Source organism: Sciscionella marina DSM 45152 (assembly GCF_000379465.1).
GTDB lineage: Bacteria > Actinomycetota > Actinomycetes > Mycobacteriales > Pseudonocardiaceae > Sciscionella > Sciscionella marina.
Genome location: NZ_KB905395.1, coordinates 1 through 57671, shown reverse-complemented (window position 1 = coordinate 57671; position 57671 = coordinate 1). Strand labels below are relative to the sequence as shown.

Here is a 57671-nt window from a genome sequence, read left to right as displayed (position 1 = left end):
GCCGAACTGTTTCACGCCGCCCGATCCGGTGAGGTCGCTGTCCTCATCGGATCCGCGGAGAAAATGGGCACCGGCGTGAACATCCAGGACCGCGCCATCGGGCTCTACCACATCACCCCGCCCTGGCGCGCCGATATTCCCCATCAGGAACGCGGACGAGTCGAACGGCAAGGCAACCAAAACGCCGAGATCTTCGACGAAACCCTGGTCACCGCACCGAGTCTCGATGCCAAACGATGGGAACTTGTCCGCCAGAAATGGACCGGGTTCCGGCCTCTGATGACCGGGCAGATCACCAGCCGCGTCATCGACATGCCCGACGAAGACACCGACCTCTACGGCGAACTCATGGCCGCTGCCTCCGGCGATCCCCGCGTCCTGGAGAAAGCCAAACTCGAATCCGAAGTCCATCGCCTTACCCGCCTGCGCCAAGCCTGGGCACGCCAGCAAACCGCACACCGACTCACCATCGACACAGCCGAAGTCGAAATACCGCGCTATGAGCAACGAGTCACGGGACTGAAGGCCGCGATCGCCCAGCGCCGCGACACTCGCGGGGAAGCCTTCGCCATGCGGATCGGCACCAAGGACCATACCGACCGCACCGAAGCAGCCAAACACCTCAAAGCACTGCTTCGGACCCGGCTCAAAGATCTCGGCCAGCACGACACAGCCACGATTCCCATCGGCGAACTCGGCGGCCACCAACTCGAAGCCAAACTCGCCCCAGGTGACAAAGTTATTGACATCACCCTGCGGTTTTCCGGTGTCGGTGCTTCGGTTGCCCTGCACCACAGAGCCTTGCCGGATAGCCACCATCTGGTCCTACGACTGGAAAACCGACTCCACAGCCTCGAAACAGACCTGCAACGACAGCAAGAAACCATCACGCGACTACGGCACACGGCCGAGCAAGCCCAGACAAGCCGCACTGACACGTTCGCCCAACAGGAACAACTCGACCAGAAAAGCACACGTCTCGCCGCGCTCACCCACGCCCTGACCACAGGCGAACCCGAACCAGACACCGCCGAAACCGGCGCAGTGAACGAACACGACGACACGCCGGTCGTCGAACCGGAAACAGTGGAGCAACCCGCCGCCGAAACCGACCCGGGCGCGGGAACGGCACGCGCGGATGAGCCAGAACCGACCAGTGGCGACGCGGCGGCGAGTGCCGAGCAGCCGCCCCAGCCGCCGGGGAGCCAGCAGAACGAGACGACGTACACGCTCCAGGAGCCGGAGAACACCGCCCAAACAGCTACGGAGATTGCGGTGCAAACCGCGCAACACGCGGAAACCTCCGCGACCACGGAGCCCGAGCAGACGAGCAAGCGGTTCCTGATCCTGCACTACTCGTACAACCACGGCGTCCAGCTCCTCGGGACCGAGAAGGTCGACGGTATCGGTGACCTGCTTCGGACCGAACGGGCCGGATGGAAGTGGCGCCAGGTACCAACTCCGAACGGCGAGCACGGTGCCTGGTTGCTGCCGAAAACGTGGAAGGTCCAACGCGACCAGCGCGCCATGATCGACTTCCACCAGCGTCTCCAGCGACGTCTCACCGATGCCGCGGAACGGCTCCACGATGCCGGATTCGCGATCACGACCGATCTGCACGACCTGTCCGACCGGCACGTCCAGGCGATCCGCGGCCGAATCGATGAACTGGACACCGCGGAACACGTCGCGACGATGCGCGACACCGCGCAGGAACCGGTCCGGCAGCTATGGCACGACCTGTTCTCCGGGGAGACGATCGAACAACTGCGTTCAGCCTGGATTCACGAACACGATGCCGACACCACCGCGGACGCTGCCCGAGCACACACGATCGGCCTCATCGCAGCGCTCCTACCCGACGATGACCAGCTTCGAGTACCGGACGTCCGCACGACCATCGGTGTGGTCCGCACGATCCTGACCCAAGGACAGCAATCCGGAACCGAGCGGGACACGGCTGACCAGGTTCAGTCCCGGGTCGACGACGAGGCCGTGTCCGCGGTTGTTGCCGGATTGGTCGCACATTCCGATGCGCTGATCGAACTGGGAGGACAAGACAGCCCCACCGGGAGGATCTGCACCGCGATCGGGATCCCTGCCATCGCCGACACACTGCTCACTGTCGCTTACCAACTCGACAACCGACGCGGGGGACCGGCTATTCGGGTCCTTCCGTCGCGGTGGCGGACCGTTCTTGCCGCCGAGTACCCCCGTGTGTCGCGCTACGAGCTCCCTCGATATGTCGACAACGGTGCGATCCGCGGCCGTGACTCGGAGGTGCTGCGCTATTCCTGGACCGAGGCACGAGCCACGCTGCTCAACCAAGACAGGTCCACTCCGTTCGCGGCGACCACGCAAAGCGCCGTGTGGCAGCTGGTGAACGGCCAGATCAGCGCAGACGAAGCTACGAACCTGTTGAGCCACGCACAGGAACGCCAACAGACAGTGCTGGACGCAGAACCCGGCATCCTCACCGTTGCGCACCCGGAAAGCGGTGAGCCGCTGCGCATCCACCGCATCGATATCGGCATCACCGGACACCTACACCTGCGCGGCCACGACAGCGCCGGACACGCGGTGCTCCTCGACGCTGATCCCCGCACCAGCCGGGACCCCGTTTCCGGAAAGCTCACCGCCCCAGACGAAGCCCCGATCGTCGCGCACACCGGAACGGTCGCACAGGCCACCGTGCCCCAAGCAGTCGACACCCAGAGCACCCTCGCAGACGTCGATCCCCGCGCTGGCGACGAAACACCCGTCAGCGTTGCCGCCGACGCAGACGAAGGATCCGAGGCCGTTCAGGATGCACCGGAAGGCGACGGCACTGACCTGGAGTCCAGCAGTGAACGACGCAGTGACCCGCTCGGGCTCGTTCGCATCACCGATGCCGAGTTGGTCGGACTGGTGATTCGGCTTGATGGGGATCTGTTCGTCGAACGCGTCGACCGCGACGACGCGAATCAGGTCCGCATCACCGGTCAAACCGGCTACGGCGAACGCCAAACCCACACCTTCGCCCCCGACGCCTGGTTCGACCAACATGGCCGCGTCGTGCTCAACGCCGCGGATGGCGCTACCGCACTCAGGGAATGGGACGCGCTCGCCGAACACGCCGAGACGCATGGACACCGCCTCACGACCGTGCTCTCCCGCTGGCACGCCGGACACCACAGCGCACCCAACGAGATCGGCACTTGGGCCGAACTGACACCAGCCCAACGCATCGCCCAAGCCCGCGAACACCTCGACACCCTCGTACCAACCGCCTCCGATGGGGACACGTCCCGTTCGGAAACCGCCGACTCCACTCCGGACACCGACGTCGCAGTCCAGGGCGAAGCGGTCGCCGATCCCGTCGATCCTGCTACGGGAACCGAGTCGCGCGACAGCGACGCGGATCCGGAGATACCGCCGCTAGAAGTCACGCTCCCCGCGGACCCGCCCGGCACAGATGACCCCGAGGTGGGTGAAACCCGCCACGACGCAGCCGAGGACGACGCTCAGGCTGTCGCTGAGGATTTCCACGACCGGGCGGCCGACCACCGCTTCCCAGTGGTGGACGGCATCGACAGCGAACATCCACTCGACCCCGCCACCTGGGGCTGGACCCTCGCTCAGGAAGAACCCAACGAGACCGGCCACACCCAAGCGTGGCTGCGCGACGAACTGCTTCTCGCCCTGAACTACGACCTCGACGACCAGTTGCTGGTCGAACAGCACGTCTACAACGAGAACCTGGGAGCCGACGCCGACTGGATCGAGATCAACCCCGCCTACACCAGCAGCCGCGCGGGCATGGAACACCTCCTCACGCATCTGGGACGCCACGGCATCGCGCTGCCCACCCGCCAACCCGGCCGCCGGGCCATCGAACCACTCCTGTCCCCAGACCCGCCCGATGCTCTCGCCAGCACAGACGGCCGTCACGTCGTACGCGACGAGAACGGCTGGCGCGATCCGGATACCGGGGAACACCTCGACGCCGCCGTGCACATCAGCATTCCGCGTTTCCGCAACCGCGAAGCCGTCGCGCGATACGTCCTCAGAACACACACCGGCAGCCAGGCACGCAACGCCGTCGCTGTCCTGCTCTCCGGACGGACCCGCAACGGGCTACGTCCTCATCAGACCTACAGCGAACTCGAAACGCTCGACGCCGACCTCTACCGCCGTGCAGTCACCGCCTCGGTCGGACAAGCCAGGAAAGCAGCAGATTTCGATACCGCCCGCGCGCAGAACGCCTTGCGCAGGCTCGCCAACGACGACGCCCGGCTACCAATCAACACCGCCGGGCAGAACATTGAACTCGACGACGACCGCGAACAAGCGCACGCGACCGTGGTCGAGGTTCGCCCCGTGGACGCCACCACGATGCTGCTGGTCCTCCAACCACCAGACGGCTCACAGCGTTCCCGAACCGTCCCGGCCGACGCCGCGGTCCCCGTTATCACCACAAACGCCACGGAGTCCGAGGTCGCCGAGACCCCGACGCGGCAACCGCAGGCAACCGAACAGATCGGTCAGCTCAGCTTCGACAGCCTCACTGCGCCATCCGAACACGTCGACACAGCCGCGGCAGCCCGCGACGATCAACCCGAGCCGACACAGCTCGTCGAATCAGCATTCGCGACCGCATCCGATGAGGCTCCCCAGGGACTCACCGACGCCGACATCGCCCACATCGTCGAACACCTGGGCCCCGTGCTGATCAACACTTTCGCCGCGAGCATCATCCAAGGCGCCCCCACCAACCCCACGTCCGGGCACGCGTTCTCCGGTACACGCGACGACACCACCACCGAGCCCGGTGTCCACGAAAGTCTGTACGCCGACCGGTCCGGGATCCGCCTCGACGTTCACAGCCCCGAACACCCGCGCGCGGGCCACATCGCCTGGCGAAAGCTCGCGCGCTGGCTCGTTCCCGGCCTCGACCAAGGGCGGGCATGGTTGCTGGCGCACACCGAAACTGTCTACGGTCAGTTGCGCAACGGCCAGTACGGAACCGACGCTGATTTCCAGACGGTCATCGAGCTTCGCGACCAGGTTCTTGCCACCATCGCGAAAGCCGCGCAGCAAGCCCACGAAACCGGAAACCCACCCGGACCACGCACCCGTCCCGCCCCTACCATCCCGGGCCTGGACCGAACGCAGGCCCTTGAACTCCTGACACCCGAAAACCGGGCACACCTGGACCAGCTCGACGCGATTACCACAGCGGCGCCCGAACACAGCACCACATCGGGACCAACCACGCCTTTGACGGGCGAGGAAACCGAAACAGCCGCCGCAGACGAGCACAGCAGCGCGGGCGCAGACGCGGAGGAACCGGCACCACTGAACGACTCTGACATCGCCGAAGGACTACGCCACATCGCGCCCTGGGAGCTCTCTCGGTTCTTGCGCAGCATCCACAACGGGAAACCGGTCAACCCCGCTAATTTCTCTGGCTGGGCGAGCTGGCGCTCCGTCGACGCACCGGACCCACGGGCACCGGAACGTGGCGAATTCAGTGGCAAAGGTCTGTGGCTACGGGTCGACGGTCAAAACGGAGCGAGGGAGGGAACCATCACCTGGCGCAAGCTCGCCATCTGGCTCGCCCCCGCCCTCAATGACGGCACCGCTTGGTTGCTCCAACACGCCCACCACGCGAGCCTCAGCGTCAAGCACAACGCGAGTGGCTACCGAGCGATCGGCGAAGCTCGCCTTGCCCAGAACGCCGAGAACCAACTGGACACCTACGAGCGCAGGATCGCGAACCGCATCATCGCCACCGCACTACACGCGCACGAGACCGGCACCGCCCCGACCCGTCGCCAACGCAGCTCCGGACTACCGGAACTCGATCGCGACAGAGCCCTGCAACTCCTCGCACCGGAACAACACGAATTCGCACACCGTATTGCCCAACTCCTCCGCACGATGCCCGAAAAGACGACGACGCACGTGCCAGCCTCGGCACTCGCGATCGGGGACGTGCTCGAACATCCCGGCTACTATTTCGGACCATTCCGACTGACAGGGCTCCCAACCAGAGACGGCGACACCCTTGTCCTCCGCGGCGAACTCCTCGACGAGCGCATCGCCGACCCTGAGACCATCTGGCATGTCGACGCCAGCACCAACCCTGACCCGAGGCTGGTGCGCATTGAACTCCCCAACTCGCTGACCACGGTGCTCCAAGGCGACACCGAAACGCCGACCGCCCAAACCAGCACTGCAGCCGACGATGCTGCGCTCGCCGATCAACCGTCCGGACCGTCCCAGCAGACCCTGCACGATGACGAGCCCGAGCGAGACGCCAACGGTCAGCGGGAACCAGAACAACTCGGCATCACCTCCGACCAGGCACCGGAACGCGAGGCTCCGACGGACCAGGAAGAACCGGCTTCTCCGCCGCAGGAGCACGATCATGCCGATCAGCCGGCCGAAACAGGAGTCGTCGAGGAAACATCGGCCACCGAAGCCACTACGGGCACACCGCAAGAACCCCAGCCGACGAGACCATCGAACGCACCTCGCCATCCCTTGCAAACACTGGCATTTCCACCTGGCCGAGAACCACTCCTAGCCGTGCTTGCGGCCAGCGTTCGCCAGATCCCCACCTCAATCAAAGCCCACGAGCCATCCCGGCTCGCCCTGATCCAGGCCAACCGGATGCTCGCCGACGAATCCACGCCCGCGGCACACGCACAGATCCTGACCAACCTCGCTCATAACCACGCGGAAGCCACCGAGATCCACCAAGCGCTCACCGTGTTCGCCGACACCCTCGCAGCAAGCGACACCAAGACCAGCAACCAGGTCCACGAACTCGGCGCCGAGCTCAGCATACGCATCGCGAACGCGCACAAACCAGCGCGACCGTTGCGGGCCACCACACCACCACAGCAATCGACTCAACCCGAACCCGCACCCGACACCCAGCCTGACAACGCAAACGCAGAACCACGCCGTCCCGTGCAGGGACCAGCGGCGAAACCGAGCACGCCGGTAACCGACGGCACTGAATCCAACGCCGTCACGCATCAGGACAGTCACGACCGACCGAACGGGACCTCCGAGGAGAAGCCTTTCCGCCCTGTCCCAGTCACCGACCACCGGCTCCTGGCCAAGGAATGGACACGCCTTACCCAGAAAGCCGCCGAGACGGGCTACAAAGTCGTGAGCACCACCGAAACCAGCTCGATCGACCACGACGACCGCACCATCTACAGCAGCATCACCCAAGGCGCCCAGGAACGCGTACTCGATCTCGCCACCCAGATCGGCCAACTCGTCGACACAGCACCAGAACCGAGGACGCAACACCAGCCCTCGTCCAAGACGATACAGCCCGCGCAGGCACTGGTCACCGATCAACCCGGCGACCCGACGGCCACCGACAGTGGCATCGACGCTCACGTGCCAACGACGGTGCCTCAACAGGACGCGGCTGCACCAGCGATCCAGGAACAGCCCGAGAAGACCGAAGACCGCTCTTCAGACGACGAACCTGTCGACGTAGCGGTTTCGGCGCCGAAACAGGCAAAGCCATTCCCCGCCGCGCTCGCCGATGCCGAACCAGCTGCCACCGAACCCAGCGCGTCCGCGCCACAGGAACCGAGTCCGAAAGCCTTTCCTGCCAGCCTGCTCTTCGCCGAGCGTCGACTCGCCAACCAAGCACCATCCGCTACTCCGGAACCCACCACCGACAGCCCAGAGCGCACGGACCCGCGCGATACGCCGATCTTCGCCGAGATTGCCGAGCGATACGGACTCGATCAACCGCCGAGCACCGACACGATCCATGACCCGGATGGCGGGCGCGCGCCCACGGGTCGGCAACGTCTCCGGCACCTGGTCGCACTGGCACACGACCACGGAACCAACAGCCACAGCGGAGGACGCCACCGCCGCGGTGCCTAACCACACAACCTGGGGGAGTATCCAATGCAACAGCGCAGCACCATCAACACGCGCCTGCTCCGCGTCGCCCTGCTCGCCGCGGTAAGCACATCCGCCTGCACCGTCACCCACCACGTCCAGGTCCACCACCGGCGCCCGGCGACCACCCATGCCTCGCAGCGGTACGCATCACCGAACCAGGTATGCGCCGAGTTCGCGACAACTCTGCTGTCCTGGAACACCAACACCGAAGACACCCCACAACGCGCGCGAACAACAGCGGCACGCCGCTACCTGATCGGACCACTCTCCAAGACCTACCAACAGGACGGCATCCGCGACGACGAATGGCCCCAACTCCAACAAAGCCACGCCCGCGTGGAAGTCACCACGCGGCACATCACCGATGACCCGCCCGATACCCGCGGGAACATTCGCTCGAGTGGCGTCCTCGCCCAACGCAGCGCAGTCACACCCGATGGGGCCCGCAAACCGCTTCTCGGGCACGCCGTCTACTGCACCCTCCAACACCCAACAGGACAACCACTCCGCTGGCGAATCAATCAGCTCTCCATCTCCGACGCCGGGGACATGCCACCCGTCCCAGGCGGGCACTGATGCGGCGCAGCAACATCGCCCTCGGCGTAGCACTGGCGGCCTCGCCGATGCTCCTGCTCATCCTGTTCCTACTCATGGTCCTGGGCAGCGCCACCGGATACAGCAGCGCAGTCAAGAAACAAGACAGCAGCGTCGACAGCAACGACACCCAGCTACGCCCCGGAAGCGTACCAAAATGGGCCACCGAACCGCTGCACCAAGCCGCCCACACCTGCACCGAAATCACCGCACCACTGCTCGCAGCGCAGATCGAAACCGAATCCGGATGGAATCCCCACGCCCACAATCCCAGCAGCGGAGCCGAAGGACTCGCACAATTCCTCCCCTCAACCTGGAACACCTACAAGATCGACGGCAACCACGACGGCACAACCGACCCAACCGACCCCGCCGACGCCATACCCACACAAGCCAACTACATGTGCGCCCAAGTCCGCACCATCCACGCACACCCCGGACTCAGCGGCAACACCATCGACCTCGCCCTCGCCGCCTACAACGCCGGACCCGGCCGCGTACTGCAATACGGCGGCGTCCCACCCTTCCCCGAAACCACCAACTACATCGCCAAAATCCGCAAAATCATACAGAAATATGCCGCCACGCAACCCACCCAAACACCCGGCGGCACAGCAGGCGCGGTCATCAGCGCCGCCCGAAAATGGATCGGTACTCCCTACGCCTGGGGAGGCGGAACCCTCAACGGACCCAGCCAAGGCACCGGTATCGACGCAGGCGTCACCGGCTTCGACTGCTCCAGCCTCGTCCGCTACGCCTACTACCAAGCCACCAAAGGCAAAACCACCCTCCCCAGAACATCAGCAGCCCAATACCAAGCAACCGCAGCACACCAAATCCCCCGAGACCACCTTCAGCCCGGAGACCTCCTCTTCTACGGAAGTAGCCCCAGCAGCATTCATCACATCGCCATCTACAGCGGCAACAACCACCAGGTAGAAGCACCGCAATCCGGAGAGAAGATCCACGAGGCCAATCTGCGTGTTATCGGCGAATTCTTAGGCGCAACAAGGGTTGGCCTATAGTGCAGATTTTTCTGAATCGCCTTCTTGGTAAATGACTTTAGGTAGGAGTCGCAGAGCCCTGAGGGGCGGGTTGCATTCGTTGGTTGTCGAAAAGTATGCTTGGCGGGCAAATGTGAATCTGCTTAGTCGGTTGAGGTGGAAATGAAAGAAGATACGCAGTACTTGGGTCATGGTGAGTCTAGTATCAATGATGGTACTGCCTCGGTCGAGGATAAAACTTCGAATTTTGCGAGCTGTGATAGCTCGACTGATTGCCGCCGAAAACCCTTCTATTCATCCAAAGACGGGCAGTTCCCGCGCTCCGATGTTCAAGTGGAACAATGCGAAGTTAGAGATCTGCTGTCTGCGCTGAACGAGGAGTGGAATGAAAATATTTCCGCTGGTCGAATTCGGTACGTAAAAAGAGTTCGAGTAACGTTAGCTGTTGGTCGACCACTAATTGTAGCTTCTACACTAGTGCTGTTGCTATCGAGTGGCGCGGCTGCATATATCGTGCCCTATCTCCGGGGCGAGCGGATCATATGGGGCGGCATAGCCTGGGGTCTTGTGGTTGCTGCTCTTTTGATATTGGCACTTCTATCTTTTACATCTATAGCATGGGTTTACCCTCTTGCGGAGGTGCGTTTCCTGCGTCGTGCAGGCCGGTTTATAAGGCATCTAGATTATCTATACAGGCGTCGTAAATGGCGAGATGGGACATTGAAACCGCCTCGTCTGGTGGCGCACCTTTGGCCTACCGTTGGACGGATTGCTCAGTTACTATTTCGAGCTGTCAATACTCATCGCTTTTTGTGGCGTGTGCCGCCTGGGGCTTGCGAACGTGCTTTGGAGATAGCTTATCCTCTGCTGGACGTTGATTTGCGCGAACGGGGCGGGGTTGATCAACTAGAGCTGGCTCGGGAGCTCGCTTTTTTGCTGCGACACTTGATGGTGGTGGTTGCAGCAGGGCGCTGTGACTTGACTCGAAAGGTTCGAGTCCTGCACTCGGATATCCCGTATCCAGTTCGAGACCAGAACCGGCAAGAACGCGACCGGGACTATCTATATCCGACGAGGAACAGGACTTCTTGGGAGATGTCCAAGGAAGCTATTCCATTTGTTGCCCTCGCTGTCTCATTTGTGTCCATTGTAATATCCATCATGCATTGATTGCATATTACAATCCGGTGAGGTTTGAGCATTGCCATGCCCGCCTAAGTTTTCCCATCCTTTCTGCGGTATCGACGTGCCAATCGTCGATGCCTTAGGGCTGACAAGTTCTAATTATGTTTTAAGGACATTCCTACGTAGAGATTGGAGCGAGAACATCCATGATGCGTTCGACAAGGGTTGATACTGGTATCCACTGGTCGGTGCTCGCGTCTTCGGGAAAGGTGATTTGCCCGAGGGGATCTCCGAGGCTGTGGGATTCCCCGATTTTGAGTGCCTTGGGCGCGACGTGAGGATAGTAGGTCCAGACGGTCTCGCCGACGAGGACAGGTATCTCGATCGAGTGGTTGGCGAGGTGGATCACAAGGGTCATAACGCGACCTGTGTGGGTTGATGAGGGGGCGAGGCGGGCGGTGCCTGCTTCGGCGTCGACCTCGTAGCCGCCGAGGGTTTGTACCAGCGTGTCGACCAACGCGGTGCTGGCCATCAGCAGGGCGGTCCGTTCCTCGCGGGTGGACGGGGACAGTGTCTTGCCCTGGTCGTTCCACGTCAGGCGTGCTTTGTCCTCCAGATCCACCGTTCCGGCTGCCACGAGATCGCTCCTTTTCCTAGTCGAGGTCTTCACCGTAGGTGCTGGGTCTGACATTCCCGCAGCGCATGCCACGGGGAGTGCCGACGAACACATGTCAGCACGCGACCGTGAGGGCACCTTCGGTGACCGCTGGCGCCCGGCTTGACTATGAATTCATATCGAACGTAAGTTCGAGTGCGGGGGTCTTGGGAGTGGTGCGTGATGCGATTCGGATTGCCGGATGCTTCGTGGGCATCGGTGGAGCGGGTGGCTTCGGGGCGTGGGGGTGAGCGGCCAGAGCAGGAGGTAGGGGGAGGAGGTGGTGTGTATGTGCCGCCACGGGATGTGCGGGTGCGGTGGCGGTGGGAGGACGGAGATCGGGAGGTACCGTACGCGGAGCTCCACTGCCATACGGACTTCTTGTACTTGGACTTAACCGACCTATGTGGACGGTGTGTGTGACGTTTGGGGATCTTCTTCTGGCTCGCTACTGTTCGCGCCTAATCGATCATGGACGGGTTGTTCGTGATGTGCGCGAGCGAGCGGAGAGTGTGTGGCCGGGCGGCTGGTTATCGGGAATATCCGGGTTCAGGAAGTGGTGCACGGGAACGGGCGTCGGGCTTATACGATCGTGTTTCCCGGTGGTGAGGTTCATCGGATGGCGGATGGGTTCCTGCGGTCCTGTGAGGGCGGGACGGATCGGACCTATGCCTATCTGCTGGTGGATCATCTGCGGTGGCTGGAGTTCGACGGCCTGAGTACGGATTTGGTGGTGTTGCGGGATTTGCAGCGCTACATGGGACTGCTGGGTGCCGAGTACGCCGGGCCGTTCGGGCGCCCGTGGCGGGAGGGCAAGCGTCCCTACGGGCAGCGCAGCCTGGAAACGACCGCGGCCGCGCTGAAGGGTTTCTACCTCTATCAGGGGATGCGCGGGGTCAACCAGGGCGTGGCGAAGGAGTTCCAGCACACCCGGTTGCCGACGAAGGCCGACAAGCGGCGGGCTTTCCTCGGCCACACCAAGAAGGTGGTGCCCGCGAACCCGCTGGCCCCAGCGAAAACGGTTCGGCGGCGGCACCCGAAGATGCCGCCGCAGGGTGCCCGTGGCCGGCTGATCGAGGCGCTGTCCGCGGCGCGGGATCGCATGGTGGTGACCTGGCTGGACGATGGCGGGTTCCGCATCGGCGAGCTTTGCGGCCTGCACTTGATCGACCTGCACTTGCGGGAGGGCGCGGCCTGCGGCGAATGCCGATCGCCGCACGTGCACATCTGTCACCGGGAGAACAATCCGAACCGTGCCCGTGTCAAGACCAAACACCCCTGGGCGCTGGTGGACGGGATTGTTCGGGGTGGGGCGATCCGGCGGGCGAGCCCGGCGATGATCCACACTTACTTCGAGTACATGACCACCGAATACCCGTCCGAGGCCGAGCACGGCATGCTGCTGGTCCAGTTGCACGGCCCGGGCTACGGCCAGCCCTGGGCCACGGTGGCCGCTCGGGGGATGCTGGGCCGGGCGGGAATCCGCCTGGAACTCGGCAAGATCCGCCCACACCAGTGGCGCCACGAGTTCGCCACCAATGTGCTGGATGCCTGCGGCGGTAACACCGTCATTGCCCGTGACGCGGGCGGCTGGGCCTCAGCCACCACCGTCGACGAGACCTACGGCCATGTCGATGTTCACGACCCGATGTTCGTCGCCGCGCTGAACACCGTCTGGGAGCAGCAGCCGTGATCCCTTTGACACTACTGCCGAACGACAACGGCAGCCGGGTTGGGCGTGACCGGCTGGAGCTGATCACTGCCCTGGTCAACGCTCCCGGGTTCGACCCGATCTACCGAGCCGACATTATCAAGATCCCGCCGCAACACCCTGTCTATGGCTGGGAGTGTGTGGTTGAGGGCTGCGTGCGGATCCGCAGGCTGGGTGTGAACCTGTGCTACAGGCACATCACCGCGTGGAACGCCAGGCGGGATGACACGACGACGATGGCGTCCTTCCTCGCTGCGGCAAAACCGTTCCCGGGGAGAGTGGGCTTCGACCTCGGGGTGTGTCGTATCTGCCCGGACCGACCGGCGCATTCGAGGACGACGGGGTTGTGTCAGCGTCACACTGCGCGGTGGGGCGCCTATAACGGACGCCAGGATATTTCCGGGCCTCGCGACTTCGAGACGTGGCTGGCCAGCCAAGATCAGCAGCTGCGTGGCTATGGCTTGTGCGGGACCGCGGTCTGCACTTCCTTGGCGGACTCGCCGCTGGGCATGTGTTTCCAGCATCGAGAACGGTACCGTCGTCAAGGGCGTCCAGGCGGTGCGACATTGCCACAGACGTGGTATCACCGGCTGGAACCGCGTGGCCTGCCCGTCCCGATCCTTTATGAAGACGAGGCTGTGTTTCGGCGATGGTGCGCGATCCAGGCACCGGCCTACCGGGTCGGCGAGATCAATGTGATGGATCTGCATCCTCTGGTCAAGACCGAGATTCAGTGGGGCTTCTACGCTCACGCGCAGGTGAAGAACCGCTCCAGGTGGGAGCTCGGCGCAGCTCAGCGGCTGGTCAATTGTGTCCGGCGGCACAGGGTCGTTTCCCTTGTCGAGCTGAATGCTCAAGGCGGCGACGGTCTGACTCGTCAGGATCTCGACTCGATGGAGCGCATGGTCTGTGGTCACATCACCGCAGGGCTGCGCTGTGTCTACAACAGCCCGGCAGACACCAGGGACGCTGGGTTCATCGAGACCGATCATTTCGGTCGCCGATTCACCGATGCCGTGAGCCATTTCGACATCAGCGCGGTTTCGCAGCGCTGGCTGCGGGACATGCTCTGGGACCAGATGGCTGAGATGCTGCGTGGCGAGAAACCTCCGCGCTCCCGGAACTCGTTCGAGGGCATGCGCCGAGCTTGTGTTGAGTTGAGTGCTTTCCTCGAGGTCGACGCGCCCGACGGTGGGCACGATCCCACGCTACTGTGTGAGGAGCATGCTCAACGTTTCGTTATCGACCAGCGACACCGCGCTCGGCATGGGCTGGAGTCGCTCGGGCTGTTCCGCAAGGACGGCAAGCCCGGCACTGTCACCGACAGCACACATCGGCTTGTGTTCAACTACGCGCGGAAAATCCTCCACACCTCGCTGACAACCGGGCAGGCCGCGCAGTTCGGACTGGATAACGGGTTCATCGCCGCGATGCCCAACGGGATAGCGTCCAACAAGCGATCCAGAACCCCGTTCTCCGACGAGTTGGCTCGCGCTCTGGCCGATCAGACCAACCTCGGGCAGTTCAGCGAGACCTACGATCCGAACGACCGTGGCCTGCGCGATATCTGGGAAGCCATCGTTGTCACCGGTCGCCGTCCCAGCGAGGTGATCAAGCTTCGTTTGGACTGCATCGGCCATTACCGCGGCTTGCCGATGCTCTGGCACGACCAGACCAAGGTCGGCAATTTCGACGAGGCCATCCGGATCCCCGAATCGCTCTACGCTCTCCTCGACGAACGCCGACGCAAGACACTGATCCGCTTCGAACACCGTCAGGGCCGGATGCCCACCATGCAGGAGCGGGCACGGATCGCGTTGTTCCCCAGCCCCATGCGCAACCACGACGAGGAAAAGGCGGTCAGCTACACGTTCTTCTACATTCGCTTCAAAGCATGGGTGGAAAGCCTGGCCCTGGGCAAGGCGGTCGCGCACCAGGCCCGTCACACGCTGGCCACGAACCTGTTGCGCGCCGGGGCGAACCTGTCACAGATCCGTCGCTATCTGGGGCAGGTCAGTGATCGCATGGCCGAGCACTACGTCAAGATCGCGAACACCGAGTTGGAAGACGTGCTGCACGCGGTCTGGGTCGCCGGTCCCGGCGCACCCCATCCCGGCGAGCTGCTCTCGGGCGAGTTCACATCTCTGACCCGCGGTGAAGCAATGGCTCTGGCCTTGGACGTCTCGCGGCGCAGCACCCCGGCTGATGGCGGATTCTGCACCTTCCAACCTGTGGTTCAGGGCGGCGCTTGTCCCTGGAAGCTGGACTGCGAGAACTGCGACAAGTTCGTGCTCTCCGGCGCGGATCTGCTCTACTGGCGCCGCAAGCAGGAGCAATGGCGCTCGCTCGCGGAACGCGCGCCCGACGATGCCACCGCCGACTACCTGCACCAGGTCTTCGAACCTACCGCCCGCGCCATCGCCGGACTGGAGAAAGCCCTTGCCGGGCTCGGTCTGCTCGAAGAAGCGCTGGCGATGGACCTACGGCGACCGCAGGACTACTTCCACCGCATCTGGAGCACCAACTTCCGTGCCACCGACCTGGCCGCCGTCGCCGACAACGAGCAGGACGACGAAGACGGCGAGGACGAGCACGGTGACCGGGACGACTTCAACGAGGAGCAACCCGCGTGACGACCACACCCACTACGAGCCGCGCCGCGGCCGCGCTCGACGCCCGCCGCAGCAGCATCGAGAACATGCTCGACCGCGTCCGCGATGCCCTTCGCCAGATGCGCCGCGAACGCGCCAAAATCACCGTCGCCGCCCTCGCCCGACGAGCCGGAGTCTCCCGCACCTTCCTCTACCAGAACCCGAACGCCCGTCAGCTCGTCGAGGAAGCCACCGCTGCGGCCAGGGGGCAACACGTCCGGGACCAGGCCGAGCAGACCGCGAAGAACGAGGCAGCGTGGCGGGAACGAGCGCTGAACGCCGAAGAGGTACTCAGTCGCGCGCACGAGGAGATTTCCTTACAGCGCACCACTATTGGGCAATTACTGGGCAAGGTTCGCGACCTGGAACTGGATCTGCCCGAGGACGGCATCCAACGGACCGTCATCGAGAACACCACCCTCAAACAGAAGGTCCGTCAGCTCACCCACGACAACCAGCGCCTACAGGAACGCTTACAGGCTGCCCGCGACAACACCCGGTTCCTCGATAAACGCGTTGCCGGCCTGGAAGCCGAACTGCTTGAGAAGTCCGGACAGTGATCACTCGGCGCGATCCATCCGCCCCCCCTGGGCTCGGCCTTGATTTGTCACACAGTGGGGCCTCGGAACGATGATGCTGACGCAGGTGCATACTGCTGACCAGGTAAGAGCATTGGAGGGGCCATCATGGCGGGCTTTTCGATCGATTGTCGCCAGATCGCGCAGATGATGAGCGAGATGCAGAAGGAATTCGACACCCGATCAACGTCCCCATCCAGGCGGACACACCCGAACTCCCCAACGGTGCCACTCCTTCAACCACCGTCTACAACGGTCCGGTGATCTACGGCAACGCCGACGGCGCCCAACTGGCTTGGGACAACCAGACGGTCAACCAGGTTCAGGACCAGACTCAGCACATCGCGCCAGGCTTCGAGCTAATCGCGCAGGCGGTGGCGCACACGCTGGAAAACTTGCCGCTTCTGGGGCTCTCCGAGCAAGACCAGCAGGACGCCGAGGACGCAGCGAAGGAAGTGCTCGAAGAGGTCACGCAGGACGAGCCGAAACCCGGCAGGATCCGGCGAGCGCTCTCCGCCATTAAGTGGTTCCTCACTCCAGTAGCCACCGGAGTGGCGACCGGCGCTGGCGAAGGGGCGCAGGAATGGGCCAAGACCGCCATCGAACACCTCAGCGTCCCCTTTTAAACGGCCTGCCCCGCCGACCCTGGCGGTCTCATCTCACCCCCTCAAACGAGTGATCTTGCGACGGCTCCAACTGACTTAAGCAGCGTCGTCACACACATGTTCGCGACGTGAATCACCAGGTCAGAGGCGAAATTTCTGGTGGTCAGGTCGGTTAACTGGATGGTGCCAGCAGTCCCGAAGAACTCGTCGAGGAGGCCGTGCGGCTCGGGCTGGACGCGATCGCGGTCACCGATCATGACGGCATGTACGCCGCGGTCCGGGTCGCCGAGGCGGCACGAACGTGCGGGATCCGGACCGTGTACGGGGCGGAGCTGACCCTGGACGCGGGCGCGCCGGAGGGGGAGCCGGATCCGGGTGGGCGGCATCTGCTGGTACTCGCGCGGGGTTTGAAGGGGTACCGGCGCCTGTGCCGGGTCCTCTCAACGGCGCATCTGCGTGGGCAGGGCAAGCGCCAGCCCTGGTATGACCTGGACGAGATCGTTGACGAGTTGGCCGGGCACGTGCTGGTCCTGTCCGGGTGTCGCAAGGGCCTGGTGCGCGACGCGCTGACAGTGCGGGGGCCGCAGGCGGCGGCCGAGGAGTTGCGGTGGCTGACCGACCGGTTCGGCGGCGATCATGTGGCGGTTGAGTTGCTGGATCACAGTGTGCCCGGCCAGGATCGGGACAATGATGTGCTGGCCGGGATCGCGGGCGATCTGGGGTTGGCGACGATCGCGTCGGGGAATGTGCACTATCACCAGCCGAACCAGGGGAGGTTGGCGGCGGCGATGGCCGCGGTCCGCGCCCGCCGGAGCCTGGACGAGATGGACGGCTGGCTCCCCGCGGCCCCGATGGCGTATCTGCGTTCCGGTGCCGAGATGCAGCGTCGGTTCGCGCATTTCCCCGGGACGGTGCAGCGCGCCGCGGTGTTCGGGGTCGAATGCTCGCTCGACCTGAGTCTCGTGGCGCCGGAACTGCCGCTGTGCCCGGTCCCGGACGGGCACGACGAAGCCTCCTGGTTGCGAGAACTCACCTACCGGTATGCCCGCTATCGGTACGGCCCACCCACGGTGGCGCCGGAGGCGTACGCGCAACTCGATCGCGAGCTCGACGTGATCAAGCGGATGGGTTTTCCGGGGTATTTCCTGATCGTGCGCGACATCGTGCAGTTTTGCGAAAACAACAACATTCTCTGCCAAGGTCGGGGATCGGCGGCCAACTCGGCGGTGTGTTACGCGTTGCGGATCACCAACGCCGACCCCGTCCGCTGGAATCTCCTGTTCGAACGGTTCCTCTCACTCGAACGGGACGGGTACCCGGATATTGACGTCGACATCGAGTCAGGGCGGCGTGAGGAGGTGATTCAGTACGTGTACCAGAACTATGGGCGTACGAACGCGGCGCAGGTGGCGAACGTGATCACCTACCGCCTCCGCTCGGCGGTCCGGGACGCGGCGAAAGCGCTTGGCTACACCACCGGTCAGCAAGACGCCTTCTCCCGCGTCCTGCGCCAATACCACATGACCAGCCACACCAGCTCTGATTCGAAACCCAGCGACAGCAACACCAATGGCGGCGCGGACGGTGAGGCGGAGGTGATCCCCGAGGATGTGCGGGGGCTTGCCGAGCAGTTTGTGGATCATCCGCGGCATTTGGGGATTCATTCGGGCGGCATGGTCTTGTCGCGGACCCCTGTCTCGGAGGTGTGTCCGGTGGAATGGGCGCGGATGGCCAACCGGTCGGTGTTGCAGTGGGACAAGGACGACTGCGCTACCGCGGGCCTGGTGAAATTCGACCTCCTCGGTCTGGGCATGCTCACCGCCCTGCACCACACGCTCGATCTGATCGCCGAGTACCACGGCGACCAGATCGACCTCGGCCACCTCGACCTGGCGGATGAGGCTGTGTACGACATGCTCTGTCGCGCGGACGCGGTCTCTCGGGGGGTTCCAGGTCGAATCCCGCGCCCAACTCGCCACCCTCCCACGCCTACGCCCCCGCTGCTTCTACGACCTCGTCATCGAAGTCGCCCTGATCCGGCCGGGTCCGATCCAGGGCGGGAGCGTGCACCCGTACCTACGGCGCCGGGACGGGGAACCCTGGCAACATCTACATCCCCTGCTGGCCAACAGTTTGGATCGAACTCTCGGTGTGCCACTTTTTCAGGAACAGGTCATGCAGGTCGCGATCGACGCCGCCGACTTCACCCCCGCCGATGCCGACCTACTCCGCCGCGCGATGGGCGCCAAACGATCCGCGCGCGCCATGGAACGCCTCCGCGAGCGCTTCTTCACCGGGGCCGATACCAACGGCATTCCCCGCGAGACCGCCGAAACGATCTTCGAACAGGTCCAAGCCTTCAGCAACTACGGGTTCCCGGAAAGCCATGCGCATAGTTTCGCCCACCTGGTCTATGCCAGCGCTTGGCTCAAACACTACTACCCAGCAGCCTTCTGCACCGGCCTGCTGCGCGCCCAGCCGATGGGCTTTTGGTCCCCCCAATCCCTGATCACCGACGCCCGGCACCACGGCGTGCAGATCCTGGGCCCAGATATCAACCACAGCACCACCGAGGCCACCCTCGAACCCCACCCGACCAGCCGCGACCACCGCGCCATCCGCCTCGGCCTCAGCGGCATCCGTAACGTCGGTGACACCCACGCCGACCACATCGTCACCGAACGCCGTGCCAACGGGTTCTATCGGGATCTCAACGACTTCCTCGCCCGCATAGGCACATACCTACCCCGCGGCGAGCGTGAAGCTCTCGCCACCGCGGGTGCTTTCGACACACTCGTACCGAACCGGCGCGAAGCACTCTGGAGCGTCGGACACCCCGCCCACAACCAACCCGACCTTGACGCCTCGATCACCGCACCCGCGCTGCGCGGTCTCGATCCGATTGAAACCGCGCACGCCGACCTGTGGGCCACCGGCATCACCCCCGACCAGCATCCCATCGCCCACTACCGCCCCCAACTCGATCAAGCCGGAGTCATCCCCGTCGCCCAGGTGGCCAGCCAGGCGGATAAGACCATCGTCCGGGTCGCTGGGCTCATCACCCACCGAGAACGCCCCGGCACCGCAGGCGGAATCCTGTTCCTCAACCTCGAAGACGAAACCGGCATGACCAACATCCTCATAAACCCACGCGTCGCCGAGCGCCACGCGCGGGCCCTGCAGCACAACGCCATCCAGATCCGCGGGCAACTCCAGGCGGCCAACAACACCCACACCCTCATCGCCCGCCACATCAGCCCGCTTCCGATCGCGCTGCCAACCGAAAGCCGCGACTACCGATAACAAACTGAGGGGTACTGACACGTCGACCGCGATCTGCCAGGATTCCTGTGGTGCAGTCGACAGAAAAGGGGTGAAGGGATGCCTCGCAAAGGTCCCTGGCGAGAAGACCAAACGGTACCAAATGAGCCCGAGCAGGCTCATGTATCGGATCAAGCGCGCTTGGATGAGCAACGACGCATGGACGAGCTGAACGCTAAACTTGCTGAAAGGTGCCCGGATCTTGAAATCGAATACTCATCAACTCGTGAACGCAAGCATGAATGGTCGACACGCCTAAGCATTCCCAGCGAGTGTGGGGAAGTTTCTGTTGTCTTAAGGTGGAGCGCAGCTGAAGACGTTCGCAGGATTGTGCAGGCAGTTTCGTCCGAACTCGTTTGGCTTGGAAGGTATGCTGGATTTGCTGAACTGAGGCAGGGATACATTGAAGTCTTGATTCGATCCCTTCCTCTTCGCTCTAGCGACTATCGGCATAGGTGGAACTACGATATTGATCGCTCCATTTTCCCGGATCGCCGCATTAGTGCGCGCAATAATGCGCAGGGTATTTCAATCGAAATATCCCCTCTCGGTTCCCTGGCTGGCCGTTTTCGAAGTGAATTGATGCCTACTCGTGAACTTTTCATGGTTCCCGGCCTTCATTACAATACATTGAAAATCTCCTTGGCGCGTCCTCTGCGTTCGGAGTGCGAGGCGGTCGGGATTGCCGAACATATTTCCTCGTCCCTATCTTACGATCTTGATGTTCTAGCTGAGCATGGTTTCGAGCTATGCCTCAGACCTGAAGAAGAAGTTCCGCAGGATGAGGTTGAGTCCAAGGAGGATGTCGAGAAGCCTTTGAAACAACCGTTAAGTCTAAGTCTAAACCGCTATGCGGCCGAAGCCTTGAGCTACTACTGGCATGCGCGTCGATCCTATGACATGCCGGTTGTAGAGTACTTGAATTATTATCAAGTGATATAATTTCATTATCCGCTATACTCGCGCGAGGATGCGGTCGAACAACTGCGCCGAAGGCTGCGACATCCCCGGTTCAATGTAGACGAACACGAGTCGGTATCCAGTCTTGTGGCCATGCTTGAGGACAGATTTAAGACGACCCGGTCGGAACAGGCGCAGATCAGGCTGACCTTGAGTCGGTGTCTCGCTGAAGAAGACTTGGTATGTTTTATCGAGTCTGACAAACACCTGAAAGAGCATCTGTCGAAAAGGGATACGATTAACGGAGTCGGATCGTTATCGGCCAAGGCGCAGAAACTGGTGGAGAAGGTGGCCGATCGAATATATGAACTTCGCAACCGTCTGGTGCATGCGAAGAGTAGCGACGCTTCGAATGGCCGTTTCGTAATCGTCCCTGACTCAGATGAGATCGAACATTTGACTCAGGAGGTGAAGCTGGTTCGCTATGCGGCTCAATCGGTGACTATCAGTAGCTCCACGAGATGGCAATTCGATAGATGCACTAGCGCACATCACGGTCGCTAATCGCTCGGTGTGCAAGGTCGAGACGTCGGTCGTAGTCGCCGAGATCGTTGGATCGAGCGGGATCGCTAGGCCGGTAGGTTTCCTGTTGATCCCGGTACCACCAGGTTCCTGCACAGTGAACGAGTTCGGGTATGACGCCGTTGAGTTCGTGCCGCCAAGGGGTGGCTTGACCGGTGGTTTGGTAGTGGTTCATCGCGGCTTCGGGAATCGGCTGTTGGGTGCTCATCGCGGTCAACACGCCTTTCTGGTTGGGGTTAGCGGGTTCGGGAAGCTGAAGCCTGGATTTGGTTGGTGAGTTGTCGGTGTCCCGCTTGGGCTGCTGTGACGACGGTGCTGGAGGAGAGATCTCGGTTGGTGGCCACATCGTGGAGGCTGGTTTCCAGCGTTGCTGCGTTGCGGCGGAGTGCGGATTTGGCGATGGTTTCGAGGGATCGGGTCATGCTGACCGCGCTGATGAGGTCGCGTTGTTCGAGGTGTTGGAGTTGTTGGGCGGACAGGGTGGTGCGGTGTCGTGCTGGCAGGGCGCGGGTTTCGGTGTAGACGGACACGTAGTTGACGGGTTCGCGGCGGTCATAGAGGGCTTGAATGGCGCGCCATGTGTTGGCGTGGGCGCGGTTGGCGAAGTCTTGTGGGATGAAGCGGAGTACTTCGGTGTTGCCGCGCAGGGCGAGGTGGATGAGGTCGCGTTCGGCGCGGCGGGTGAACAGCCCGGTGAAGCGGGTGGAAGCGCGGTCGGGTCGGGACTGGTCGAGGAGCCCGTTTAGCTGGCTTGCTGCGTCGTGGCTGGTGGGGTGACCGGCGGCGCCAAGGCGTTGGGCGAGGGTGTCGAGTTCGGCAAGGACGGTGGTCGCGGTGTCGATGCTGTGTTGGCGGTGTACGCCCCATCGGGTGGCGCGCGCGGCTCGGTGGGTACGGATCCCGGCTTGGGTGACGGCGCGCCGCGCGGCGTCGGCGAGCACGGTGCGCGCCATTCGCAGCTGCGCATCCGGTGTGAGGAGGTTTCCGGTGTTGTCGTGGTGGGCCGCGGTGGTGAGATCGGCGATTAGGGAAGCTGGTCGAGTCGAGGGTTGGTTCTGTCGGAGCTCGGAGAGGACGCGCTGGTGGTTGGTGTGGGAGGCCTTCTGGCGATCGGCTGAGGATTCGTAGGTGGAAACGTCGATGAGTTCACCGACGTCGTGGAGCGTGGTGATGGTCGTGTAGGTTGCCGCCAGGCGTGGATCGGAGAAGTCGTCGGCGCGTAGGAATTTAGCGATCTCGGGGACCACATCGGGGGCGTGGAGCAGGCTACCGAGCAGGGCTTGCTCGGCGACTTGGTCGGGCAGGTTGTCCCCGGGACCACTGGGCTGTTCGGGGGCGCCGGTCAGGCTGGTGTTGGTGGTCTGGTCGGCGACAGGTGGTTGTGCGGTGTCGGTGTGGTCGAGTTGTTCGGCGGTGCGAAGGGTGAATCCGCCCAGTTCGGCCAATCGTACGGCGATGGTTTCGCATTGCGCGGCGGCGGCGAGGGCAGCCTCGGTGGGGTTCTCGGTGGTGCGGAGTTGGGCGGCTTCGCGGATGAGCACGTCCGCGGCTGTGGTGTCGGTGTCCCAGGCCTGGTTGTCGATGAACCGATGCGCGAGGATATCGATGTCGAGCCGTTCGGCGCGCAGGTGATCGGAGTCATGTGCCTCGTGGAGTAACTGGGCGAGTTCGCGGGCTTTCGTGGTGGCGCGCTCGGCGATCTGTTCATCGGTGAGGACTTCCTTAATGTCCTCGTTTGGATTGGGTTCGGTTGCTTGTGTCACGGTTCCCCCTGGGCGTGAGCCAATGGTTGGTCAGCGGCTTCGCCGTACGGTCGGTTGGGGTGGTTTGTGGGCGCTGCGGCGGGCGATGGCTCGTTCGCTGGCGGCGAGGCCATCGAGCTGTTCAGCGAGTGGTTCGTGTTCTTGGTCTTCGCGCACGGTCGTTGCCGGGTCGTCTGCGACCGAGTGTTCGTCGGCGGCGTGTTCCTGGTCGGTTTGGGCGCGCTGCCACAGGGGCGTGTCGGGTATCCCGTCCGGATACAGTTCAGCGAGGCGTTCGGCGACTGCCGGGTCGTCGCTGAAGCGGTAAGCGATCGCGGCGTCAACGGTGGTGCTGGAGCGCCCGAGCATCGTGCGCGCGGCAAGCCGATCGACGGGCTTGTCAGGTTCCAGGGTTTCGACGTGAGCCACTAGCTCGGCGGGATCGGGTCGTAGGACTGGCTGTCCCTCGCTGGAGATCTTCGTCGGGTTTGCGCGTTGGGCGTCCGCGGCTTGGCGGGTCGAGTCGAGGAGCCCGGGAAACTTCGCGGTGAGCATCGCATCGACGTCGGAACCGAAGTGGCCGAATCCTTGTTTCGCGGCGAGCCGGTCCATGGGGTTGTTCGCCTGGAGGCCGTGAGCCCATCCGAGTGCCTGCTCGTGAGTGTGGATGGTGTCGATCCGGGTGGGCGTCGTCTGCGTCTCGCTGCTGGTGCTGGTGTTGGTGTTGTGTTCGGTGGTCGGGTCGGCTCGGACCAGTTGTTCGTAGCTGGGGCTGGTGCTCGATTCGGCGATCGCCCAGTGCGCCAGGGATGGGGGATTGCGCACCTTGTCGGTCCAGCTCGGCACGGTGTGGATCAACCGGGCTAACCGGGCAGGGTCCGCGCCGACTCGATCAACTTCCTCGACTGCCTTGGCATAGAGCTGCCGCGAGGCACCGAAATGTGGATGGTTCGGGTCGTGGACGATCACCTGACTCGTCAGTCTGTCCGGTAGCTCGGCGCGAAGGGCGGCCTCCCACGCTTCCACAGGCAGCGACGGCGGTTGTTGGCCGCGTTGGATGGGTTCGGCGGCGGGACTGCGCCGCTGGGCTGCGGTCAATGCGCCCGCTGGGGTTGCTGTTGCGGCTGTGTGTAAGGCGATAACCGCGTCTTTGCTTGGCTGGTTGCGCAACATGGTCGCGATCGATTTGGCGTCTTCATGGTCGCGGCACACTACCCACGCGGATGCGGTGGGCAGGCCGCGGCGATCCCAGCTGGTGGCATGCACACCCCAGCCGACGATGGTGTTGTCGTCCTCGCCAGGCAGGGGACCTGTTTGGACGCTGATCGGCTTCTGCTGCCAGCCGGGATAGGCGCTTTCACCGAGCGCGGCGGCCCACCGTTCCTGTTCTGCGGTCGTCATGGCCCGTGCGGGCGGGCGTTCTCGGGCTTCGTCGAGACGGGCGGCGTGTTCATCCTCGGCATGCGCGAGTCGTCCTCGCCGCTCGCGGGCGCGGGCCAGGGAATCGCGGACCATTCCCAGCGCTTGGGCCCACTGCCAGAGTTCCTGCGCGGTTGGAGCCAGGGTCGGCGCGTCTTCGCTCATCAGATATCTCCCCCAAATCGGTATTCACAACGAGAAATTCCCCCAGAGTATGCGGACACCCAGGGCATACTCTCTTTCGAGAATACCCCTGAATGCGAGGTGCGTGGGGTTTGGATTTAGCTGCGCCGTGGTGCCCGTGGCCACTGGGTACCGGGCTGTGGTCCACGGGAGGCACGTTGCGATACGGGCGCGTGCCCCTGCGACTCGACAGCCATCGGTGTGGCGGGAGAGCCCCTGGATGGCGTGCGCCGCAGGGAAGCCGTTCCCTGACAGGCGGCACGTGCTTGTGGGGCACGGTCGCGATTCTGATACCAGGCACCGATCTCGGCGAGCAGGCTGGCCAGCGCGAGCGTGAACTGTGCCTGCGCGGTCGCACTTGATCCGCGCCCTGGTGGTGGAAACGCGTTGATCGAAGCCAACCGGCGCGCCAGTCCGCGGAGGTGGCGGGACACGCCCGCGAGCGCGAGACGATCCGGCAGAACCTGATGCGGGGTACGGGTGGCGGGGCCGAGTTGTTCGGCGGCCGCCGTGAACCCTCCTATGGCAGGGAACTCGGCGGTCCGCGCCATGGCATGCAACATCTCCCCGGCGGCCCACCCGATCGCCGCGCCGTGCGCGGGCTCGGCGCGGATCGTGGCCGCAGCGTCCTCGACAATGCGTGTCGCCTCGTCGAGGACGGCTTGGCGATCCTGCGGGGACACTCGGTCATGGTGCTGGCGCGGCACGGTCTCGACCGACGGTGTGGTCGTCCAGCGCTGGAGAAGTTTCGGCCAGGTCAGCTCCGGGGCCAGCTTCGCACCCGAATACAGCACCATCCCTGTCGCGGATGCTTGCCAGGGGGCCGCGACCGAATACCCAACGGTGTCGCCCTGCTTGTCGTACCGGTAGCGAACCATGATCCCCTCGCGCCGCAACCCAGCATCGAACTCCGCGGCACCGGTGACGGTCGCGGCGAGCTGGCTGACCCGGCGGCGCAACCACACCCGCGCCGGCTCGGCTCCGGTGCGCTTGGCTCGACGCCATTCCCCCTTGGTCAACGCTGGAGTCGCCGTGCGATCGGCGTCCGCGGTCTCGCGCAACCCCATCTCGCGCTCGATCCGCCGCACCTCCTCACGCAGGCGTCGCTTCCACAACCCCGGATAGAACCGACGCCACTGGCCATCACGCCAGTGCACCAACACTGCGGCCAGGTGAATGTGGTCCTCGCCGTGCCGGATCGCGACCCACCGGCACCCAGCCTGATCGATCCCGGTCGCGCGCATCAACCGGTGCGCGATCCGCGCCCAGGTTTGATCGTCAAGGATCGGGTCCTCCGGTGCTAGGCGTACCGGGGTGTGCCACACATATCCTTCTCGCCCCGCGAACAATGAATCCGGGCCCGGAGTACGCAGCGGAAGACCCGCCTCGCGCACCCCAGTCTCCAGATACGTGTACAGGGCCTGCAATCCCGCCGGATCGAATGCCTTCAGCCCGACGCTCTCGGGAGCGCCATCCATGACGGTGACGGGGCGCGGATCAAGCAGCTCGGGTGGACGCGAGCCCGCGATCACCCGCGGATTGATGTGCTCCTCGTACCGGCCGGGCCCGAGCAGGTAACGCACCAACCCGGCCGGATCCCATCCATCGTAGGAAATCGCGATCATCGAAAGCCCCCGTGTCCGCGTGCTACTGAATATGGACCCGTACGGCCCGCAGCAACTCGTCCAGCTGCCAGAGCGTGCGCCGTGCCGCACCGACCAACCGCTGCGCCTCGCCGTCCGAGTCCCCGCCTGTGGTGGCGATACGCGCGACATGCGCCACCAGAGCAGAAACCCCACGCTCGTGCCGTTGCAACACGGCCACCAGCTCGATCAGCCGATCGAAATCAATCCGCTCACCCAGCCGACGCGCCCGAGCCACCTGAGCAGCCGTCTGCGCGATCCACGAACCCACCCTCAACTCCGCACGCGCCGAAGCGACCTGAATATCGGCGACCTCGCTCGGGGCGAAATACACCTTCACTTCCACGCTATGCGGCTCGCTACCGCGGCTGCGATAGCCGCGCCCATCATGCTTTCCCACAATTCCCCCAAGCAATTCGTTCAACGTTCGTCCGGCACCGCCAGGTGCCGGACACCCATCGCTGATGCGACCTAGCATCAGCATGCCACACCTGTGGTGTGGCACAGTCAATGTCGGCCGAAATTGACTCAACTTGCTCCGGATTCAGGAACAACTTAGCCCACCGCAAAACTACGCGTCAAATCCGCATCAAATCAGCGAAAACCAAACAGCGCAACCGCATCGATAAGACGACCTTGCACCTCGACGTCGACGCCCTGCCCGGGGTATCCTCGACGCTATGGGGGAGAAAACAACACGCAGCACCGTGCATAACGAAGCACTGAAGATCGTCGCGCCGCAAATCGACGCCGTGGAAAACCTCGTCCTGGCCGCCGCAAAGGCAAAAGACACCGCCAGTGTCCGGGCAGCAGGAGAAGAGGAAGTCACCCGGATCGCAGACGAAGCGGCACGGCGAATCGCCGAGATCCGCGCCCAAGCACGACGAGACAAGGCACGCGCCCGCCGAGAAGCGCGCGACGAGATACGAAACCGCACTCGCGCCTGGCGCGAAGCCTACCGTGCCGCACGAAAAGCCGGACTCACCCAAGAACAACTAGACGCGCGCGAACCGCTGCGCCCACCCCGCCGAGGCCCCAACCGAACGAGCGGCGAGCAAGCCAATCCAACAGCACCGCAAGCGGAACGCACCTCGCCTCTCAGGAGCCCCAGGCCTCGCACGGCGCGGGCCGTAGATCAGGACGCGCGACCCGCGGCAGACCCCTCGGAAGCCGAGGACACCACGACCGGTGCCGAACACGACGGTGGGGCGGCATCACCATGATGCCGCCCCACCGATGTGGCTGCCTGCCGGATTGGCTACGAATCATCCTCCCGGGATGAACTCAATTGCTCCTCGCTCGTCGAACAGATCGCACTCCACAACTGCTCGACCGATGTACCGGTGCGCCCGAGGAGGTTGAGGAGATGGCCGATCGGGTTCTCCGGCTCCGCATCAAAACAGACCCCGACGCTCACGTTCGCGTGGTCGAGCCGACCGCGCAGCATCTGCCACAGTGCCAACATCGCTGCGGGATTAGCACGAAACCGCCCCGGCAGGTCTCGCACCAGGTTCCGCAACAACGTCATTACGAAGTCATCGTCACGCAAATAGGGGGCGACGTGGCAGTAGTGCAAGGGCGAAGGGAACGCAGCACCCACCAGCACGAGATCGGCCTCGAAAGCAATCGGGAGCCCCTTGCGGGAGTCCTCGATCGCAGCAAGCAGTGCGTGCCGCATCCGGTGCGGTGGAACTTCCAATGCTTCGAAAATCCTGCTGGTGCGTTCGTCGAGCACGGTCTGACTCGCGCCAGGCTCCAACTGGCGCATCAGGTATGACCGCAGCTGTGGCGAGATCTGCCCGCCGAACTCCTCACGGTAAACCGGCTGTTCCTCGGGAGCGCGGATGATGCCGACGTAATCGGGATCATCGTAGCTTCGGATAACCTCGCCCGAGTCGATTAACCGTGCCCATAACGGCGTCCTGATACCGATCCCCATCTCGCCCGCCAGCTCAGGAGCCTGCGCCACCATGTCGGTAAAAGGGGGAGTTTCGTCGTCACCGCTGAGCGCGATCACCACAAGCTGAACAGACGATGCACCCTCACGAATAAGGACGTCCAGTGCCAGTTGCGTATAGTTTCGATCGAAGTCTTCGATTTCAAGCTCCAACGCTGGTACGTAAGCCGTCGTCCGTGCCGAATCCAAGAACAACCACTGCTTGGGCGGGATAGTGGTCCAACACGCGCGGAAGATACTGCACCAGTTCCTCATGGGTACGGAACTCGGGCGTAGGTGACTCGTCACGATACATAGCTATGTCCTTTCAGGTCCAGATGATCGGAATACGGTCAGACGGCTGTGATCGACTTGTCGCCGCCATGCAACGCGTCCACGAACGCGGTCAACGCGGCCGCGTCCTGGTCGGTGAGCTCAATGTGGTCGAGGAGCACCCCGAGCTCCCACGACACCAATCCATTCGGACGGACCGGGGCGCACACCGGACGTGCTCCTCGGTGGGGGTGCTGCTGGGACAGCAGCACCGCGAGTCGGAGAGGCCGGTACAGTCCGATCGCTGAGCCCGCATGACTATGTCCTGGACGGGTAACCAAGGTCGGCGCGGAGACCGACGGGAACGTCTCGTCGATGACAGCGAATGCACGCGATGCACCGCCATCACGATCAAGCGCGGCATGGCAGATCCGTCGAGGGCTATCGAACCGAACGATGCCGTCAGTATCGGCCTCGGCGAACATGAGATCCGGACCGCGCACAATCGCATCCAGTGCGTCCGAATTTCCTTGCCAGTACACGCCATCCCATGAAGACGGTACGACGACGGCCCGGTCGCTACACGGAAAGAGGGCAGGATTATTCCACTGCACAATTCACTCCAACTTGATCATACTTACGGTTGACTCGGCTGACTAGAACAACAACTCCAGTGCCGACGCGAAGAACTCTAGTAGGTAATATGCAAGCCGTGGGGTACTGAAAGTTCAATCGAAAAGCACCTCGACACGGTGGCGCGGCGCATCACTGGCCCACGGTCGCGAACGTATTGATCGAAAACGAGGGCTACGGTTCTTTCTTCGTGAGTTTCGACAGCATCTTGCTGATCACCTGGGGAGGGAAACTGTTCAAAGGCATCTGCTGAAATATTTGAACCAGCGAGTTCTCCGGATCTGACTCACGTGCGATCTCAAACAGGATGCTCGCACGCGGACCGCTGCGCTGAGAAGCCTCCAACATCATGAACAGCAACGCCGGAGAACACCGGTAGGGGGCAGGAAGATGCCGTACGAGATAAGTGAGAACCAGCTCCGCAGCGCCCGCACGTTCGTCGAGCAGGTATCGGATTGCCGCATCCCGAATGGGCTTACTCGCGAGCGCTTGTGCCAAGGCGACCAACTCGACCTCGCCTGGGCTCCACTGGCCCTTGGACGCGGAACCCACGGCCCGCCCGAACGCCTCACGCAGTAGAGCCGGATCGGTCTCCGTGCGCTCGATCCGCTGTTTCCGGACGCGCAGCACCGGCTCGCCGACCGCATGGCCGTACGACGCGGCCAGTTCGTCTCGGGTAGCGGACAGCGTCGTCGGTGTCTCGGACAGTCCGGTGAACCGTGCAGCGTAGGGATCGGCTACCAGCCCGGTATCGGTCGGGTCGAAGTAGTTGCGCCACTGTGCGCGATGCTGCACTCGGGGTGTCCAGAATGCCCCAACGACTTGCATTCCCATCGCCCGGACGTCCTCTGCTGTCTCACCTACGGTGTCGCGGTAGGGAAGTTCGCCGTCTTCCCGGAGCGGATGTATCACGAAAACCAGAATCGCTCGAGCGCCTTCGCGCATGAGCGTTCCCAGTGCGCCACGAACAGCCTCGCGTGCCTGCGATGCGTCGGTGTCGCACCGCGCCGCGCCAACGAGACCTCGCTGCGCATCGAGACCAATGAAAACAAAGGAATCGGCTGGCGTGTGGTCCAGCAACAGCGGCAAAGCGGCCAGCATTTCACCGGGGGTGCTCAACAGCAGACGGTAGACGGACGATGAGGTCATGACTCCTCCAGGGTAGGAAAAGGTGGACGGAACATTCGTGAGTAATCTCCTGATCGGCGCATCATCGCCATCGGAGTTTGAGGTGGCAGGGCCACTCCGCGCGGCCCCGCCACCATGAATTTGCGTGATTACGCCATCGGTGTTCGGTCTGGGTCAAAGAAAGCCCGTGCCTGATCATCACCTTCATTAAACCTCAGCCGGAGCAGCTGCTCTGCTTCTTCGGCGAATTGGAGCAGAGTACCGCGATGGAGGCGCGCTCTTTCTCGGGTGCTGATGCGGAACTAGCGCGTAAACAGGCTTACGCCGTAGCGCACGGCATGGACGGGCCAGCGGTGCTCGATCTGAACCGTCAGCAGTATGGCCACATAGCCCTTACCCGCCCGATGGCACGAATTGAGCTCGGTGTAACGCTGCCAGCCATCGGAGTCAGGTTCACCGATAGGCCAACGCCGTACGATTTCGCGCATCTTCTCCAGTTTGTCATGCGGCTCATGGAATGGAGTAACCGTTATTCGGTCGCCCGGTCCGGTATAGTTGGACTGGCGCTGTTCGCTGAACTTGCACATGTGTTGGTGCCTCCCAAAGAGTCGGAGTGATGTTTGAGTCTGGACTTGGAAACGTCGTTCAACTGAAAAGGGCTCGATTGACCACGTGCACAATCCATTTCCGTTTTGTTCGCGACTGCTATGGACTCGGCTAATTCGGATGATGAATCGCGACCGCCGATACCAAGAACACTAGTAGTCAAGAACCGGCCCGTGGGGTACCAAATAGATCTGCTGCGAACGCTCCATTGCAACTACCTACTGAGCACCGGATTGGCGTGACGGTCGGGCGAACCATCGGACGGTGTCGAGACGGTCGTGCGCTCGTAACGGAAGGACCTGACGAGCTGACTAGCGGAGCGCGGCGGTATGGCACGTCCACGTCGGGCTCGCCGACGATGATGCAGTTCCTGGCGTCAACCAGTGCATCATCGTCGCGTTGACACACACCCTCGGCGGGTTCTTGAGAAATCTGCTACGGGAGGCCGCGATCAGGTTCCAGGGATGTGGAAGAGGACGGACCGACCGTTCCCTGCATCTGTCCGCCTCTCGTCTCCGCAGATGCTGCAGGGTGCCTCAATCACCGGCTGGGGCTGGAGAAACTGGCTGAGCCTGTGAGTGATGCATCCCGAATACGCTAACCTGACGGTGCCAGAGCCGTGAGGTGACGGTGTTGTGTGGAGTAAACGGGGAGGGCGTCGCGCACGGCGCCCTCCCCGTTGTATTCCTGTGTTCGCCGGTTGCCGACCGAAGCGGAACGTCAGGCACGGAGGACGAGACCGGAGCTTGTTCCTTGGCTGAGTGGAGTAGGAATATCGTTGCGCCGGATCCAGTAGCGCTGCCCTCCGAGCTCACGATCGGCTCGAAGGGCAAGGAGTGTTTCGTCGAGAGCGCCATTCCGGTCGGGATTCGCCGATCGGTTCTCGTCAGATGATGTGGCGGCAGCGGCGCCCGCGCGGGTCGCGGCCGTCGTAGTACTCGTCGGGGTAGGCGCGTTGCATGCGGTGCCAGAACGGGGCCGAACCGGCTTTGGTCGGGGTGAGGATCCAGTGGTAGCCGGGGAGCAGGGCGCGCAACCGCAGCAGTGTTCGTGTGCCGAGTCCGCGGCGCTGTTCGGGCTCGATGAAGCCGATCTCGCCGAGCTCGACGAGGCGGCAGGTGTGGCAGGTGGTGTAATCGCCGCTGCCGATCTGGGTGTTGCCGCGGTAGATCTCGAAGGGGCGAAAGGTCATCTGGTCACGGTCGCATTTTTCGGCGTCGACGATCAGCCGCACCGTCTCGGTGAGCATCTCGTCGATCCGCGGAGTGATGGGCATGGTCACCAGGATGCCGTCCGGCCCCGCCCGGTGCGGGAAAACACGCTTGGGATCCGGGACCTGGCAACGGGATCCGTGGATCGACGCGGGTTAGAGGCCGATGTCTTCGAGGGCGTTGTCGTCCCAACGGTCCGCGATCTGCATGTCGCCGAGTAAGGCCGCCGATCCGTCGGACCAGCCGCCCTGGCGGCCGATGGCGACGGGATCGTGCCCGGCGCGGCGGGCCTCGGTGGCCAGCCCGGCACGTTCGCCGGCGCGGGTGATCGCGGCGCCGATGTATTCTCCGGAGATCCCGGTACCGAGGTGGCCCCGGCGTTCGATGGAGCGAAACGCGCGGCCCTCGGTGATGCCGAAGGTGTTCTTCCAGGTGTGCCGGGTGTGCGAGGAGCGCACGGGGCAGGTCTGCGGGCGGGTGACGGGCTCGGCGAGGCGGCGTTTGAGGGTCTTGATGTTCTCGTTGGCCAGGGCCGTCGCCCTGGCCAGGAGGCTGCCGGATACCCAGGACGCGGTCGAGCGCGTCGTGGGGATGTCGACGACCCCGAGCGAGGCGGTACCGCCGTGGTCGATGCGCTGCGGGGCGGTCGCCGCGTCGGTGCGTCGCCGGAAGACGTCAATCGCACGATCTGGGCGGCAGTTCACGAATGCCGTTCGCGGCGTGCTGGCCAGGCAGAATTCCAGCGCACTCGCAAGTCGCGCGGCGTCGTGGGCCTGGCCGCCTCATATGGGCTCGGTGATGGTTCTGTGGGGATGGCAGCGTGGGCAGCGGCGGAGACCAGCTGCGGTTTCCTCGTGACGCGTGTGTTCGTCGCAAACGCCACACCACGCGGGCTTTCGGCTACCAGCTTGTTTTCGCGGCCGATTCGGCGGCAAATCTTCAATTCTTTTGGATAAGACCGCGAATGGTGAATGCACGCCACGGGGGTTGGCGGACAAATAGGAGATGAGATTCGGGATGGACCAACCATTCAATAACGCGTCGAGGATACGCGGACGCAATCGGGAACGCTGAGCTGGGGTCAGGTGCCACGCTGAACCGAGTCCGTCCAGGACGGCGTCGGCGATCGGATCTCCAGGGGCCGGGGACGTGATGTCGTGAACCGTCGGTTCGCGCGCGCCTCCACCACCTAGGACGGTTCTGGTGGTTCTGGGGGGCACAGCTGCGCCCCCTTTTTCGGTCCCAGTTGCCTCCCCTGATGGGGCAGATTGCCCTGGGGGGCAGATCGCCCCGGGGCAACCTGCCCCATTTTCCGGCGATTTATCCACAGGATTTTCCACAGGAGCCTGGGCGGTGTGCAAGACCAGGCTGTACGAGTTCGTCTGGTGTCGGCCGACGCTGCGTTCGACCCTCAGCTGCCCGGCGTTCTCCAGTTTTCTGACCAGTCTGCGGACGGTACTGGGATTCATTCGCAGTTTCCGAGCCAATGTCGTTCGCGAGGGAAACGCATTTCTTCCATAGTCGTCAGCACAATCAGCGATCGCGAGCAGTAGCAGAAGTTCGGTGCCAGACGTCGGTGAATTCTCCCAAACCCAGTTCATGGCCTTGATACTGATGACCCTCATCCCCCAGCTGCGGCAGCACGTGACGCCGGTCAGCGCCCGCTGACATCGGTTCCGCAGCCAGCCCCATCTTGACACGTCGACGCCAGCAACGTCGACAACACAGGACTCGAACCTCAGCGAAATCGGATAATATGGACGTAACAGACCATGATGGCCGGTCGCTCATACCCCTGTGTGAACCTCGTGCGCGGCACCCCACGACGCCCGCCCGTCCGGCTATCATGACGTTTACCCAGTCTCATTCCGGAACAGGGGGTTCCGATGAATCGGCAAGCCCGAACAGCCCATACCGCGCGGTGGTGGCAGCAAGCGGCCCGCGCGCACGCCCAGCTGTCCGCGGGGATTCGCCCTGACACGACGTGGTCGTCGTTCACCATGGATCCTGGCGAGGTCGCGTTTGGGAACTTGATGATCCAGGACATCGACTACAGTCGCCTGATCGTTCCGAACCCGGTGCACTACCACCAGCCGGGACGATTAGTGGTCGGATCGCCGCAGTTCGTGACTGGTGCTTTGCTCGGCTCCATGGCCGCCGGGATGCTCGGACGGCGCCGCGCCCGCAAGATGTCGCAGCCCTACTGGGAGGACCCCGTTGGCGCGATGGTCACCATCACCGACCGCCGCTTGTACTGCGACGCGTGGGGAACGGCATTGCGGTTCGACTACGCGGCTACCACCGGGGTCGACCCCAACCTCGGTTGCTCGCAGGTGACCTTGTCGTTCGCCAACACCACCCCGCTGCGCCTTACCGGTCCAGCAGCGGTTCTAGTCGCGGTGTTCGCGTCACACCATGTCCACGGCCCGGCCGCGGCGAGCATGCCCCAGCTCGCGGCCCTTCGACAAGTCCCGGTGGCTGTGGGGGTTCGGTAACCGACGTGCTTGTTCGAGCGCGGGTTCCCTGCCGTTGGAAAAGGGATGGTGACGGGGCTCGGGCATGATGTACGTGCCTCGGCGCGACGGTCCTGCCAGGTGTCCGGATCCGTGATGATCTGTTCGTGCAGGTACCGCGGAAAGACCTCGGCGCCGCATGTGCGTCGTGGTGGCGGTCGAGAGCTCCGTCATGACCGCGGGCGGGCACCTGTCGGGATGCGAACTACCTGTGGCGCTGCCTCGCGCTGACCGCCTGGGGCACCAGCACTTCCACGTCGATGTGCCTATTCGCCACCGCCACCGCCGCTGGAGCCACCGCCTTCGCTTCCGGAGCCGCCTTCCTCGCCGCCAGAACCGCCTTCCTCGTCACCGGAGCCACCGGAGTATCCGCCTCCGGTGTAGCTGCCGGAGTCGGAGTCGTTGCGGTCGGGTTGTGGTGCTGTACCGGATCCGGGTGTGGTGATGGTGTAGCCGATTTGGTCAGTTGGGACCGCGGCGAGGGGGTTGTGGCTTGGCTCGCCGATGGCAGGATAGTGATCACCGGGTCGCCAGAACACGAAGTGCAGCGCGGGATCCCGGTTTAGGCACTGTCGATAGTCGACGCGCACGTGGGTTCGCTCATCCTGGCACGTCGAGGCGTACAAGCCCGAACGAGTGTGGGAATGAGTCAGGGCGCATCCGGTCAAGGACGCGCCGAACAGTATCGCCGCGGCGCCCACCGGTACCCCCAGCAGCATTCGATGCAGCCTCCGATTATTGCCGATCATGCAATCCCCCTCGTGGTTTACTCCTCGCCTTGAAGAAATCGTATCCGCGGGGCACCGCGGATACGAGCGTCCTTGGTAGCACGCGGCTGGCGCGCGACCAGTGCTCGGGCGGTGATGGTCCGGTTCAACGGTAACACCCCGAGGCTTGCCGTCGACCTGGTTGGTCAAGAGGGTTTGGAGAGTTTTCTGGGGTCGCTGCGCTGCGACAAACGGGTGAAATCGGCGCGATTGGTGCCTAAGACTGTGTCGAGTTCGTACCGTGGAACGGGATCGGCTGGATCTCTACCTCCCCCAGGAGATCGCCGATCCCGGCTCCGCCGTCGATCAGTCGACGGCGGAGTTTTGTGCTCGTTATCGACGTGCGCGGTGCCTCGCGGGGAGGGATCAGCGTGAAAAAACGGGAATAGCACTGAATCGTTCGCAGGATCGTGGAGGGGTCAGATGTGCGGGCGCGGTTCGGTTGTTTGGTGATTTGTGTGGTTGGGCCAGGTGTAGGTGAGTCGGAATCGGTCGGCGAACATGGTTGACTCGTTGACTTCGAGGATCCGGGTTGTTGAGTGGGTGATGCGTGTGGTGGTGAGGACGGGTATTCCGTTGGTGGTGCCTAATCGGGCGAGTTCGTCTGGGGTTGGCATGCGTGCGCCGACTTCTTCGGTGTAGTGGGTGATGGTGTGGCCTGCTGCTTCGAGTTGGGGGTAGAGCTGGTCGGGTGTGCTGTTGGTGCGTTCTATGGGTGTGTTCTGGGTGAGGTCGCGTGGTAGCCGGGAGGTGGTGTGCAGGATCGCGTGCTTGCCGGGGCGTTGGAGGTGTTCGCGCACGGTGATTTCGGCGTCGGGATCGATGCCCAGGATCTCGGCGAAGCGTTCTCCGGCGAGCTGGAATCGGATCCGTACCGTCGGTGAAACGTGTGATTCCGGTTGTTCGGATTCGCCGAGGGGGTTTCGCGTACCCGGGTCCTGGCAGGGGGTGGGGATCGCGGTTCGCGCAAGGCGATGGATTTCTGGTTGAAGTTTGACGCGCGCGGGACAACCGTGTTCGAGGTGCACTAGTCCTTCGTCGCGCAGTAGCTGCATAGCGCGAAGAACTGGTGCTCTCGACAGTCCGTGTTCGGCGGCGAGTTCGCGGCCGTTGGGTAGTACTTGCCCGGGTTCGAAGTGGCCTTTGAGGATCTGTTCGCGCAGCTCGTCAGCCAAGCGCTGGTAAGGGTGTGCGGGGGCGGTGGTGGTCGAGTCGGTCATGAGGGCTGGGTTCCTTGCCTTTGCGTGGGTAGTGCGATGTCGGTCGGGGCTCGGTTGGGTTTCAGCCGTCTGGGTTCGGTGGTGTGTTGCGGATGGTGTCGAGGAGGTTCTGGTATCGCCGTTGCCCGGTCTCGGTGAGCTGGAGTGCGCCCAGTTCTGGTTGCAGGCAGACGAGGCCGCCTGCGATGGCGGAGTGCAGGGTGTTTTCGATCGCGTGCTCGTCCCAGATTCCGGCGTAGGCCTGGATTTCGTCGAACAGGTCGAACGGCTTGTCGGGCGCGTGGTCGTGAACGGCGATCACGATCAGGGCCTCGGGGACGCGATCGGTCTCGGTGAGCAGCAGGTGTGGCGCGTGTGTTTCGAGGGCGCGCACGAGGGCTGGCCCACCTGTTCGCCACAGGTGTGGCGTGGCCCGGTTGTGTTGCCGGTCGCGGAGCAGGGATAGCCAGGATTGGGCTTCGCTGTGCCGGCGTCGTCGGTAGTTATCGACACCGGACCTCAGGCCTGTTTCGGTGTGCTGCACGCGGGCGGCTTGAGCGGTGATCAGCTCGGCGAGTTCGTCGACACCACTCGGGCGCGGGCGGCGGTGGTCGAGCATCCGCAGGAAGCTGATGCGTTCGTCCAGTTCTCCGCGCACATGTTCATCGGGCAGGTCGGGACTGTCCCAGGCGGGCTGGAGGACCAGATGCTGGGGCTGGTCGGTGTCGCCTGCGATGTGCAGCCCGTCGGTGTGTGCTCGATACCGGTACCAGTCGATGCTCTGGGCTGCTCGACGATGCCAGTGCGCGAGTTCGTCGGCGCCTGCCGGGTAGGGAGGCGAGAACGGTGCCGAGTGATCGATCGGAATAACGGAATCCGCGGGGTCCGGGGCTTCGTGGAAACACTGCAAGATCTGCCCGGCGACCAGGTGGAGCCATTGCTGCTGCTCGTTGTCGGTGGCCTGCTCCCACGGCCGCTGGGTGCCGAACTGGCTGTTCCACTGTTGTTGCGCCCGGAGAACAAGCGTTTCTCGGTCGTAGCCATACGAGGAATCCAGCAAGGTGGTGATCGGCGCGGCCGCTTCGGTCTTTCGGTCGCCTGTCATCTTTTCACTGATCTTTCGGATTGTCATGGGCCATGGTGGAGTTGGTCACGAGGTCGGATCGGGTCTGACGGGGTGATGGTCGGGCGGTTCGTCGGCGATCAGGGGAAGTGGCATCGTGGATTCCACGGGCGTGCCTTCGCGGCACCGGGTTTCGCGTACCCGCATCTGCGCCCTGGAATCAGGAATGCGGGGGCGTCGTTGTTGGTGGCGAGCGCGACCGACGCGCAGCGCGAGCGCGCCGATCACCGCCCCGCTTCCGGATACCAGCAGTGCGGCCGCCATCGACATCGTCACAAGCAGCTGCATGGCAAGCAAAACACCCTGTGGACCTGGTGGTGGTCAGCGGCGAGATTCCGTGTCCGCGCGGGCCGGGGAGGCGAGGTCGAAAGGGCGTTGATGCCAGGGCAGGGCGTCGTGTTCGGTGCAGAACTCGGCCAGAGCCACTTGCGCACACGGGTCTCCACACAATGCTCGACGCGCGAGCGCGAGCAAGACGGCGTTGCACCCGTCGATGCTGTCATCGAGGACCAGTCCGTGGCCGGTGCGCAGATACTCGGCCGCTTCGAGTGCGCTGATCTGGCTGGTTTGCTCCGGAGTGGCAGGGGTGAGCGTGAGGTTCGGGACCGCGTCATGTCGGCGCACACTGCGGGCCCGGTTGAGCACGAGCGCGGTGGCGACCCCGGAAGGATCCGCGACCGACGAGGACACCGTGATCGCGGCGAACGTGGTGTCCGTGTTCGCCGCGCGCAATCGCTGCTGGTGACGTGTGGCCTCTTGCCACGCTTCGGTGGATTCGTCGATCCCGCCGTCTGGTCTCGCGGCGGTCAGATACGGGTAGGCGGCTTGCGGTTCGGGTTGCTCATCGCCGGGCCGTCGCGGACGCCACGCGATGAGCACGTGGGCGGTCAACATCATCGTTTCTCCTGTATGTGGAAATCGCTCCGTGCTGGAAGAGGGGAAATGACCGGGGCCATGCCTGGTGCGGGTGCTCATGGTGGTGGGTCTGGCTCGGGGCGAAGCTCGAACGCTGTGGTGGCCGCGGCGTGGGCGAGGGCGTGCTGGGTGGGTTGGTCGAATCCGCACCGGTTCCAGTGGAAGATCACGTGGTGGGCGAGGACGTTGCGGAGTCCGCGGTGGAGTTGGTTGGTGTGGTTCACCGCAGCGAGGGCGTGGCCGCAGTCGTGGAAGGCCTGTGCCCACGGCTGTAGTTCGTGCAGGGGACCGTCATCGCCGAATAGGGGCCCGCCGGGGTGGGTGTCGTAGCGCAGCAGGGTGCGGAGTTGTTCGGTGAGTTCGGTGTGGTGCCCGGTGCTGGTGCTGCTGTCGTGCCCGGTGCTGGGGCGTAGATAGGTGACGCGGTGCCAGATGTCGCCGGTTTCGAACCCTTCTTGGTCCGCGGCGCGAAACAACACCGTGCACAGCAGGATGGATAGTTCGCGGATCCCGATCGGTGGCTGATCGTGGGCGAGGTAGGCGAACAGGTGAACCGAGTCGGCGTGGAAGAGCTGGTGGGCCAGGCGGATCCCGGTGGGGCCGCCGAAGGCGTGTGCTTCGGGTTCGTAGCGCACGGGGCGCCAGTCGGCGAGCGTGTGGCTGGTGACGAGCTTGTCGAAGAGATCGTTGGCGGTCGGGACGAGGATGTCGCCTGCGTTGGGGCCTGGTTGGAGTCGCAGGCGCCAGGCGGGGGCTTTGCGGATGAACCACCAGCGTTCGAGCAGACCGCTGCCGGTCCAGATGTTGAGCAGCGGCTCGAAAGTCAGTAGCGCGATCCGTTCAGCCTGATCCCAGTCGGAGAACTCCAGGTGCGCGCTGTACCAGTCGGGATCGCTGCTGTACTCGTAGAGCGCGCTCGCGCCAGCGCGAAGGAATACTTCGACCGCGTCGTGGAGCTCATCGTGGTTGAGGCCGTGTTCAGCGGCAACCAACGGAAGGGCGGCACCGGTGAGCGCGTGGTGCACGGCAGCGTGCAGCGCTTCCGGACAGACGGTGTGGTTGGGGTTCAGATTGTCAGCAGGCATTGGTCCCAGTCCGAGAGCGGAGTGTTGATCGGTGTGGTGTGCAGGGCCAGGGCGGTTCCGGTCGCGCCGTCGAGGAACCCGTACTCGGCAGGTGGCGCCTCCGCGGTGTGGCGGGCCAGGCGCGTGGCCAGCCGGGGTAGGTGCGCGGCGAGGGCGGGGGTGTGCGCGTCGGCGGCGGCGCGCACGGTGGTGTGGTAGAGCCCGGCCCACCCGTGACATAACCCGGTGCTGGTGATTAGGTCGAGCTGGTCGGGATCGGACAGGCAGGCATCGAGCGCGGTTTCGGCGCGCTGTTGGCGGCGCGTGTCGCCGGTGGCGATCGCGGCGAGTTGCTGGGCGCGCGCGATACCCGGGGTTCCGTAGCACCACGACGGGCGCTCCGGGTGGGTCTGATCGTGGTGACCGCGTTTGTAGGTGTGATGGGTGATCCAGTAGGGCCACCAGGTGCCGGTGTCGCTGGGGTGTTGCCACCGGTCGAGGTGCGCGCAGATTCGTTCGATGGCTTCGCGGTGCCCGTCGATGTGGATCCCGCGCCGATGGGCGAGGGAGAGCAGGGCCAAGGGGCCAGTAATGCCGTGGGCGAGGCCGAGGTTGGCGTGCCCGCCCGGGGTGGGCAGCAGCGGATCCGGGGCGTGACCGACCCACCAGCCGGGCAGGTTTTCCCCGTCCCGGCGCAGGGGCTGGGTGAGGGTGACAAGGTAGGTCAGGACCCGGTGCAGCGCGTCGTTGCCCGGATGGTGGCGCAGGAGCAGGGCACCGATGCCGGTGAGCCCACCAAGCAAGTCGTACTCGCCGAATGTTGCGGGCTTCCCGGAGCGGATCCGGGCTTGGGCGGTGTCGACCCGGCGATGCGCCAGCCGGATGAGGTGGGTGTCGAACTCGGCGATCACCGGCTGGTACTCGGGAATCACCGCTTCGGCGGTGTGCAGCACGAACGCGACCGCGGGCAGCCCGGCGAACAAGCCCGCTACCTCGGCGTTGCTGATCGGGTCGGCCAGCGCGGTGCTAATGCAGGTGTGCGCGCGTTCGCGGGCGGCCGGGATGCCGTAGTGGGCGCGTTCGAGATGCCACAACGCCGCACCGAGCACCCCGCTGGCCAGGGACTGGCGTTGCCCCGGCGGGTTCACGGGCTGGGCCAGCTGCTGGGTCAACCGGGCCAGCACCACCTCGCGCGACCCGTCGATGCCCGGCATCGACGTCGAGGTCGGCTGCGGGGCCGAGGCTGCAGGTGGGGTTGAAGGTGGGGGTGGGGTCATGGGGTGCCCTGCGGGGTTCGGGAGAGCTGCTGCAGGGCCAGGGCGCGCACGAGACGGTTGGTGTTCTGCTCCCGGCCCGGATCCACGGCCACGGCGCGCACGAAGTGCTCGTGCAGCAACGCACGCACCACCCGAACCGGATCACGGTCCACCCGGAAGCGGTAGTCGTCCAGGGCGACGCGCCGCTCGGCCCACCTGGCCGACATGGCCGCCCGCGCGGTGTCAACCGGGGTTGCGGCCAGTGCTCGCTGGAGCTCCCGGGCTTGTTGCTGGTGGTCGCGGGGGCAGTGCCCCTCGTGGCGGGGCAGTTCGTCGCGACACCAGGACCACGCCCGCACCGGATCGTCGAGGACGCCTGCGGCGAGGTCGAGCATGGAGACCGCCGCCACCACCTCGATCGGCATGTTGTGCCTGCTAGCGAACCCGATTTCGGTCAGGGCCGCGGCCGAGTCCGCGGCGAACAGCGGCTCACACACGTCCGGGGCGGCGCCGTAGCGCCCGGCGGTCGGCCAGGTGGTGTCGAACACCAGCCGCGACACCAGCCCGGCCGCGCGCAGCTCCTGCGCCCATCGGGATACCAGCGCGGCGAGGGCACCATGGTCGCCGTGGCCGGTGCTTCGGATGGTCAGGTGCAGCTCGTGGGCAGAGTCGGGGCGGGTGGTGTCGTGGTAGCGGCGAAACCACCACCGCGCACCGTCCGGAAGTTCCCGGGTGAGCTGGGGCAAGTAGCTGGACAGGATCGCGTCCCCGCGTTGCGGGTGGATTTCCAGGCGCGCGGTCAGCAGCCCGGAATCCCCCGGGAACACGGGCTCGCTCGCCGCGCCCGTCCAGTGCGGGGTCGGTGTGGTGTGCACGGTGAGGGGAACGACGAACTCCACCGGACTCCCCGTCCACGAGTCCTCGGCGGGTGGGCTGGTTTCACACAGTTCGAGCTTGCCGCCGCGGTGTGCCAGCGCTCGCAGCAGACTCCGCTCGGTCCGGTCCTCGACATTGAGGGGCAGGCGTTGGTCCCCGTCGATCACCGCGACCCGCGCGGGGACATGCCATCGCGTTCGCCACGCGGCAAACGCCGTATCCCACCCGTCGGTTGGCGCGGTGGGGCCGGGAAGATCCGCGGCAGACAGCAGCCAGCGGGCCGGGGCAAGGATGCTGCGCCCATACCGGATGCGGGGTAGGAACCGTGCGGTACGGAAGGCGCCGAAATCGAACGGACCGTACACGCTGCTGCGCGCGATCGGTAGCTCGGCGAGGAACCGCACCAGCGCCGGGGTTTGCATGGGTTGTTCCAACGCGTGCAGCACATAGGGATTTACAAGCTTCTCGCTCGGGCGGTGCACGAGATAGAAGCGGGCGGCGTCTGCGGTGACCCCAAGATCATCAAGACTGAGGTACGGCTCGTGGTCGGGGGTGTGTTCACCGATGGGCAGCAGCCAGGGCAGCAGGTGCGGGGCGCGGGCGATCGTGTCGTTGCGCACCTGACGGGGCGGGAACGACAGCTGTGCCCGCAACACCGCATCCTGGATTTCGGTGGTGTAGGTGGCGGCGAGCCGGTCCTGCTCGGCTGCCGAGAGGAGATCGGTGAATCGCCCGCACATGCTGCTCGACGCTGGGGGTGCGCCGGTGACCCACAACTCGAACCGGCCCCGATCCACATCCCTTGGCGTGTTGGCGTGGACGGTGAAAGACAGTTCGACCCGCTCCGGTCGAATATGGTGGGTTGGGTCGCCGACGGTGAGCCGGTTGATCATCGACTCCGACAGCGCGATCTCGGTGTCCCCGTCGATGAGGGCTTGCTGGATCCAGTCCCCGAGCACGGCATCGCGCTCAGACAGCAGCCGCGGGGCGGGTTCGCGGGCTGCGCCGAGAAACCCGGCCGGATAGCCCAACCCGGAATCCGAGACCAGCTCGCGGACCGGAACCAGTGAGCCCGCGCCGTAGCGCTCGCGGAACCGCTGATGAAACTCCCGCCAGGCCGGGGCGCCGAACGGGTGCGCCGATACCCGCGCCAACACCGACGCGGCCATCTCGGCCTCATGAACGACCGGCTCGGGCAGGCTCACCTGAGCATCCAGTGCGAGATCCACACCGCTTCCCGGCCCGACCTCGCGGGGAGACGGGCTCCTCTCTGGTGTCGGGGTGGTGAGGGCTCGCAGACGCGTACGCGTCTCCGTGACCGCGCGGCGGGCTGTGAGGTTCGTGGTGCGGTCGGTCTTGTTCAGCTGGTCGTGGATCCATGTGTGCGGGGCGTGCACGGTCGAGGCGGGGCGAAGATCGGTGAGCAGTACCCCGGCCTCGATCAACCCGCCCAGCAACCCGGTGATCTGCTCGGCGGTGGCGGTGGGGAACTGGTTCTCCAACTCGGTGACAAGCTTTTCGGCCGGTATCGGGGACGCCGCCCGGTCAAGAACCGCGTCGACCGCCGGGGTGCGGCGCACTGCCACCTCCACGGCGGACAGCGCGGTCACGGCCTGCCCAGGCGCAGTGGTGGTGTTGTGGAGGCGTTTCGGGACCGCGAACTGGTCCCCACGCGTGATACCCGCGTTGTTCACCATCACCGACAACTGCGCCACCACAGCGGGGTTGGCTTCGAGCTCGCGCAGGAGCTCGTCGAGGTGGCGGGGATCCGGGCGGCGATGAATCTGGTGCTCGTCGCCGAGAATCACCTCGGTCGCGGGGCCGATCGTGGCGGTGTTGATTCCGGCGAAGTAGCCGAACGGGGTCGCCCGGCGCTGCCACCGCAACACGTAGGAACATGTCGTGGTCAACAACCGGCGCCACTGCCGCCGGGACAAGGCTTCCCCAGACAAAGCCTCGCCGATCTTGTTCGCGACGGCAGGGCTGGCGTGCTCCACCACCTGCCGTACGTCGTCGCGGTTCCACAACCATTCCAGCCACGTTTTCCCCGTGGTTGCGGCGTTTTCGCTGGTATGCAGATCCAGATCCGGCAACACCAGCCCACCGGGGCCGGTGCTCGCGCGCACCATGACGAACCCGGAATGCCGATACAACCGCGGCACACTCATCGGATACACACCTCCTCCCACGACAGCGAAAGCCAGAAACGACAAGAGAAACCACGCGGATGCCGGGTGCCCCGGTACAGCGAGGCGCGTACCGAGGCACCCGGGATTGAGGGTTAGGACGGGTTGTTGGCCTGGCTATTGCACGCTGAGCCCTGACAGGTGTGCCCGCACCCATCACTGGTGTTGCAACCCAGCTTCGCCAACGGAACCGCGGACTCGATCACCGCGAACTCCAGCCGAAAACCGTCCTCACCAACCGCTTCCGGACTAGCGAGCGTGGCATCTACGGTGGACATCACGAACCCACTTCCTTCCTCATCAAGGGTTTCCTTCACCAAATCCCTGACCAAGCCCCAAAAGTGAGTGCCGGATTTATCCGGCGGGGGTGGGCCAGGAGACCATCACCCGGCAGTGGTGTTTGTCGAATACCGCCACAGATCCCTCGGGGTCTCCGGCGGGGATCATGGCTTTGTCGGGGGTGTTGTAGAGCCACACGCTGATCTGCGGGCCAGGGCCACCACGGTGGTCGTGGTCCCAGTTGCGGATCTGGGCGGCCATGGTCGCCACCGCGTCCTCGGCGGCCGGGCCGAACCCGTGCGCGCCGAGCTCGAACACTCCCTCATCGCGGCGGGCGCTGACCAGATACGCGAACGAGGCCTGATCCGAATGCAGGAACGCGGTCGGGAACCAGCGCTGGCCCGCGTCCACCAGGTGTGGGGCACGCTCGTCGGGGTTGTAGTCGTCGGCGACAGCGAACGAACAGAACCCGGGCAGAGTGCTGGCCAGCCACAGCAACAGGTCCTCGAACGATTCCATGCCGCCCACGGTGACTCCGGACCAGGCGGTTGCCCGCTCGGTGCCCAGCACCCCACCCAAGGTGTGTGGGTTGTCGGGGCCGTTGTTGTCGTCGAAGCGCAGTGCGACCTGGTCGCCGTAGAGCAGCAGCATCCGCTCGGTGTGCGCGCCCGCGCCTTGGACTTCAACAAACCCGCACGTTTCGGCTGAGCGGGCCACGAACCGGTCCCCGCTGCGATCCAGGGCCAGCGACCGTGTCAACCCGCGCATCCGCAACGGAACCACGATCCGGCCCCCGTCGGTGAGTTGCGTGATCCAAGCCGGTGGCAGGTCCCAGCAACCAACCGTAGTCAAGATGCGATCGAAAGGTGCCGACTCCGGCAAACCATTCTCGGCGTCCGCCGTCTCTACACGAACCTGCTTGTATCCGTTGGCGTCCAGCAGGCGCCGGGCTTGGGCGGTGATCTCGGGATCGATGTCGATCGAGATCACTTCACCGGTGTCGCCGACCAGCTCGGCTAGCATCGCCGCGTTCACCCCACCCGAGCCGATCTCCAACACCCGCATCCCCGGGCGCACATCGGCCTGCTCCAACTGGAACGCCTGAATCTGCGGCGCCGAAATACTCGACACCGCACGCCCATGCTCATCCCGCTTGGTGACTACCGCGTTCGCCGCGGCGTACACTTCCTCGACCGCCACCTCGGGCGCGAACTCTTCACGGCCCAGGCGCATGAATACATCCGATACCCGCACCGTCCTGAGTGCGCGCATATGCCACAGCTCGTGCATCATCGCTTGGCGAGCATCCTCGATCCGGTCCTGATCCGCCCGTCCGATGCGCTGGTTTGGCCGGTTGTTCTTGCTGCTCACCGTGAATCGTGTCCTTTTCCCTGTGCTTCGCTGTCGTGGATCTGACTGGGTGGTGTGTTGTCGTGAGGTTCTGTTGGTGCGCCCCCGTGGGGGATCTGATCGAGGGGCCAGCCGACCTCGTTGGGCAGCCCGTCGTGAGGGACCACCCACGAACTGCGGGGCAAGGTGGCCTGCGACCACGGGTCCGTCGGTGACGGGAGGTCGTCTCCCAGGTCGAACCATCGGCCACGTGCGGCTTTCGCGGCCTCGGCAACGGCCTCAAGCTGAAACACCAGAACCCACCCATACCCGGTATCGACTTCGAAAACACCCACCGGCACGACTTCTTGGAGGTCGCCGGAGAAGTCAAGGCCGGTCTGTTCGCGAACATGTTCGTCCAGCGCGGCGCGGACCGAGGTGTTCTCCACGAATCCGCCCGGCAGTGCCCAGCCCTGCGGTCCTTGTACGAGCAGAATTGGAACCTTGTCGCGGTGGTCGTCGCGATCGTGGATCACGATTTCCGCGCGAACCCGCCAACCATGGTCAGCCATCACACACTCCCCATGCGGGGTGTGGCCAGATGATGGGGGAGACCGGGGCCGCCCAGCGGCGCCCCGACGGCCCCGGCTTCCCCATACCGCTGCTCTCGCGGGGAGTCCACGCAACAGCGGCCGTCCCGCACCCCGCCAACAACGCACAACCCGGTCAGTATCAGCACGGGAAGCAGGCAGCTAGCGCTGATCATGCTGACCTCCGGGCGGGTGCGGGTCTCCGGGCGCCGACTCGCGTGACCGGTCGAGGTCTTGAGCGTTGTCCATGGCCAGCTTCGCGGCCTCAGCCAAGGAAAAGGCCGTGCGTTTCAACAGTTCGTGCAGGTCAGCGGCAGTGCGCGTGTTCTCCAACATTGCCACCGCACCACTACCGGAGAGCACATGGATCGAGTTCAGCGAATCGACCACCTCCGGCCGCAACAGCGCACCCTCACCCGCAGGAGCCGAATCGAGCGCGGTCTCCGAACTGACCCTCTGGCGCACCGACTCTTCCACTTCCGCGGCGGTCTCGCGCAATTCCTTCGCGTATCCCAGCAACCGGTCCGCCGAGATCTCCCCGCGCAGCGCCCGAAACGCCACCGCCCGCCACTTGCCCTCCTGCTGCAGAAATGAGTACGCCAGCTCCATCCAGGACAACGGCCGCGGCATTACCGACCCCACCGAACAGCACGCCGGTCAACCACAACCACACGCGCCAGAAGATCCTCACGCCGCGCAGCCTTCCGGCGGCCAGCGGTCTCGATCCGTCGCCTGATCGCCTCCGGACGCGCATTCATCGCAGCCACGAACTCACGCTGCCGAGCACGCCCCTCGGCGCTATCACCGCGACCGCGATGAGTAAAACCCCATCCAGAACGCATTACCTTCCTCCCCAAATCGTCGTCGAAGCCCATAACACCCAGCACGAAACCCGGGGAACCTGCGCGTTCCCGATGAATGGTCGTAGCGCGGGCACTGCTTCTCGTCGTTGTTTTCGAGCGGGTGGAACACGGCAAGACGGAACACGCTCGGGTCGATTCCGCCCCGCCGTGAGCTATCGGGCAACGGCCGGCGAATCACCCCAATATCCTGTACACGCGGCCGTTTCGGTGGTCATCGTGCTCATCCGTTCGGTTCCCTCGTTGGTGTGTCGGTTCTGTACAGCATCGACTGGCATACCCGGAACAGTGAAGTGTCTGGCTGTTGCCAGCCGTTGCCAATTCGCCTGGAGCCTGAAGACGCTGCGCGTGCTGCCACCGACATCAACCTGTCCTCGCTGGCCCAGTACACGAGATCTAGCTGCGAAGAGCCGCCTTCGCTGGACACAGAGCAACGCCCAATCACACCCGAACGCCTTCACGCCCAGCCCCGCGCAGTCGCCATCTTCCATGACGCACCGCAGAACCTGCTGCGTTTCGCTCTCGACTAGCTCGTCATCGACGTCCCGGCCACCTCGTGTTCGCGAGCATGACGTGGTGTTGGAGACTTCTCTCGCCAACGAGGCATTACGGATCGTGTCGCGGTAGGTCATCGTGTCTCTTCCAGCTTGCAGACTCTCTGCTGAGGTGCTTCGCCGCTCGCGCGTAAATCCGATCGTCGTACATCGCCTGGTTGCACGGAACGGTTCATGAAGCCCTGTCTGTGGCCGTGATCCAACGGAACTAGGCGTTTTGGGCCTAGAAGTGGGCACAGCGGGTGGTCGTACAATGCTGGAATGGACTTGTTGCCGTTTGACGAGTACGTGGCCTCGCTGAATCGGAAACGGAATTCGGCTGCCGCAGTGTTCTACGACGCCGACGGCCGTGTTCTGCTCGTCGAACCGACCTACAAGCCACATCTCGACCTACCTGGCGGCGCGGTCGAGGCGGACGAACCACCCTGGCAAACCGTTGCCCGCGAGGTTTATGAAGAGCTCGGAATACGGCGAACGTTCGCCGCACCGGTGGTCATCGACTACACGCCGACCAACGAACGCCTCCCCGAGGGATTCGCGTGGGTATTCGATGGTGGCCTGATCACCGAGTCCGAGGTCAAGGCACTGGAGCTGACCGACCCCGAGATTCACTCCGTTACCCTGCATCACCTTGACGAGGTGGCCGACCAGACAAAGCCGGACCTAATCAGGCGGATTGCGGTCGCGCTCGAAGTCGTGAACACCGGCGGGTTCGCGCTCTGCGAGAACGGAGAGCGCGTGCGGTGACCGATCTAGCGGCGAACCTGGCTCGACTTCGTAAGGCCCGTGACCTCTCTCAAGAGGAACTGGCCGAGGCAGCCGAGGTCGGCACGGACACCGTGGCCCGTATCGAACAGGGCAAGCGACGCACCGCCCGTCCAACCACGATCGACCGGCTTGCCACTGCGCTCGGCGTCACACCTCAAGCTCTCGGCGGCAGTGCCCCCAGCGAGGGCCAGAACGAGCGAAGCATCGAAGACCTACGCGCCGCGATTACCGCGAGCGAGGACATTCCCGGCATGCGCGACCTCGCCGACGACGATCGCGAACTGCTCAGCCTTCCCCAACTGGACATCGCAGCGCACAGTGCGTGGGCTGCGTACGTCGAGGGACAACACGATCGGCTCATCGACACGCTCCCTGTCCTTCTCGGCGACGCACGAAGGTTCGTCCACGCCTCTCCTGACGATCAACGCAGCGCTGGGCAACGCGTGCTATCCACCGCCTACCGTCTAGCTGCCGGGACAGCTGGCCGATTCGGTTGCACAGACCTGGCCTGGATCGCCGCCCACGAGGGCCTGGACCACGCCCGTCACTGCGACCAGCCAGAGCTCGAAGCTGCCATCGCTACCCGCTACCTCGTCTGGACCCTCGTTCGTCAACACCGGTACGCAGAGGCCGAACGCGTGGCCACCATCGCGGCAGAACGCATCGAACCACGAATGCTCGATCGTGACACGCAGCGCGCCGGAGTATTCGGCAACCTCCTGTTCAACGCCGCCACCGCCGCAACGCTCGCTGGAGCACACCCGCGCGCTGGCGACCTACTCGCCGAAGCCAGAGCCGCCGCTACCAGAGCAGAAGGCGATTGGGTCAGCGAGGCAGCCATCTTCGGTCCCCGTGTCGCCGCGTTCCAAACCATCGAACACACCATCCGCGCCGGAAACCCCGACGAAGCCGTACGACTCAACGCTGCCATCCCGAACGGCGGCGTCCCCGCATTCTGGGAAGCCGGTCACCGTCTGCTCATGGCTTCAGCCGAACTCGCCCTCAAACGCCGCGACCAAGCCCTGACCTACCTCGCCGAAGCCGCGCGTCTCGCTCCTGACTGGGCCAGCCGCCAACCGCTCGGCTGCTCAACCATGCAAGCCCTCATCGACCACGCCCCACGCCGCCGCACCCACACCTTCGCGCGCCTCGCCAACCTCTACAGACTCGTCTAGCAACAAGCTGAAAATCCGTCGGCCAGCGTCGCGTGGCGGTGTCCACGGAGGTCTTGGCGGTGCGCTGTGTCCTTGTTGGCACGATGGCGGGATGCGGACGTTGAGGCTTGACCTGCCGGACATGGTGACGGCGCGCTACCTCGTGCCGGCGCCGGGACCGGTGGGCGAACCGGTGCTCGACTTGCTCGCTGAACCGTTGCGTGGGCTGGTTCTGGATATGCGCGCGAGCGGGCTGGTTGAGGAGCGTTGCGATCCGGTGGAGGCCGTGTCGCCGTTGCCACCGGTCTACACCGGTGATGCGAGCGACTTGCACGGTGCGCGGTGGCTGGTCAGTGTCGGGTGTACGTATCTTCCGGGGTGGCCACCGGCGCACGAGTGGTCCGCGCGCGGTCGCGTTGGCGTACGGCAGGGCGAACTCGGTGCGGCCACTGGATTTCTGCACCTTCGAACTGATCGATTCCGCGGATGCGGGGCTGCCGACCGAGGACGAACCGCTGCGGCTGACGAAATGGATGAAACTCGATCACTTCCCCGACAACGACACGCTCACCGTGCAGACCACGGGGCTGGGCCGCTTCGGCCTACCAGAGCTGCACTGCCCTGGCATACTGCGGGATGGGTTGCGTGACTGGGCGGTCGTGCTCAACGAGCTCGCCTTGCGGTGCTGCGAGGCGCTCTTCGGGCTCTCGCGTGACACGAAAACCGTTGAACTGCTGGCCGAGCACGACATCCATGGCGCGAACCTTGCGCTCGAACCAGGTCCCGACGGGATGCTGCACGTGCAAGGCACGAGGCCGGTCTGAACGATCAGCCCGCATACGGGGGTTTAGGCGGCGGCGAGGGTGTCGTGGTCGAACTCGTGGTGGCAGACGCCGTGATGGAACGCGGCGATCTCGGCGGCGGTGAACACCAGGAACACCTCCGGGCGGGTGGCGGTGCTCATCCGGTAGGTGCCGTCTGGCTGGAGCGTGAGCGCCAGGTGCTCGACGGTGGGAGCGTCGTGGCGGATGGCGGCCTGGTAGGCGTCGAATTCTGCGGCGGTGAGCAGCAGGCGGTGATCCTGCTCGGAGCCGAAGACGGTTTTGTCATCGCGGATCTCGACCCGGTCGCTGTGACGGGCGACCCGTACGCAGTCCTTGTTGGGGTTGCTTCGGGTGGCTTTGCGGAAGTCGGTTTCGAGGAAGCGCGGGCGGGTGGTGCTCATGGCCTCGGGGACTCCTCCTCGATCGGGCGCTAGGCGGATCGGTTCGCGAACTCGCGGTCGACCTCGGTGAGGAACGACCGGGTTTCATCGTATCGGAGGGCGGCGTTGGATAGCCGTGCCCAGGCGTCTTCGTAGACCCGGACCGAGTCCTCGTCGTCGACGTAGCGGATCTCGCCCTGGCCCTCGACGTAGGCCATCTCCAGTGGTCCCGCCCGCCCTGGGGTGGGCACGCGGAGCACGACGAACGGGCATCCGATGGGTGAGCGGCGACCGGCGGGCTGGTCGAAGGGCATGACCTGCAAAAAGATGTTCGGCCGGTTGGAGAGTTTGATCAGGTGATCGATCTGTTCGCGCATCACCTCGGGCCCGCCCCATACCCGTCGCAGGCAGGACTCGGAGAGCACGACGTGCATGCTGGGCGGGTTGCTGGTGTCGAGGATCTGCTGGCGCGCGAGCCGGGCCTGGATCATGTCTTCGAGCGAGACGTCGTTGATGTTCGGCTCGTCGGCGTGCAGCGCACGCACGTAGGACTCGCACTGGAACAGTCCGAACACGATCTCGACTTCCAGCGCGGAGAACTTGTCGGCGTGTTGTTCCAGGTCGATGCGCAGGCGAATGTCCTCGGAGTAGGCGCGACGGTGACCGGTGTTCCAGAAGCCCCGCTTGTGATAGTCGCGGCGCAACTCGCGCAGCACTTCGAGGTAGTCCGGGTCGGTGAACCCGAGCCCGGTGGCCAGCAGGGTCAGGTCGCCGGGCGTGATCGTGCCGGTCCCGTTGAGCAGGCCCGCGATGCGTGACTGGCTGGTCTCCAGGATCTTGGCGGCTTGCGTCTGCGAGATCCCGGTTTTGTCGATCATGTAGGCGATCTCGCGTCCCAACAGTCGTTTTTTGGTCGTTGGGTTTCCCGCTGGCACCGGTTCTCCTTCGCTCGAACACGTCACGCCGCACCGTGGGGCCCGGCGAGCCCGCGCGATGCTGTAGCGGAAGGATATCTCGCCCCCTCCTATCAACCAACACATATTGAAGGTTGATTATCAACCTTCAATACCGTATGTTCGATATTGTCAGGTTGATACACGTAGGTTGTGGTGATCACGATGGAGTGTTCCCCGCGGATCCCCGGCGAACGCGGTACTCCCAACCGTTCGACAGCGCACCGACCAGGGCGCTGCGCGTCCGTGGCGGCGCCAGACTGCGTCGGGACCAGTCTTCTCGACTCGGACGCCGGTCGCGACGCGGCGCACCAAGCCATCGCGGCTGGCGTCCGCCCCGCACCGCACTACCGAGCCCTACCCGACCGAACAGGGTTCATGACCGGAATCCAGGAGAGCGCGATGCCACGACCACCCGTACGGGGAACGTTCGCCGGACCCACGGCCGCGTTGAAGTTCTCCCTCGTGGCCCTCACAGTGGTCGCGATGCTCGCAGCGGTGACCACCATCGGACTGGTCTTGGCATGACCGCCGCAGACCGCGCTCGGACACCGCAACGGTGGTCGACCGTGATCGCCACGAGCGACCCGGACGAAACCTGTCGTGCGATTCGCCGCGCCGGAGGTGTCCGCAGCTGGAGAGAACCGGATCGGCACACCAGTCACACCTGCGCCTACCGTCTCGACCAGGCGGACATTCAGCTGCGAATCCACGACCACCACTCGACCGTGCACATCAGCGCCGCCTCCGCCGACCAGGTCCGCGCCGCTGCGCTCGCCCTCGGTCACAACCAGATCCCGCACATCGAACGCTGGCAACCAACGAGGGAACCAATGACCCCACAACCACACAGCACCAGCACGGATGCGCGCGAGATGGAAGCCGAACTCGAAGCCACACAACGATCAGTGCAGCGCGCCCGAGCCACGCTGCACACCAGCGGTGCGCTGAACACCAGCGCCTGTCGCGCACTGCTGGAGCGCCTGCGCGACACCGCGCAGACCGTGCTCACCTACGACCACACCCGCCCCTGAAACCTCGACAGGGCAACGGGGCCCCGCACGTGGTCGCTCGGAGCACGGCGGCGGCGTCGGACGGTGAAAGGCAACCGGCCTGCCCCGAACATCGTCCGACGCCACCGAGACCATCCAGCCCCACACCAACCGGGAAGAAGCCGCACATGACCGGTCAACCGAACTGCTGGTTACCTGTGGCCGGTCCAGGTCCGTCTGCCAGTCGTATGACTATGTCCGGCAGTGAGAGCCACGCCTCGTGGCAACGCAGCTATAGTCGGCGTGTGCAACTGGCGCACCGTTTGCGATCCGCGCGCGAGGCAGCAGGGTTGAGCCTCGCGGCTATGGCCGCATCTGTAAATTTGCACAAGTCCGTGGTCTCGCGTATGGAGAACGGCAAGCGCACGATCCGTCCGGAATATGTTCAGGCTTACGCCCGAGTCCTGAACATCTCGGTGGAGTCCCTCTACGCCTTCGCTCCCGACGAGTTTTCCACCCCAGTACAGGACAGGGACGACAGCCTCATCGGCGTGTACGAACATGACCCTTCGGGTTCGTCTGGGGCTGACCCAATTACATCGGGGGTGGCCAGCCTGCGCATGGCTCTGGATCGATGGGACACGCCACCCGATGGGAACATACGATCGTTGCCCGCGCTCCGCACGGCTGTGCGGCGATTGAACGCCCATCGACTACAAGCTCGCTACTCGGCGCTATCGCTGGAGTTGCCGGATGTACTCGATGAGTTGGCACGCGCGGTAGCGCAGGCCACCTGCGAGAGCCGAGAAGAAGCGTTGCGCCTGGCTACTCTGGCCTACCGCGCCGCCGACGGGCTGGCGTATAAATCTGGATTCCTGGACCTGTCGGCGCGCATCGTCGACCATATGCGGCGTCTCGCCGCGCAGGCGGATGATCCACTGGTGCAAGCAGCTGTTTCCTATGTACGGACCGAGACCTTCTTCGTCACAGGTGACCTAGCCACCGCGCGCCGTGCCCTCACCAGCGCCGCGGACAACGTCGGCCATCGCGAGGGAAGCTCGGTATCGGCACTCGCAGCGGTGGGAGCCCTGCACATGCGTGCAGCCGTTGTCGCTGCTCGCGCGTACGACCCGGGAGACGCCTGGGCCCATCTAGCCGAAGCCCGACGATGCACACAGCATGTTCCCGAAGGGATCTATCTAGGAACAGCGTTCGGTCCAGCGTCATTGCGGATTCATGACCTGGCGGTCGCTGTCGAGCTCGGCGATAGCCCAGCCTCAGTGCAACGCGCGACCGTCTGGCAGCCGCCTGACGACCTCCCCGCCGAGCGGCGCTCGCACTACTACATCGACCTCGCCCGTGCTCAGCTCGACCTCGAACACTCCGAGGATGCATACCGATCACTGCAACGAGCTCACTCGATCGCTCCGCAACACACGCGCGAGCACCCAGGAGTCCGCCAAACTGTGCATCGACTGCTCGCCACCGGGTACACCTCCAGCTCACCGGTACCGGGCCTGGTGCTCCGGGAATCAAGACACTGAAGCTTCTATCGGCGGACCGGTAGATATCCGCGGACGCGCCCGGACAACGTGGGCGCGAGCTAGATGATGCGCGGAAGTTCCAACAGCGAATCCACGACCCAGTCCGCATGCTCGCGCGTTGCCGCATCGTCGGCCCACAAATAGCCCCATGGACCACGTCGAATCAATACGGTCTGGAGCCCGAAGGCCTTGGCGGGGATTATGTCGTTGTCCCGATGGTCGCCGACATACGCGATCTCATCTGGCTCGCCAGGAGCAAGGTCGATGATCTTCTGGAAAAACCCGGGGTGCGGTTTCGACACGCCCCATTCGCCAGACGTGGCGATGTGATCGACCGGTAGTGCCAAGCTCCGCAACAGCTGAGCAGCTCGAACAGTCTGGTTCCCCGCCACGCCAACCCAGAGTCCCTTGTCCCGCAGCTGCTGCAGACATGGCTGAGTGTCGGCGTACAGGTCGGCTTCCCCGATCTGTTCACCCCAGCCTGCTTCTTCCCGAAGCTGGCGCTCGTGGGCGACGTCGAACCCGGGACGGAAGTACTCGAAAGTCTGCGCGTTGTCCTGCCCGGCAGCGGTCACCGCCCCCAACACCGCTGAGAACGTGTGTCGAGGGACGGTGATCCAATCAGCCCACAACCCCCATTCACGCGAATCGTCCAGCAACGTCTCGCCCACGTCGAACACCACCGACTTCAACACACCACTATTCCTACTTCATCCACCGGCATGAGATCCACCGGGTGAACACGGGAACCACAGCGCGGGGCGCGACCGAGCAGAACTTGAGAGGTAAGCTGTCATCCGTGAAACGCCAGGTGTGGCTGACGACCGTGATCAGTTCTCTGGTCGCGGTGGGGGTCGTGCTGACCGTGACTGGCCTGTACTCGTTGCCAACGGCAGCAGTGATCACCGGAAGCCTGCTGCTCGGTGTGATTGTCACTTTGGTAGTGCACCGTGCGATCGAACCTAACCGGTAGGAATCCGCACTGCTCGGTAAGACTGGTCTGCGTGTCCGTAGAAACCCGGCGGTGGACTATCGGGACACAAACCCGAGGCGAGAACAATCCGCAGCTTGAATCGCCCCGGCGTGTCCGGAGAGTTATTGGTTTGAGAGCCCGGCGGGTTGCTGGGCTCGGTGTTGATCGTAGTAGGCGGTTTCGAGTTGTGCGGGTGGGATGTCGCCGCAGTACCGGTAGAGACGCCTGTGGTTGTACCAGTCGACCCATTCGGCTGTGGCCAGTTCGACTTGTTCGACGGTGCGCCACGGTTTGCCGGGTTTGATCAGTTCGGTCTTGTAGAGACCGTTGATCGTCTCGACGAGCGCGTTATCGTAGCTGTCACCGATGCTGCCGATCGAGGCATCGATGCCGGCTTCGGCGAGCCGTTCGGTGAAGGCCAGCGAGGTGTATTGGCTGCCTGCGTCGTGATGATGAATCAGACCGCTCAGATCGGTTGTGCCGTAACGGTTTCGGGTCCAGATCGCGTGCTCGACCGCGTCCAGCACGAGGCTGGTGGTCATACTCGTGGAACTGCGCCAGCCCAGGATGCGACGGGCGTAGGCGTCGATCACGAACGCGACATACACCCACCCGGACCATGTCGAAACATAGGTGAAGTCCGCTACCCACAACAGGTTCGGCGCCCGCGGGTTGAACCGGCGATCCACCAGATCCGCCGCCCGCGGCGCGGACGGATCGCTGATGGTGGTGCGCTTGACCTTCCCACGAACAGCACCAGCCAGGCCGAGTTCCCGCATGAGCCGTTCCACGGTGCAGCGTGCTACCCGGACACCCTCCCGGTTCAACGTCAGCCACACCTTCCTAGCCCCGTAAACACCGAAATTCTCCTGGTACACACGGGAAACCTCGGTCTTGAGTTCGTCGTCTCGGACCTGCTGCCGCAACCGCCTACGGCCACGATGCTCGTAGTAGGTTGATGGGGCGATCCCGCAACCGTGCTCCGAAAGCACCGCGCAAATCGACTCGACACCCCACACCAACCCACCATGGTCACGATATCCTTGATGCTGCTGGATAAACCGCACGATCAGCGCTGTGGCCGGTCGAGCTCGGCGATACTCCTATGTCAAGCCGCTGCCGGCAGCGACGGTTCGTCAGCCTGATCGGCGACCCGAGCACGGACTCGTTCGTCGGTGCGCAGTGCCGTGAACGCGACGTCGGACAAGCGCCGACGAAGCAGGCGAATGGCTTCGGTGCGGCCCTTCCCAGCGGCTTCGAGCTTGTCCAGGTATGCCCTGCCTGGCCCGTAGCCGCGGGACTGGGTCACCGCGACCATGTGCAGCGCGGTGTTGATGGTGCGGTTGCCGCCACGGTTGAGTCGCACCTTGCCTTTGCTGCTGCCGGACCAGACCGGGATCGGGGCTGTTCCGGTGAACCGCGCATAGGCGTCATTGTTCCGGAAGCGGTGTGCGCCGGCGGTCTCGCCAACGATCATCGCTGCGCCGAGGATGCCGCAGCCAGGAACCGCGAGCAGCGAGGGTGCAAGCTCCCGCACCAACGGACGCAGCTCGGCCTCCAGGCCGTTGATCCTCTCGGTCAGTCGGCGCGCCTCCGCGACGAGCTCGCGGGCCAAGCGCGCGACCATGCCATCGAACTCCTCGAGCTTCACGGCCAACTCGTCCATCACACGGTAGCGACGCAGCCCCCGGCTAGGGATGTGCAGCGAGGGGGCCAACTCGTGCAGGTGCCAGCGCAGCCGGTTATGCACGCGAGTGCGCTGAGCGACAAGGTCGCGGCGGTAGCCGACGATTAGCTTGACCTCGCGGGTCGGTCCATCAAGCTCGGCGACCGGCAGGTCAGGCTGACGCAACGCCGCCAAAGCCACAGCCTCGGCGTCGATGGGGTCCGACTTGCCCGGCTGGCGTGCACCCCGTCGAGCACCAGCCATCAACCGGGNCGGAACGCGGACGACTCGGTAGCCGGCGGTGAGCAGATCGCGTTCGAGACGGCGAGTTAGATGACGGCAGTCCTCGAGCGCGAACGCGACCTCGTCCCACTGAGCAGCCCACTGCACCAACGCGAGATGGCCATCGCTGGTCGCAGCAACGGTCTTCTCACCGACCCGCCGGCCGACGTCGTCCAACGCGACGACCGTGTGGGT

Annotated in this window: 48 protein-coding genes and 3 pseudogenes (1 of these 51 running past the window's edge); 21 read left to right on the top strand and 30 right to left on the bottom strand. The window is 64.3% G+C overall.

The window, feature by feature from the left end; translation table 11 throughout:
• From A37U_RS44635 to A37U_RS51780, 4 genes are all read left to right on the top strand, one after another.
• Nucleotides 1–7908, top strand: the 3' portion of a protein-coding gene (locus A37U_RS44635) for a hypothetical protein (protein WP_020498854.1). It extends 3855 nt beyond the left edge of the window; only the last 7908 of its 11763 coding nucleotides appear in the window; its start codon lies off the left edge, out of view; it ends in the stop codon at nt 7906–7908.
• A 24-nt stretch (nt 7909–7932) separates the two neighbouring features.
• Nucleotides 7933–8505, top strand: coding sequence for a hypothetical protein (locus A37U_RS0122065; protein ID WP_020498853.1), 573 nt, complete (start codon nt 7933–7935; stop codon nt 8503–8505).
• On the top strand, nt 8505–9548 hold the full coding sequence (locus tag A37U_RS0122060) for a C40 family peptidase (protein WP_020498852.1): 1044 nt from the start codon (nt 8505–8507) through the stop codon (nt 9546–9548). Before A37U_RS0122065 ends, A37U_RS0122060 begins: the two co-directional genes overlap by 1 nt.
• Before the next feature lie 141 nt (nt 9549–9689).
• Entirely contained in the window at nt 9690–10697 is a 1008-nt protein-coding gene (locus A37U_RS51780) for a hypothetical protein (protein WP_157182969.1), read from the top strand.
• 133 nt (nt 10698–10830) lie between these two features.
• On the opposite strand, the gene A37U_RS0122055 is transcribed toward A37U_RS51780, so the two are convergent.
• Nucleotides 10831–11289, bottom strand: coding sequence for a hypothetical protein (locus A37U_RS0122055; protein ID WP_020498851.1), 459 nt, complete (start codon nt 11287–11289; stop codon nt 10831–10833).
• A gap of 637 nt (nt 11290–11926) precedes the next feature.
• Between A37U_RS0122055 and A37U_RS0122050 the strand changes: the two genes are divergently transcribed.
• From A37U_RS0122050 to A37U_RS44630, 4 genes are all read left to right on the top strand, one after another.
• A complete protein-coding gene (locus A37U_RS0122050; RefSeq protein WP_205622992.1) occupies nt 11927–13000 on the top strand; it encodes a tyrosine-type recombinase/integrase in 1074 nt (357 codons plus the stop codon).
• Complete coding sequence (locus A37U_RS53800) at nt 12997–15651, top strand: tyrosine-type recombinase/integrase (RefSeq protein ID WP_083933730.1); 2655 nt, start codon at nt 12997–12999, stop codon at nt 15649–15651. Before A37U_RS0122050 ends, A37U_RS53800 begins: the two co-directional genes overlap by 4 nt.
• A complete protein-coding gene (locus tag A37U_RS0122040; RefSeq protein ID WP_020498848.1) occupies nt 15648–16229 on the top strand; it encodes a DUF6262 family protein in 582 nt (193 codons plus the stop codon). The genes A37U_RS53800 and A37U_RS0122040 overlap by 4 nt, the downstream gene beginning before the upstream one ends.
• Before the next feature lie 278 nt (nt 16230–16507).
• Nucleotides 16508–16873 (top strand): hypothetical protein, encoded by a 366-nt coding sequence (locus tag A37U_RS44630; protein WP_020498847.1) that lies wholly within the window; start codon nt 16508–16510, stop codon nt 16871–16873.
• A 41-nt stretch (nt 16874–16914) separates the two neighbouring features.
• On the opposite strand, the gene A37U_RS52665 is transcribed toward A37U_RS44630, so the two are convergent.
• Entirely contained in the window at nt 16915–17109 is a 195-nt protein-coding gene (locus tag A37U_RS52665) for a hypothetical protein (RefSeq protein ID WP_026197489.1), read from the bottom strand.
• Here A37U_RS52665 and A37U_RS54685 point away from each other — a divergent pair.
• From A37U_RS54685 to A37U_RS51775, 4 genes and pseudogenes are all read left to right on the top strand, one after another.
• A pseudogene (locus A37U_RS54685) lies at nt 17071–18729 on the top strand (PHP domain-containing protein); the annotation flags it as partial. The gene A37U_RS52665 and the pseudogene A37U_RS54685 overlap by 39 nt on opposite strands.
• A gap of 19 nt (nt 18730–18748) precedes the next feature.
• Nucleotides 18749–19105: pseudogene (locus tag A37U_RS54680) on the top strand (error-prone DNA polymerase); the annotation flags it as partial.
• A 12-nt stretch (nt 19106–19117) separates the two neighbouring features.
• Entirely contained in the window at nt 19118–20155 is a 1038-nt protein-coding gene (locus A37U_RS54675) for a helix-hairpin-helix domain-containing protein (RefSeq protein WP_338055028.1), read from the top strand.
• Between the two features lie 177 nt (nt 20156–20332).
• Nucleotides 20333–21115 (top strand): hypothetical protein, encoded by a 783-nt coding sequence (locus A37U_RS51775; protein WP_157182968.1) that lies wholly within the window; start codon nt 20333–20335, stop codon nt 21113–21115.
• A 499-nt stretch (nt 21116–21614) separates the two neighbouring features.
• Here A37U_RS51775 and A37U_RS51770 read toward each other — a convergent pair whose 3' ends face one another.
• The 5 genes from A37U_RS51770 to A37U_RS0121990 all read right to left on the bottom strand — a co-directional run bounded on the left by A37U_RS51770 (nt 21615) and on the right by A37U_RS0121990 (nt 27066).
• The gene (locus tag A37U_RS51770; RefSeq protein ID WP_157182967.1) at nt 21615–21863 is read right to left on the bottom strand and encodes a hypothetical protein; all 249 of its coding nucleotides are present in this window, start codon (nt 21861–21863) and stop codon (nt 21615–21617) included.
• A gap of 28 nt (nt 21864–21891) precedes the next feature.
• Nucleotides 21892–23196 (bottom strand): DnaB-like helicase N-terminal domain-containing protein, encoded by a 1305-nt coding sequence (locus A37U_RS0122005; RefSeq protein WP_157182966.1) that lies wholly within the window; start codon nt 23194–23196, stop codon nt 21892–21894.
• A 252-nt stretch (nt 23197–23448) separates the two neighbouring features.
• Nucleotides 23449–24981: a hypothetical protein gene (locus A37U_RS0122000; protein WP_020498844.1), complete on the bottom strand. Its 1533-nt coding sequence runs from the start codon at nt 24979–24981 to the stop codon at nt 23449–23451.
• A gap of 116 nt (nt 24982–25097) precedes the next feature.
• Nucleotides 25098–26624: a relaxase/mobilization nuclease domain-containing protein gene (locus A37U_RS48450; protein WP_020498843.1), complete on the bottom strand. Its 1527-nt coding sequence runs from the start codon at nt 26622–26624 to the stop codon at nt 25098–25100.
• Nucleotides 26625–26646: 22 nt separating this feature from the next.
• Nucleotides 26647–27066 (bottom strand): hypothetical protein, encoded by a 420-nt coding sequence (locus tag A37U_RS0121990; RefSeq protein ID WP_157182965.1) that lies wholly within the window; start codon nt 27064–27066, stop codon nt 26647–26649.
• Nucleotides 27067–27322: 256 nt separating this feature from the next.
• On the opposite strand from A37U_RS0121990, the gene A37U_RS51765 reads away from it, so the two are divergent.
• Complete coding sequence (locus tag A37U_RS51765) at nt 27323–27865, top strand: hypothetical protein (RefSeq protein ID WP_157182964.1); 543 nt, start codon at nt 27323–27325, stop codon at nt 27863–27865.
• A gap of 35 nt (nt 27866–27900) precedes the next feature.
• On the opposite strand, the gene A37U_RS0121980 is transcribed toward A37U_RS51765, so the two are convergent.
• From A37U_RS0121980 to A37U_RS54955, 7 genes are all read right to left on the bottom strand, one after another.
• Nucleotides 27901–28752: a DUF4192 family protein gene (locus A37U_RS0121980; RefSeq protein ID WP_157182963.1), complete on the bottom strand. Its 852-nt coding sequence runs from the start codon at nt 28750–28752 to the stop codon at nt 27901–27903.
• A 179-nt stretch (nt 28753–28931) separates the two neighbouring features.
• Nucleotides 28932–29465 carry a hypothetical protein gene (locus tag A37U_RS51760; protein ID WP_157182962.1) on the bottom strand — a complete coding sequence of 178 codons (534 nt, stop codon included), beginning with the start codon at nt 29463–29465 and terminating at the stop codon, nt 28932–28934.
• A gap of 193 nt (nt 29466–29658) precedes the next feature.
• Nucleotides 29659–30633 carry a DUF4192 domain-containing protein gene (locus A37U_RS49935; protein WP_083933728.1) on the bottom strand — a complete coding sequence of 325 codons (975 nt, stop codon included), beginning with the start codon at nt 30631–30633 and terminating at the stop codon, nt 29659–29661.
• A 281-nt stretch (nt 30634–30914) separates the two neighbouring features.
• On the bottom strand, nt 30915–31199 hold the full coding sequence (locus A37U_RS51755) for a hypothetical protein (protein WP_157182961.1): 285 nt from the start codon (nt 31197–31199) through the stop codon (nt 30915–30917).
• Between the two features lie 905 nt (nt 31200–32104).
• Nucleotides 32105–32494 carry a hypothetical protein gene (locus A37U_RS0121955; protein WP_157182960.1) on the bottom strand — a complete coding sequence of 130 codons (390 nt, stop codon included), beginning with the start codon at nt 32492–32494 and terminating at the stop codon, nt 32105–32107.
• A 90-nt stretch (nt 32495–32584) separates the two neighbouring features.
• The gene (locus A37U_RS0121950) at nt 32585–33133 is read right to left on the bottom strand and encodes a site-specific integrase (protein WP_020498834.1); all 549 of its coding nucleotides are present in this window, start codon (nt 33131–33133) and stop codon (nt 32585–32587) included.
• Nucleotides 33134–33211: 78 nt separating this feature from the next.
• Nucleotides 33212–34030: a helix-turn-helix domain-containing protein gene (locus A37U_RS54955; RefSeq protein WP_157182959.1), complete on the bottom strand. Its 819-nt coding sequence runs from the start codon at nt 34028–34030 to the stop codon at nt 33212–33214.
• 285 nt (nt 34031–34315) lie between these two features.
• Here A37U_RS54955 and A37U_RS0121940 point away from each other — a divergent pair, with 285 nt between their 5' ends.
• A complete protein-coding gene (locus tag A37U_RS0121940; protein WP_020498832.1) occupies nt 34316–34924 on the top strand; it encodes a hypothetical protein in 609 nt (202 codons plus the stop codon).
• 1204 nt (nt 34925–36128) lie between these two features.
• On the opposite strand, the gene A37U_RS44610 is transcribed toward A37U_RS0121940, so the two are convergent.
• The 11 genes from A37U_RS44610 to A37U_RS0121885 all read right to left on the bottom strand — a co-directional run bounded on the left by A37U_RS44610 (nt 36129) and on the right by A37U_RS0121885 (nt 47156).
• Nucleotides 36129–36929 carry a GntR family transcriptional regulator gene (locus A37U_RS44610; RefSeq protein WP_020498830.1) on the bottom strand — a complete coding sequence of 267 codons (801 nt, stop codon included), beginning with the start codon at nt 36927–36929 and terminating at the stop codon, nt 36129–36131.
• A gap of 61 nt (nt 36930–36990) precedes the next feature.
• Nucleotides 36991–38013 (bottom strand): hypothetical protein, encoded by a 1023-nt coding sequence (locus A37U_RS0121925; RefSeq protein WP_157182958.1) that lies wholly within the window; start codon nt 38011–38013, stop codon nt 36991–36993.
• Nucleotides 38014–38058: 45 nt separating this feature from the next.
• Nucleotides 38059–38319 (bottom strand): hypothetical protein, encoded by a 261-nt coding sequence (locus A37U_RS0121920; protein ID WP_020498828.1) that lies wholly within the window; start codon nt 38317–38319, stop codon nt 38059–38061.
• A 33-nt stretch (nt 38320–38352) separates the two neighbouring features.
• Entirely contained in the window at nt 38353–38928 is a 576-nt protein-coding gene (locus A37U_RS0121915) for a hypothetical protein (RefSeq protein WP_020498827.1), read from the bottom strand.
• 74 nt (nt 38929–39002) lie between these two features.
• Nucleotides 39003–40031, bottom strand: coding sequence for a thiopeptide-type bacteriocin biosynthesis protein (locus A37U_RS44605; RefSeq protein ID WP_020498826.1), 1029 nt, complete (start codon nt 40029–40031; stop codon nt 39003–39005).
• On the bottom strand, nt 40013–41224 hold the full coding sequence (locus tag A37U_RS0121905; protein WP_020498825.1) for a lanthionine synthetase C family protein: 1212 nt from the start codon (nt 41222–41224) through the stop codon (nt 40013–40015). Before A37U_RS0121905 ends, A37U_RS44605 begins: the two co-directional genes overlap by 19 nt.
• 59 nt (nt 41225–41283) lie before the next feature.
• Entirely contained in the window at nt 41284–44310 is a 3027-nt protein-coding gene (locus A37U_RS0121900) for a lantibiotic dehydratase (protein WP_020498824.1), read from the bottom strand.
• A gap of 113 nt (nt 44311–44423) precedes the next feature.
• A complete protein-coding gene (locus A37U_RS54950; RefSeq protein WP_020498823.1) occupies nt 44424–44606 on the bottom strand; it encodes an FxLD family lanthipeptide in 183 nt (60 codons plus the stop codon).
• Between the two features lie 76 nt (nt 44607–44682).
• Nucleotides 44683–45978, bottom strand: coding sequence for a methyltransferase, FxLD system (fxlM, locus tag A37U_RS0121895; RefSeq protein ID WP_020498822.1), 1296 nt, complete (start codon nt 45976–45978; stop codon nt 44683–44685).
• Nucleotides 45975–46508, bottom strand: coding sequence for an NUDIX hydrolase (locus tag A37U_RS0121890; RefSeq protein ID WP_020498821.1), 534 nt, complete (start codon nt 46506–46508; stop codon nt 45975–45977). The genes fxlM and A37U_RS0121890 overlap by 4 nt, the downstream gene beginning before the upstream one ends.
• A 180-nt stretch (nt 46509–46688) precedes the next feature.
• Nucleotides 46689–47156 carry a hypothetical protein gene (locus tag A37U_RS0121885; RefSeq protein ID WP_026197483.1) on the bottom strand — a complete coding sequence of 156 codons (468 nt, stop codon included), beginning with the start codon at nt 47154–47156 and terminating at the stop codon, nt 46689–46691.
• A gap of 1045 nt (nt 47157–48201) precedes the next feature.
• Here A37U_RS0121885 and A37U_RS0121875 point away from each other — a divergent pair.
• The 3 genes from A37U_RS0121875 to A37U_RS0121865 all read left to right on the top strand — a co-directional run bounded on the left by A37U_RS0121875 (nt 48202) and on the right by A37U_RS0121865 (nt 50686).
• Complete coding sequence (locus A37U_RS0121875) at nt 48202–48687, top strand: NUDIX domain-containing protein (RefSeq protein WP_020498818.1); 486 nt, start codon at nt 48202–48204, stop codon at nt 48685–48687.
• Entirely contained in the window at nt 48684–49883 is a 1200-nt protein-coding gene (locus A37U_RS0121870; protein WP_020498817.1) for a helix-turn-helix domain-containing protein, read from the top strand. Before A37U_RS0121875 ends, A37U_RS0121870 begins: the two co-directional genes overlap by 4 nt.
• 332 nt (nt 49884–50215) lie before the next feature.
• A complete protein-coding gene (locus tag A37U_RS0121865; RefSeq protein WP_157182957.1) occupies nt 50216–50686 on the top strand; it encodes a hypothetical protein in 471 nt (156 codons plus the stop codon).
• A gap of 23 nt (nt 50687–50709) precedes the next feature.
• Here the strand turns inward: A37U_RS0121865 and A37U_RS0121860 are convergent, their stop codons facing one another.
• Both A37U_RS0121860 and A37U_RS0121855 read right to left on the bottom strand, forming a co-directional pair.
• Complete coding sequence (locus A37U_RS0121860) at nt 50710–51087, bottom strand: DUF397 domain-containing protein (RefSeq protein WP_020498815.1); 378 nt, start codon at nt 51085–51087, stop codon at nt 50710–50712.
• Between the two features lie 29 nt (nt 51088–51116).
• A complete protein-coding gene (locus A37U_RS0121855) occupies nt 51117–52001 on the bottom strand; it encodes a helix-turn-helix domain-containing protein (RefSeq protein WP_026197482.1) in 885 nt (294 codons plus the stop codon).
• A gap of 420 nt (nt 52002–52421) precedes the next feature.
• Here A37U_RS0121855 and A37U_RS54460 point away from each other — a divergent pair, with 420 nt between their 5' ends.
• The 3 genes from A37U_RS54460 to A37U_RS49920 all read left to right on the top strand — a co-directional run bounded on the left by A37U_RS54460 (nt 52422) and on the right by A37U_RS49920 (nt 54555).
• Nucleotides 52422–52547 carry a hypothetical protein gene (locus A37U_RS54460; protein WP_276142042.1) on the top strand — a complete coding sequence of 42 codons (126 nt, stop codon included), beginning with the start codon at nt 52422–52424 and terminating at the stop codon, nt 52545–52547.
• Nucleotides 52548–52588: 41 nt separating this feature from the next.
• A complete protein-coding gene (locus A37U_RS0121845) occupies nt 52589–53053 on the top strand; it encodes a hypothetical protein (RefSeq protein ID WP_020498812.1) in 465 nt (154 codons plus the stop codon).
• Nucleotides 53054–53316: 263 nt separating this feature from the next.
• Nucleotides 53317–54555 carry a helix-turn-helix domain-containing protein gene (locus A37U_RS49920; RefSeq protein WP_157182955.1) on the top strand — a complete coding sequence of 413 codons (1239 nt, stop codon included), beginning with the start codon at nt 53317–53319 and terminating at the stop codon, nt 54553–54555.
• A 59-nt stretch (nt 54556–54614) separates the two neighbouring features.
• On the opposite strand, the gene A37U_RS0121835 is transcribed toward A37U_RS49920, so the two are convergent.
• Nucleotides 54615–55250 carry an HAD family hydrolase gene (locus A37U_RS0121835; RefSeq protein ID WP_020498810.1) on the bottom strand — a complete coding sequence of 212 codons (636 nt, stop codon included), beginning with the start codon at nt 55248–55250 and terminating at the stop codon, nt 54615–54617.
• Between the two features lie 104 nt (nt 55251–55354).
• Here A37U_RS0121835 and A37U_RS51750 point away from each other — a divergent pair, with 104 nt between their 5' ends.
• Entirely contained in the window at nt 55355–55528 is a 174-nt protein-coding gene (locus A37U_RS51750) for a hypothetical protein (RefSeq protein WP_020498809.1), read from the top strand.
• A 122-nt stretch (nt 55529–55650) separates the two neighbouring features.
• On the opposite strand, the pseudogene A37U_RS0121825 reads toward A37U_RS51750, so the two are convergent.
• Both A37U_RS0121825 and A37U_RS44600 read right to left on the bottom strand, forming a co-directional pair.
• Nucleotides 55651–56619: pseudogene (locus A37U_RS0121825) on the bottom strand (IS3 family transposase); the annotation flags it as partial.
• A 17-nt stretch (nt 56620–56636) separates the two neighbouring features.
• Nucleotides 56637–57671, bottom strand: a 1035-nt coding sequence (locus tag A37U_RS44600) for an IS110 family RNA-guided transposase (protein ID WP_020498807.1), incomplete at its 5' end; no start/stop codon positions are given.

Bases quoted from the DNA above. Each gene is read 5' to 3' on its own strand.
- A37U_RS0122065 (WP_020498853.1), top strand. From the start codon at position 7,933: ATGCAACAGCGCAGCACCATCAACACGCGCCTGCTCCGCGTCGCCCTG.
- A37U_RS0122060 (WP_020498852.1), top strand. From the start codon at position 8,505: ATGCGGCGCAGCAACATCGCCCTCGGCGTAGCACTGGCGGCCTCGCCG.
- A37U_RS51780 (WP_157182969.1), top strand. From the start codon at position 9,690: ATGAAAGAAGATACGCAGTACTTGGGTCATGGTGAGTCTAGTATCAAT.
- A37U_RS0122050 (WP_205622992.1), top strand. From the start codon at position 11,927: ATGGCGGATGGGTTCCTGCGGTCCTGTGAGGGCGGGACGGATCGGACC.
- A37U_RS52665 (WP_026197489.1), bottom strand. From the start codon at position 17,109: ATGATCGGTGACCGCGATCGCGTCCAGCCCGAGCCGCACGGCCTCCTC.
- A37U_RS54675 (WP_338055028.1), top strand. From the start codon at position 19,118: ATGGAACGCCTCCGCGAGCGCTTCTTCACCGGGGCCGATACCAACGGC.
- A37U_RS51775 (WP_157182968.1), top strand. From the start codon at position 20,333: ATGGACGAGCTGAACGCTAAACTTGCTGAAAGGTGCCCGGATCTTGAA.
- A37U_RS51770 (WP_157182967.1), bottom strand. From the start codon at position 21,863: ATGAGCACCCAACAGCCGATTCCCGAAGCCGCGATGAACCACTACCAA.
- A37U_RS0122000 (WP_020498844.1), bottom strand. From the start codon at position 24,981: ATGAGCGAAGACGCGCCGACCCTGGCTCCAACCGCGCAGGAACTCTGG.
- A37U_RS48450 (WP_020498843.1), bottom strand. From the start codon at position 26,624: ATGATCGCGATTTCCTACGATGGATGGGATCCGGCCGGGTTGGTGCGT.
- A37U_RS51765 (WP_157182964.1), top strand. From the start codon at position 27,323: ATGGGGGAGAAAACAACACGCAGCACCGTGCATAACGAAGCACTGAAG.
- A37U_RS49935 (WP_083933728.1), bottom strand. From the start codon at position 30,633: ATGACCTCATCGTCCGTCTACCGTCTGCTGTTGAGCACCCCCGGTGAA.
- A37U_RS51755 (WP_157182961.1), bottom strand. From the start codon at position 31,199: ATGTGCAAGTTCAGCGAACAGCGCCAGTCCAACTATACCGGACCGGGC.
- A37U_RS0121955 (WP_157182960.1), bottom strand. From the start codon at position 32,494: ATGCCCATCACTCCGCGGATCGACGAGATGCTCACCGAGACGGTGCGG.
- A37U_RS54955 (WP_157182959.1), bottom strand. From the start codon at position 34,030: ATGAACTGGGTTTGGGAGAATTCACCGACGTCTGGCACCGAACTTCTG.
- A37U_RS0121940 (WP_020498832.1), top strand. From the start codon at position 34,316: ATGAATCGGCAAGCCCGAACAGCCCATACCGCGCGGTGGTGGCAGCAA.
- A37U_RS44610 (WP_020498830.1), bottom strand. From the start codon at position 36,929: ATGACCGACTCGACCACCACCGCCCCCGCACACCCTTACCAGCGCTTG.
- A37U_RS0121925 (WP_157182958.1), bottom strand. From the start codon at position 38,013: ATGACAGGCGACCGAAAGACCGAAGCGGCCGCGCCGATCACCACCTTG.
- A37U_RS0121920 (WP_020498828.1), bottom strand. From the start codon at position 38,319: ATGCAGCTGCTTGTGACGATGTCGATGGCGGCCGCACTGCTGGTATCC.
- A37U_RS0121915 (WP_020498827.1), bottom strand. From the start codon at position 38,928: ATGATGTTGACCGCCCACGTGCTCATCGCGTGGCGTCCGCGACGGCCC.
- A37U_RS44605 (WP_020498826.1), bottom strand. From the start codon at position 40,031: ATGCCTGCTGACAATCTGAACCCCAACCACACCGTCTGTCCGGAAGCG.
- A37U_RS0121905 (WP_020498825.1), bottom strand. From the start codon at position 41,224: ATGCCGGGCATCGACGGGTCGCGCGAGGTGGTGCTGGCCCGGTTGACC.
- A37U_RS0121900 (WP_020498824.1), bottom strand. From the start codon at position 44,310: ATGAGTGTGCCGCGGTTGTATCGGCATTCCGGGTTCGTCATGGTGCGC.
- A37U_RS54950 (WP_020498823.1), bottom strand. From the start codon at position 44,606: ATGTCCACCGTAGATGCCACGCTCGCTAGTCCGGAAGCGGTTGGTGAG.
- A37U_RS0121890 (WP_020498821.1), bottom strand. From the start codon at position 46,508: ATGGCTGACCATGGTTGGCGGGTTCGCGCGGAAATCGTGATCCACGAT.
- A37U_RS0121885 (WP_026197483.1), bottom strand. From the start codon at position 47,156: ATGCCGCGGCCGTTGTCCTGGATGGAGCTGGCGTACTCATTTCTGCAG.
- A37U_RS0121875 (WP_020498818.1), top strand. From the start codon at position 48,202: ATGGACTTGTTGCCGTTTGACGAGTACGTGGCCTCGCTGAATCGGAAA.
- A37U_RS0121860 (WP_020498815.1), bottom strand. From the start codon at position 51,087: ATGAGCACCACCCGCCCGCGCTTCCTCGAAACCGACTTCCGCAAAGCC.
- A37U_RS54460 (WP_276142042.1), top strand. From the start codon at position 52,422: ATGCCACGACCACCCGTACGGGGAACGTTCGCCGGACCCACGGCCGCG.